We start from the raw sequence: 56,299 nt of genomic DNA, 5'->3' as shown, positions 1-56,299 counted from the left end.
TGGTGAAAAGTTCTATATCGACAATGCCTTTTTCTCATATGCCATAATCGTCGGAATCACCTCCGCCGTATTCTGCTGCTTATTTCTCGGTACCGAATACAGTGAGGGCACCATCCGCAATAAGCTTATGGTCGGCCATACGCGGGGACGTATATACCTGGCCAACCTGATTGTATGTACAGCCGCGGGACTTCTTATGACGTTGGCGTTCCTTATCACTGCCGCAGGCATAGGCATCCCTTTATTCGGCTTTTTTCATGCAAAACCAGAGACCGTGCTTGCCATCCTGTCCGGAACGCTTCTCATGGTGATTGCCTTCACTTCTGTCTTCACCTTCCTCAGCATGATGATCCAGAACAAGGCCGTTGCGGCCGTAACCGTAGTGATGACCGTATTTGTCCTTCTGTTTACCGCCATATATCTCAGCTCCGCTCTCAACTCCCCTGAGATGTACGAAGGCTATTCCTACACAGATGATGACGGAAATGTCGTGGAACAGGAAGCCCAGCCCAACCCGGCCTACGTGTCCGGTACGAAGCGCCAAGTGTATGAAGCACTTATGGATATCCTGCCCACAGGCCAGAGCCTGCAGTATGCCTCTATGTCTGCCGTACATCTCTGGCAGCTCCCTGCATACTCTGTTATAATTACAATCGTTACAACCGGTGCCGGAATCATCGTGTTCCGTAAAAAAGATATCAAGTAAAGGAGCTCCCATGCCAATCCTGTTATGTGTCCTTTCCGTCCTCCTGATTATCATAATCATCCTGCTTTTGTTCAAGATACATGTACTGCATAAATCAGCCGCGGAGATAAAAGAATCCTTTTCAGAAAAGCTTGCGTCTGAGACGAATACGCTTATCGACATCTCAAGCCGCGACCCGTATATGAGGGAACTGGCCGATACTATCAATTCGCAGCTGCGTCTTCTCAGAGACGAAAGGCACCGTTTTCAACAAGGTGACGCGAATGTGAAGGATGCCATAACAAATATATCTCATGATATCAGGACGCCGCTTACCGCCATACGAGGCTACTTAGATATACTGAAACAGAAAGAGATGCCGGAAGAGGTACGGCGCTGCCTTTCTATTATTGGCGACCGCACTGACGTTCTGAATCAGATGACACAAGAGCTCTTCCACTACTCGGTCACCACGTCCGGCCATATAGCGCGAAACAGCGAGCCTGTAAGTCTCAACCGTATTCTTGAAGAAAGCATATCGGCATATTACGCCGTACTGAAAGGCTGTAAAATAACACCATCCGTCGCCATGCCCGAAAAAGCCGTTATACGTGGGCTTGACAAAAACGCGTTATACCGTATATTCGGCAATATAATAAGCAACGCAGTCAAGTACAGTGACGGAGATTTGCTGATCGCCTTATATGAATCGGGCGAAATCGAATTTGCCAACCATGCCGAAGGGCTGGACGAAATACAGGCAGGAAGGCTGCTTGACCGATATTATACGGTCAACACAGCAAACAAATCTACAGGACTAGGCCTGTCCATAGCCAAAACGCTCACAGAACAAATGGGCGGCAGCATAAAAGTGATATATGCAGAAGGCATGCTCCACATACAGCTCCTGTTTCCTCCTGTAATGTGAGTTAAAGTAATGTAGACGCCGACGGGGAGGCAGGGGACAGATGCTCCGATGCGTCCGGGACTGCGACTATCACACAGATTCCTAAGCTTGTGGGATGTTCGCCGATAGCGGCTCTCACCCCACAAGCCAAGGAATCTGGTGAGGATTCTTACGTCCCTCCCGCTTACACCTTCGCATCTGCCCCTGCCTCCCCATCGGCTATCTACTTTACTGGCACGGGCGGAAGTGGCTGTGTAGCGCTGCTGGCTGATGGAAGGGCTTTAGCTATGTCAGCATAGTGATTAAAGGCGAAGCTTGTTATATTTAATCATTCATCTCACGCAGCCAGCGGCCATCCGCTGGCCAGTAACGCCACACAGCCGCCCTCGCCCTTGTTAAGTGAAGTAGATAGCGGGCGGGGAGCCGGGTGGGAGATGCGAAGGTACAAGCGGGAGAGGCGGAGAATCCGTCCCGCAAAGTTAGGAGGCCGTGGACTAGTCGGAGACTCGGACGCATCGGAGCAGATGCCACCCGGCTCCCCTCCCGCAGCCTAGTTTCACTAATCGACCACCCGGACTTTCTCCATCGGCAGTTCTTCCAGATCGTAAGCCGGCATCTTCACGGCAGGCATTCCAAGAGACAGTATCGCCTCCAGCTTGAAGTTCTCCGGGAATCCAAGCTTCTCTCTGACGTATTCTTCCGTCGTCGTGCCCTCTTCTGACTTCCTTAGCCTGCCCTGTATCCAGCAGCTCCCGACACCGAGGCTGGAGGCCATCAGATGCATATGTGCCATGGCAACGGAACAGTCTTCTACCCATACGTCCTGCATATCGGCATCCCCGACCACTGCGATGGCACACTGTGCCTCCTTCAGCATCTTCACTCCGCCTTCCCTGCACAGGGACAGGTGCTCCAGCACATCCTTATTGCGGACGACGATAAATTCCCAAGGGCGCTTTGCCTTTCCTGATTCTGACAGCAGGCCGGCCTGTATAATCTTCTGCAGGTCTTCTTCCTTTACCGGTTCGTCCGTATAATTCCTGATACTACGTCGTTTCCTCATAACTTCTAATAAATCCATCTCATCTACTTCCTTTCTTTGTCTATCTGACGATGAACCAGAAAAAGATATCTATATGCAAGATATCTCTTCCTGGTCTGGTATACGTCTATATTACATCTACTGGTGGGATTCGTCAATTTGCTGTGCCGCTACAGCTCCAGATAGGATTGGAGCACTTCTTTCATATCGCCGATGATTCCATAATCGGATACATTGAAGATAGGTGCGTTCTCATCCTCATTGATTGCGACAAACAGCTTCGTGTCCTTGATTCCTTCCGTATGCTGGATAGCCCCTGATACGCCAAGAGAGATACAGATACGTGGCCGTATTGTAAATCCGGTCTGACCGATCTGGTGTTCAAACGGAATCATTCCGGTATCCGCCAGAGGCCTCGTGCCCCCGATTGCCGCTTCAAGCTTGTCGGCAAACTTTTTAAGCAGTGCGAAATTCTCTTCGCTCTCCGCTCCTCTGCCTCCCACGACTACCACCTCAGCCGATAGGATGCTGTCCGTGTCACTGGAAGCGGGCCGGACCTCCACTACTTCTATTGCAGATTCCGGAAGGGCGATATCGTCCAGGTATTCCACTTTTGCCTCGCCATCTGCGGATGCCTCATAAGGCGTATACACGCCGGGCCTTACGGTCATCATCTGGGGATAGAAGCCTTCTTTTGTCACAATCGTGACAAATACATTTTCTCCAAAGGAAGGCTTGTTCTGCTTGATGTAAAAGCTTCCGTCCTCCCGCTTATCTACAAGCAGCTCCGTACAGTCCGCCGTAAGGCCGCACCCAAGGCGGGCCGCAACTCTGGAGAATACAGAGCGCCCTATCGTCGTCGCCGGAACGAGCACGCTCGACGGATTGATCTTTTTAATCATCTCTGCAATCACCTGGCTGAGCGCATCGTCCTGGAACGTACAGTCACGTTCTGTCTTGACCGCATATATTTCATCCACGCCGGAACCTTTAAGCTGATTCACGAGATTCTCACAGTCGCTGGCCGCAACAACCGCCTGAATCTTCTCACCGGTCGTCTCTTTAATGAAATGTGCCGCGCTGACCAGTTCTGCCACGACAGGCTCTATATTTCCATTATAATTCTCTGCGAAAACACATATTCCATCCGCCATCTATTCTTTTCCTTTCTCAATCTCGATTAACTCTTTCAGTTTACGTGCCAGCTCATCCGGCGTACCGCTAAGCATCTGTGCTTTTCTCGTACTTTCCGGTTCAAAAGAGTCCGTCACGACGGTTGGGGAACCTTCCAGTCCGATGTCATCGGCCGCCATGCCGAGTTCGGCATTCGTATACACTATAAGCGGCTTGTTCTTTGCCGCCCGCTTTGTGCGGAGTGTCGCCAGACGTGGCTCATTGCAGCCAAAGCACACGCTCATGAGTGCAGGAAGCGCAGCTTTGATCTTGAACTCCATCCCCTGGAACTTTTTCACTGCCAGAATACTGCCGGCCGCACTCTCGTCATAGGCAAGTCCCTGTATCTCTGCCACATGGGGAATTCCCATATACTCCGCCACCATCGCACCTACTTGTCCGGTAGCGCCGTCTGCCGACAGCGCTCCGCTCAATATCAGATCAAATGTTCCATATCTGCCGATGCTTTCAGCAAGCACCTTGGCTGTCGCAATCGTATCTCCTCCGGCAAGGCATCTGTCCGTAATGAGACAGCTCTCGTCACAGCCCATCGCCATCGCATCTCTAAGTGCCTTCTCTGCATCCGGAGGCCCCATTGTGAATACCACGACCTTGCCTTCTGTCTGCTCCTTCAATATCATGGCCGATTCAATCGCATTCAAGTCTGCAGGATTGATCATTCCCTCAGAGCTTGCACGGACAAGCGCGTGAGTTTCCGGATCTACGGAAACGTCATTGGAAACAGGTACCTGCTTTATAAGAACTGCTATATTCATAACTTCTCCTCTCTGTTATACATCCTTATCGAACTGCCGATGTCCAATCAGGCATACTTACTTTAACAGTCGGTCAAATGCCCAGTCTTCCAGTAATGGCGTCTTCTCTCCCTGCATGATGAACTTGGCAAGGTCTCTGCTGGCCGCCGGCGCCTCGATGACACCGTTTCCGCCGTATCCGGTCGCAAGTATATAGCCCTCTACCGGCGTCTCTCCAAGGATTGGAAGGAAGTCCTTCGGCTCTGCCCGGTATGACAGCCAGGATGATACGAGGCCGCTGTCCACGATGCCAGGCACCCTGCACTCGAGCTGGTCTAACAGGAAGTCGATGAAGTAGTCATCTGTCCCGCCTGTAGCCGGAAGCTTGTCTGGATCCCACTGGCCTGCATGCATAGGATTGCTCAGATCCATAGAGAGATGGGACTTGCAGATAAAAATGTTGTCACCTGCTCTAAGTGCATAGAAAGCAGGATATTTCAATACAGGGAAGGTGTATCCTAATTTCTTTCCAGGAGGGCATAAGAAGAATGCTTCTGCCTTCGTATGCCAGATTGGCACGTCCATGCCTACCATCTCGCCTGTGAATTTGCTCCACGGTCCTGTACAGTCTACTACATAGTCGAACTCATAGTCTTCCCCATCGCTGGTCTTGAGACCTTTGATCTTCTTGTCCTCAACCTTGACCTCTGTCACTTTTACGCCGGTCTTGACTGTGCCGCCGTTCTTCTGCAGCTTCTTTGCATATGTATTAGATATCATCGTTCCGTCAAAGTAGCCGTCATCCTGCGTATATCCTGCTCCGAGTATGTTCTCCGTAGAGATGTCTGGAAGAATCTCTTTGATCTTGTCCTTGTCTGTAATATATTCTCCTGTATAGCCTGCAGCTTTGGCAAGCGCGATACCTGTCTTGATGGTCGCCTCAACTTTCTCGTCTGTAGCTACTACAAGTGTTCCTGACTTGTCAAAGCCTGCAGAACCTTTCTCTTCCTCTTCCATCTTGAGATAGGATTCAAATCCATACAGCCTTACATCCCAGTATCTGTTTCTTAAAGAATCGTCAAAAAGACATACCGTTCCGGCTGATTTCGCAGTGGAAGCTCCTCCGATGGTGTCTTTTTCAAATACGACCACCTCTGCGTTATCATAAAGGCTCAGATGATATCCGAGACAGGTTCCTGAAATACCTCCACCAATAATACCGATTTTTTTCTTGTCCATAACATTACCTACCTTTCATTTTTTATCTTTTTATTTTTTAACATGGGGCATCCATGTTATCTAACCTGAGAATCGTTTCCAGAAGCACCCTGCATCCCTGCCCGATGTCTTCTCCTTCTGTAAATTCATATCTTGAATGGCTGATACCATCCACGCTTGGCACAAATATCATTCCCGTCGGAAATCTGGAGGTCATGATAAGAGAATCGTGGAACGCGCCGCTTGGCAGTATGCGGTAGCCGATGCCCAGTTCCTGTACGGATGCCTCGATGCTGTCTTTGACCCACTCAGCCATAGGCGCGGGTTCATGATAAGAGAAACGTTCAAAGGAGCACGCTTCCCCCATCTCTTTGCAGATCTGTTCCAGCTGCTCTTTTAATTTCTTTTCGATGCGCTCTATCATCTTTCCGTCCTGGTCTCTGATTTCCAGGTTAAAGGTACACGTCCCTGGAATTACATTGACGGAATTGGGAACTACTTTCATCGTGCCGACCGTCGCTACCGTATATGTATTGCCGTACTCCTTCACAATCCGCGGTACAGCGGCTATGAATCTGGATGCCGCCACGAGGGCGTCCCTGCGGTCTGTCATCACAGTGCTTCCTGCGTGGTTGGCCTCTCCTTTTATGACGATTTCATAACGGCTCACGCCGGCGATGGACGATACGACGCCTACAGGCGTCCGGCTCTTATATAGCGAGGCCCCCTGCTCTACGTGAAGCTCCAGAAAGCAGTGTATGCTCTCTTTCCTGCGCTCTGCCCTTGGCACCTTAGCGACATCGAGGCCATAGCCCTTCATCACTTCTCCTCTGGACATCCCATACATATCCTCGTCTGTTTCACTGATATGAAGCTCCTCTCCGCACATGGCGCCGCTTCCGAGAAGCCCGCTTCCAAAACGGAATCCTTCCTCATCCGTAAATACGACGACTTCTAACGGATGCTGCAGCTTCCTGCCACTCTCGATGAGCGTCTCACACACTTCCAGGCCTGCCACGCAGCCGAGTACCCCGTCGTACTTTCCACCGTCCGGAACCGTATCCAGATGGGAACCTGTCACGATAGCCGGAAGATTTGGATGCTCTCCTTCCAGTCTGACAATCAGATTGCCGGCCTCATCCATGCGGGGCTTTAGTCCAAGCTTACGGAAATATCCTTTGAATGTCTCTCTCCCTCTTACATCTTCGGGCGAATATGCCATCCTCGTATACGTTCCGTCATCTTGCGCACCGCACTGATACAGTTCTTCCAGACGGGAAAGGACCCTTTCCAAGTTAATGTCCATAAAATCCCTCCATACTGCTTTCCGACTTGGTAATTGTGCACATTTGCAGCCAAATACCAATCGTTCAATAAGTATACATAGCTGTTACTGGTTTGTTGATTTTTATCTATATTGCACATTATAGATAATTTTTTAACATAATGCATCGGAGCATAAAGATAAAAAAAGAGAGATAATTTATCTAGTCTGGATAAACTATCTCTCTCTTTTCGTTTCTTACCGGAATTTATATGAAATCCTTATTGTAGTTCTCAATCATCTTGTATACCACAAGACCGATACGGACAGCCAGCACTTCATTTGCATTGTCAAAATCTATGCCTGTAATCTTTGTAATCTTTTCTATCCTGTAAGCCGCGGTCTTATAGTGTACATACAGGTCCTGGGCCGTCTTTGACAGGTTCTGGTTCCTGTCGAGATACGTCTTTAGGGTGACAATCAGATCGTCCCTCTGCGGCTTCTTGTAATTATAGAGCTTCTGAAGCCCTTCCGGCACATATTCAAGCATCATCGACGAATCGTCAAGCTGACATAGGAGCTTGAAGATTCCCAGATCCGAGAACATCATCGCCTGGGAATTCCCATCTTCGGATATCTCTCCTGCCACGTCAACAAACAGAAAGGCCTCCTTCGCCTCTTTGAAGCTCTCCGGAAGATTTATGATCCCCTCTACCATCCGCCCGACACCTGCCTTCACTTTCAGATACTTGTCATATGCCGATACATCCGCCTGCACCAGTTCCGCCACTTCTTTTATCTCCTGGCGGTACTCCTCCTGCGTCTGCTCCTTTGGCACCTTCTGAATCGCGACGATCTTGTCCAGATCATTATGTATCCGCGCCTCTGAAATGTGGGCAAATATAGCGTTGCTCAGCACGTTCGTATCCTTGACCTTAGCCTTGAAGTCGCCTTTCGCACTGCCTTCATTCGTCATTCCGAACACGATGACCCGGTAACAGCCGTCTATCTCTACCCCGAGCAGGCTCGTATTCTTTTGTAGCTCTCCGATAGAATGCACCTTGCCATTCAGGATATTGTGCATGATATCATTCTGAAACTTCTTTTCCAGCTCTGTCACCGCATGCTGCCTGGAAAATTCAAACCGCAGGGCCGTAATCGCGCTCTCTGCCGCGATACTGTCCATCGTATTGAAGGCCTGGTTACGTTCCGTGACAACGAGATATATCTTCTCCCGGAAGCTCATCTTGACCTGGATGATGCACTGGGGCACCTCGCCTTTTTGCTTCAGGTAATTGTAATTAGAATATGTGCCCGTCTCAAAGGGGGCCGCATCTTTCCGGATCTCAAGTTCCGTGTCTGCCCCTTCGGTACAGGCGAGGCAGGACATATTCTGGTTGAAAACCGCAACCGGATTACGAATCAGCTTCGCAAGCATGTCCAGAATATTGTCAATCCCTTTTCCTATCGAATCCGGTGCCAGAGCAAGTGCCACAAAATTGTCATATGTAGTCTTAAAATATTTCAGCCTCGTCACTTCCTCATTAAACAGACGCTCCATGATAACGCTCATGATATCTCGGAAGAAAAATTCAAAAGGAACTTCCAGGATTGGTATCGCATGGGTCTCAGAAAACTCCAGCAGCAGGCCAATCTTCGTGTCCGCGTCCTCCACTTTCCGGTCCCGCTTCAAGACAAGCGCGCTGACACCCTTCCTTGTCAGTTCGTTGAGATACCCTTTGAACTCATCAACCGTACATGACCGGAACGCATACAGCCTGGTAAGAAGCACTTCGCCGCCATCTATAAACTTAACGATATCGGGAGCTTCGATAATCGTCACTCCTTTAATCTCCCTGTCAAGCCATCTCTCTCCGCTTATAACCTTAACATCCTTTAACTTTTCTGCCTGCAGCAGCTCTTCTACATTAAATCCCATCTTCAACCTCACCGCCATCATTGATATCAGCCTCAGCCGGACATTTACAACGCCTTAACTAAGAATACCTCCAGTATAACATAAAAAGACACAGCCGTATAACGCAAATTGTCATACCTGTGTCTTTTTCGTCACATTATCTGTAATTATACCTTGTCACGGACTGCTCCAGATGCTTTTCCATCGCACGGGCTGCCCCGTGCCCGTCATGAGCCAGAATCATCCGCCGCACTTCCTCATGTTCTTCACAGATTGCTTTCAGCTGTCCATAGTCTGCCATCCCCGTACCGCTTATATGTTTCATAAGATTACTGATAGTCTGTATCATACTGTAGATGACCTGACTCCCGGAACACTGTGCGATGCACGTGTGGAATTCTATGTCATGCTCCAGCAGATCCTTTTCGCTTTGTTCTGCGTACGCCCTGCGCACAAGCTCTGATATCTCTTCCAGCCTATGGATATCTGCCTCTTGTATATTGCCGGCTGCCAGCTCTGCCGCCTTTACTTCCAATACGTTCCTGACCATAAGCATGTCTTCCACCTGGCTGCCGTTCAGAAAGAGGGACCATGACAGAGGTATGATGAAAAAATCAGCTTCCGCGCTGCTGATATAAGTCCCCTGTCCGGGACGGATATCAATCATCCCAAGAACGTCCAGCACCTTAAGGGCTTCCCGGATTACCGAACGTCCTACATTCATCTTCCTGGCAAGCTCCCGGTCAGATTCTATCTGATCTCCTTTTTTGAGCTCCTTTTCCATCAGCTTCTCGGCAAAATACATGGTGAGCCTGAACAGCAGCTCATCTATCTTGCCCTTTTTGGCGGTGTTTCCACACAGATCTTCCGAAGTTTTTGCCGCAGGCAGAAGCATGTCTATCTTCCGTGCAAATTCTTCCGGCTTCTCGGAGAACATCATCGAGTCTAGATGCAGGGCCGAAGCGGCTGACAGAACTACTTCGTTCAGCCGCTTCCCGCCCCTGGTCTCAACATTTGAATAAGTAGCTGCGCTCATAGACGGCGCCCCTTGCGAATCAGGAAGGAACCGGCTGATGAACTCTTTCTGGGTCAATCCAAGGTACCTTCTCAATTGGCGGAGATTTTCCTTTTTATATATCGGATTCAACATCTGGCTGCTCATACGATTCTATGCCCCAGTCCGTCTCTTTATTTGCCAAGCAGCTCTTCCGCCAGCTTCTGCATGATGACCGTTCCTTTTGCGAAGTCGCTGTACTTCGTAAACTCAACCGGGCAATGGCTTCTGCCGTCTTTACTTGGAAGGAACAGCATGACTGTCGGCAGGTTCTGCCCGATTTCAAGCGCATCATGCCCTGCTCCGCTGAGCATCCTCTTATAGCTGTAGCCAAGCTCTTTGCACTCTTCTTCCATGATATCCAGCATCTTAGCAGATAGTTCAACCGGCGTAATTGTCAGCTTGTTTTCAATCTCATAGCTTCCGCCGTACTCGGCTGTTTCCCGCTCGAGCGCTTTCTTGATTCTGGCCGCGATGTCGTTGATATTGTCGTTATTCCTGGAACGGATGTCTACGGTGAATTCAACCTTCTCCGCAACGATGTTCATTCCGCCCGGAACCGTATTGATGTATCCGACCGTGGCAACCGTACCGTCTGCTTTTTCCCTCGCCCAGTCCGCAATCTTCGAGATAACTTTCGTCGCCGCGTCCACTGCGTCCATCCTCATATCCATAGGCGTCGTTCCTGCATGGTCGGCACGTCCGTTGACCGTCACCATGTATCTCTGTATTCCGACGATGCAGTCTACGAGCCCAAGTTCAATGCCTTCCGTGTCGAGAACCGGCCCCTGTTCGATATGTACTTCCAGGAAGGAGCCGATCATGCCTTCTCCCCAAGCAGCCTCGCTGACTTGCTCCGGCACAAGGCCATACGCTTTCATCGCTTCGTAGATAGAGATACCGTCTTTGTCGCAGAACTTCTTCGTATACTCTACATCGCGGTGTCCGAGCATCGCTCCAGAACCAAAATATCCGGTTCCGAACCTCATCCCCTCTTCATCGTTAAATCCGGCGGCCACAAAGTTCCTCTTTGGTTTCAGACCTTTTTCTCTGAGCAGGCGGGCCACTTCTATCGCGCAGATGACACCTGCGATTCCGTCATAGTCTCCGCCGTTCGTTACAGAATCATAATGGGACCCCATCATCACGCAGGGGGCGTCCGGATCTTCTCCCTTCAATACCCCGAACACATTGCCTGCCGCATCCTCAGATACTTCCAGGTCAATCTCATGCATCAGCTCTTTCAGATAATCTACGGCTTTTCTTGCTTCCTTCGTAAACGGCAGTCTCGTGCATCCATTTCCCGGTGTCGCCGTATATTGTTTTAAATGCTCCAAGTCTCTTGCGATTCTGCCTGTAATCTCCTCAATAACCATATATATACCCTTTCTCGCCATAGGCGGCGAATCTCATCTATCTTTTCTTAATGCGGTCTAACACGTATACCTTCAGCGGCGAGTACAGCATCGCTGCGGCCATGAGCACAAATCCTGCCGCGCACATCCCGTCTCCCTGCATCTTAAGGCCTGCCAGGATAAGGACGAACGCTATCAGTATGACTACGAATGCAACCGTAAGCCCGCCTTCTTTTGACTTCAAAAAACTTTTCTTTTCCATAGTGCCACATCTCCCGATTCTACAATATCACTGACACAAATACGATGATTCCGATAACAAGCGTGGTCGTCAGCGTAATTGGTATAATCTTCTTCAGTACCTGCCCTTCGCTTCCGAGAATGCCTGCTGTCGTCGTCCCGAGTATGATCTTGCTCGGACTGATTGCACTCCCAATCGCCCCTCCGGCAGTCTGCGCTCCTAAGAAAGCCGCCTTATCCAGATGCAGCAGATTTGCCGTCGTCACCTGGAAGTCGCCGAACAGGATGTTGGAGGACATATTGCTCCCTGTCATAAATGATCCAATCATACCTACTACCGGCGCCAGTATGACATAAGCTTTGCCGAGTATTCTGGCGATACCGTCTGCCAGAACCATGGTCTGTCCGGTTCCGCCCATTATCTTCGACATGATGACGAGGCCGATAACAGCTATGCCGGAAGGCATCGTCATGGCGACTGATCTGGCAAATACTCTCTTCGTGCCGCCCTCCTTGATCCAGCCATGCCGTTTAAAATACAGGATGCCTGCAATAGAGGCGAGGAACAGGAACATGCTGGCATGGGTGAACGGCGCCAGAGGCGAGAAGCATGCTTCTGCCTTGTTCACGAATCCATATCCCGTCGAAGTCTCCGGAAAGGAGAAGCCAAGGGACAGCTGTCCCAGAAACTTGTTCACCGGTGTCACGACGAGTACGATCATCGTAAGGGCCGTCAGCAGGATATATGGTACGAATGCCTGCAGCAGAGACATATCTGCCGGAGCTTCGTCGGCTGTCTCATCCGCAGATGAATGACGGTTCATGATCGGGCTGTCAGAAAGGCTCCATTCTTCTCTGTACATCTTCATTCTTCCTATCAGGAACAGAACGACCAGCGCGATACAGGAAGGCACGAAACAAGATATTGTCGTATTCACCTGTGTCAGAAGCAATTCTCCTCCGCCCTGGATAACGGCCAGTATAAGCACTGCCAGAAGCCCTTTCTTCACCGCCCTGACCTTGCCGTAGAACCAGCATATCACAAGGCCGGTTACGACATTCCACAGCAGGATGAAGAGGCCTGCCCAGAATGCCGCTGCCAGATAATCGGAACTTCCCGGCTCCAGGCCGGTAGACATCACGAGCGCATCCCAGGCAGCGGCCAGCGTTCCAAACGTATTGCCCCATGCCTGCCCAAGCAGCGGGATGATAACCGCGTACACAGGGGTCACCCCGATGCCTATCAGCAGCGGCGCACCCACCGCTACCGGCACACCGAATCCGGTGATGCCCTGGAGGAAGCTCTCCAATATCCAGCCAAGCGCCAGTACGACAAGAAGCTCATTCGGCAGCAGCTTTCTCATCCCATTCCTGATGACAAGAAATGCCTTCGCCTCATCAGCAACCTGGTAAAGCAGTATCGCCGTCCATACGATCAGAAGAATAATCAGCGCGCTCCATATGCCCTTGGCACTTTCACTTGCCAGAAGCCTGATATCCGCTTTGTAAAACAAGATTCCCGTGACAATCGTAATCACGAGCCCCACCGGGGCAGCTTCTGTAGCTCCCCACTGGAACTTGATCATCAGCAGTAATAAAACTAGGATTGGCAGACATGCCATTATCCACATAAACAGATTTGTTGGTACGTTCATATTCTATCTCCTAATTACTTGTGTATTACAGTACCCGTCTTTCCCGCAATCCCTTCGGCCGCCTTGTCAAGCAGAGTGATGAGAGTGTGGCGTCCTTCTGCGGACTCCGCAAAACGAATGGCGGCTTCAATCTTCGGGAGCATGGAGCCCTTTGCGAACTGGTCCTGTGCTATGTATTCTCTTGCTTCGTCCACTGTCAGGTCACTGAGCCATCTCTGGTTCTCTTTGCCAAAGTTGATTGCCACCTTTTCGACCGCGGTGAGAATGATCAGATAGTCTGCGTCAAGTTCTGCCGCGAGAAGGCTGCTCACATTATCTTTGTCAATCACGGCACTGACGCCTGAGAGCTTCCCACCGTCATTCACGACCGGTATTCCGCCGCCACCGCATGTAATGACGATGTGTCCCGCATCTACGAGCGTCTTGATCGTCTGAAGTTCCCGGATCCTTTTCGGCATCGGGGAGGCCACCACGATACGGTAGCCTCTTCCTGCATCTTCCATGCATGGAATCCCGTTTTCCTCATTTTTCTTTGCCTCTTCTTTTGTCAGGAACCGGCCGATTGGCTTTGTAGGGTTCCTGAACGCCTCGTCTTCCTTATCCACTTCTACCTGAGACAGGATAGTAGACACTTTCACATCCATTTCACGGCTGTAAAGCTCATATTTGATTGCATTCTGCAAGTCTATACCGATATATCCCTGACTCATGGCCACGCAGGTCGGCAGCGGCGTCTCCTTGTAGTCTTCCGACGTGCACGCCAGCTGATCCATCGCATTCTGTATCATTCCTACCTGAGGGCCATTGCCATGGGTAATGATGATTTCCATATCCTGCTGCACCAGATCCACGATAACCTTCGCGGTCTTTGCAACCGCCTCTTTCTGCTCCTCATAATTCTTACCGAGCGCATTTCCTCCTAATGCAATAACAACTCTTTTCTTTTTCATATGGCTGTCCTCCCAGCTTGAAAGCTGTGTTTACTATTCTTCTGAAACGAATCCAAGCTTCCTGGCATACGCCGTGACTGCCTTTTCAAAGCATTCGACCGGCGGGTGTACCGTTCCTGCCCCGATCTGTCCATATCCGGCAATTTTATGTGCGATACCTGTATTGATAACCGGCGTGATACCTTTTTCCACTACGAGCCGTGCGTCTATTCCAAGACATGTACCCTGGAAATTCCAGTTCGGGATGATGAAATTCGGATTCCGGTCTATTGTAATCTCGGTCATCTCGGTACTTGTACGCAGGGCATCTTCATATCCGCCCGCACCTACGAACCGTGTTACCGCAGGAGCAGCAATCATAGCCATGCCGCCCACGCCAAGCGTCTCCGTGATAGCGCTGTCTCCCATGTCCGGGCACGCGTCTTCGCCGTCATAACCTGTAAAGTAAAGGCCCTGAGGTGTATTGACCGGTGCCGTGAACCATTCGTCTCCCATCCCGCTGATGCGGATACCAAACTCGACACCGTTCCTGCACATAGCCGTAACGACCGTTCCTTCTGTTATGAGCCTCGCCCCGTCCATGACGGCCTTCCCTGTAGCCATCATGATGTTGAGGAAGAACTGGTCTGTATCTGCCAGGAACTTGATGACATCATAGCGGTCCTTTTCATCCATATCCATCTTCGTTATGATAGGACTTACCTCTTTTAAGAAAGCCAGCGATGCTGCGATATTCCGCTGATGGAACTCATCTCCCATCGCAATCGCTTTTGCAACGAGCGGATTGACACTGAGCCCGCCGTCGATAGAACGGATTGCCTTGCCAAGTGTCGGGCCGAGCACTTCTTTCATCCACAGCAGACGGTCTACGACTTCCTGGGAATAAGCGCCGAACCGGAGCACCTTGCCGATACCTTCGTTCATCGTACAGTACGCCTCGTTGCCGTCCGTCATATTCTTCACCACAAAGACAGGCATGTTCGCGGAAGTGATTCCACCCATCGGCCCCACTGCCCTGACGTGGTGGCACGGAATGAACGTAACTTCTCCGGACTCCAGAATCTTTCTCGCCTCTTCTTCTGTTGCTGCCCATCCCTCGAACAAGGCGGCTCCCACGCAGGAGCCCTGAACCGGGTCCGGCATATCCTTATACTGGATAGGAGGGCCTGCGTGAAGGATGACCTTCCCTTCATTCAGCTCTTCCACAACAGACTTTGCAGGAACGACATCTTTTATTACCGGCTGGCTCGCCACAATCTTGGCAATCACGGAGCGGTTCGCCTCATCCATATCAAAACCTTCATATCCGCGCAGGAAGGAAAGCGCCTTGATGAGCTTCACATCCCCGCCTGCCGGTGGCATCCAGTCATACTGTACGACATCACAGCCAAAGGATTCCACGACTTGCGCGAAGCTCTTCAGGCCTATATTGATAATCTTCGGCTTTTCAGAAAGAAGCTGTATCAGCTTCTCTGACGCTTCTGCCTTCTCAATCTCCGCCACTTTCTTTGGACGAATCTCTTTTGCCGGCTCTTCAAAGTCCATGCCGATAGCCCGGATGGCCGTGTGGACTGCCAGCTTGTTGTTCTCACATACGATGACGCCCGCGTCTTTTAACTTGCCGACCGCTTCGTCATAATCCTGGAAATCTCTTCTCGTGCCGCATACTGTGGCAACAAAGAATAATTTCCTTCCTTCCGCTTCTGCCTTGTCTCTCAGTTCTATGATAGACGGGAGAAGTGCTCCTGCCATGTCTTCGTGGGAGCCGTATCCGAGCATGATATCCAGAAGGATGACTCCGGTAGACGCATCATCGATTGCTTCCTGCATGCACTCGATGCGCTTGGCCGGATCGATCATCGGATGTGGCTTGCCCTGGGTATATACGTCATCTCCGAGGTCCACCACGATGTGTCCGCCGGTCTTGAGCATAAATCCTTCCGCCTTCTGTGGCGGCACTTTCATGTCAAGTGCGTCTTTGATGAGCATTGCAGCCTCACCTGCAAGTGTCCCTCCGGAATAATATGCCTTAATCGTCTTCTTATCATCTGGCTGGAAGAAATCAGCAGAATCAACATTTACTTCCGCCTCTTTCACCTCTTCGCCCCTTACGAGTCCGACTGCCAGGCGGGCCGCTTCATCAAGCGTGTACGCGTGGTAGAAGTTCTCCTCGTGGAATTCCGGCTTTTCGCCGAGGAACAGCGTGATTACCGGTTTCTTAAAGTTGCTTAAACGGTCGGAAATCCTATCCCTTACGTCCTTGGCCGGCGGCTTGGATATGATGATGAGCACTTTGACGCTCGTGTCGCTCTCCATCGCCTCGATCATATCCATCATCGTAGTACCGCCCACTTCCGATGACAAGTCGCGTCCGCCGGTTCCAATGGCGTTCTTGACGCCCTCGCCGAGACGGTCGATAATCGTTGTCAGCTCCTGGATGCCTGTTCCCGAAGCTCCGATAATGCCGATAGAGCCTGGCGTTACATTGTTCGTAAATGCGACCGGCACGCCCTGGATGATTCCAGTACCACAGTCCGGACCCATAACTGCCAGCCCTTTGTCATGTGCTTTATTCTTCAGCTTGATCTCGTCTTCCAGCGTCACATTATCGCTGAACATGAACACATTCATACCCTCGTCCAGCGCACGGTCCGCTTCCAGTGCCGCATACGCTCCCGGGATAGAGATGACTGCAAGGTTTGCTTCCGGCAGCTTCTCAAGCGCCTTATCCCAGGACTTTACCGACTCGGCTCCTTTTTTGTCGCCTTCCTTGGTAGACTGCTTTTTGAAAAATGCTTCCGTCTCCTGCATAATCGTATCCAGAAGGCTCTCATCATCCACATCCGCAACGACAACCATGTCATTTGCCGACGCGCTCTCCAGTTCTTCCGTACTCAGTCCGCTCTGTCTGTATATATCTTTATTGGCGGGTGTCGCCATCATGATCGATACCTTCTTCACACCTTTGATTGTTGAAATCTGGTTCGTCAAAAGCATGAGAACAACGGAATCATGATAGCTTCCCTTCTTCACAATTGTCTTTAACATACGTTCTCCTTCCCCTATTCGGCAAATCTGTTTTTGTGGTCGTATCTGTCGTAATGTACATCCTCACTTACGAGATAGTTATAGATCTCATCTACAATCTCCACGCCGCCTGTTTCATATGCCTTATCACGTCGCATGACCGCACGTTCTCCCGGATAGTATACCTTTCCGTACCCTTCGGCCGCGGGCATCTCTCCCAGCTCATCGAGCACCTGGGACATAGACTTCTTAAACGCATCCAGACCGACGAACCTTGACGGATCCATGACGATGAACATCTGTCCCAGATCTCTTCCCTTGGAAAGGTCATGGTACATGGAACTTACATGTTTACCGAACGGAACGCCGAGCAATACTCCTGCAAATACGTCTACCATCATCATAAGCCCGTATCCTTTTGCGCCGGCAATCGGAAGCAGCGCGTTGACAAGTCTTGAATCTGTCACAGGCTGCCCTTTTTCATCCACCGCCCAGGAATCCGGTATCGCCTCATGTCTGGAACGCTTATCCAAAATCTTGCCCCACGCCTGGACCGTCGTCGCCATATCGAATACGACCGTCCTGTCGTCAGCCGTAGGCGCCGCGAACGAGATAGGGTTCGTGCCATAGTAAGGCTCCGTTCCTCCAAACGGCACTGCCATCGGGTCAGACTGGCAGAACGCGATTGCCACAAGATCTTGCTTTGCAGCCATCTCCGTATAATATCCGATGGAACCGCTGTGTGATATGTTGCGGATACCTGTCACGGCGATGCCTGACTTTTTAGCCATCTCTATCGTCTTTTCCATCGCAAGGGTGGAAGCCACATAGCCACAGCCGTTATCCCCTTCATATATCGCAGAGCACGGTCCCGTCTCTTTCCATTCAAACGCGGGGTCTGTCGTAATACCGCCTTTGGCGATTCGCTCGCTGTAATACTCCACCCGGACAGCGCCATGGGAATGGTATCCCCTTTCATCCGACCACGTGAGTATCTCCGCCGTCATATCGGCATGTTCTTCACTTAAGCCCGCTTTTATCAGCTTATTTTTCATCAGGTTTTTTAATTCATCCCGAGATAGTTTCATATTTTCTGCTCCTCTTTGCTATTTTTCTTTCCCCGGTTTATAATACCACGTCTCTGTTACAGTCTTTGGAGTAGATGTAAGCGAAGTCTTCCTCGCGGCCTACTGCGTAACAAGCCTGTGGGCAGTACGCATCCAGGAACATATAGTCGCCTGCTTTGACCGGGACCCATTCGTCATCTACACGATACATGCCCTTGCCCTGCAGGAAATACATTCCGTGCTCCTGTACATGCGTCTCGATATAGCCATGTGACGCGCCAAGCTTAAATTTGAGGATGTGCATGTTCATATCAAATCCAAAGTCGCCTGCAGCCGGAAGGAAATCTTTGATATGGCAGTTCTCCATCCCCTCATATTCAATCCATGGCAGATCGTTCGCATTGCCTACAACCGTGTATGCACTGTAGCCTTCCACTCTTTCGTATCTGCGTTTGTATACAAAAAGCTTAGCCTCTTCTTTGCCCTTGTTCTCAAAAGATACTACGTTGCTTTCCGGTGAGAAGATATATCCGCCTTCTGTGAGCACTTCTTCTTTATCCGCATTTTTAACCGTAACTTCGCCTGATATCACATACAGGAATGTCTCCAGCCCTTCTCCGCCGATTCCGCTGTTCTTGCCGCCTTCCCTTGCCGTTACGAGATAATCGGCAAAAGACGCTCCCATCGCCGGCGAGCCAAGGATTGTCACGTCACAGTTCTCGTAGCCCGGAATGCTGTTCTTCACAAGTCCGTCTGGCTCGAGAAGCACATAATTCTCTTTCTTGATTACGGAACGTGTCATCAAAAGCTCCTCGCGGTACCCTACCTGATCGTTTAAATAACTCATTTTTAATTCCTCTCTTTCTTTACTTATAATTTACTCTAGTGGTCAACCAGTTTTTATACCATAATTATGACAACTGCCATACGATTTTTCAATGATTATTATTGAGAAAACCGAACAGAATTTTTATCAACTTTATACCCCATTGTCATTTTTTTCACATGTCTGCCCATATCGGTTTTATGTTATAATATCTTTATTGCAGCGACTGCCGGCATGCCTTTTTTACCAGGATATCATTTTGTAGATATTTATCCGCAGCAGACAAAAATATATGCACCTCGCTGCACGTTATTTATGTTATCTATATGCTTTATCCATATGGCCCGCTAAAATGGGGATTGAAAGGAGACTTACAATATGCTAGAGAAGAAAGTTATAGAAATAAGCAATACATTATACCAGAAACATGCCACCATATATGCAGACAGCGGTGCCGCACCCAGAGCCTGTATCCTGTATTTCCACGGAGGCGGCCTTCTGTACGGGGAAAGGGATGACCTTCCCAGGCTCCATATCGACACGCTGACAGGCGCAGGATATATCATCATCTCATATGACTATCCCCTTGCGCCGGCGGCAAAGCTGAATACGATACTGGATGACGTCTCTTCTTCCATCTCACACTATGTGGAATACTCTGATATGTACTGTGGCTGTGAGCTTCCTTTCTTCCTCTGGGGGCGTTCCGCTGGCGCATATCTCTGTCTTCTGGCCGCCGCTCAGGGTGACCTCCCCACCGCCCCGAAGGGTATCCTTTCCTACTACGGATACGGCTTTCTCTGCGACGGCTGGTTCGAGACCCCGAGCAGCTTCTATTGCTCTCTCCCTCCGGTGGAAGCCTCCTGTCTGGACAGCGCCGGTACAGAGCTTCGGTCTTCTGGAAGTCTGGACACACATTACAGCATCTATGTCTATGCAAGGCAGACCGGGCGGTGGCGGTCGCTGCTGTACGAAGGGCGCGAGAAATACTTCTATCTGGACTATACCCTGCGTACATGCACCTCTCTGCCATGTCCGCTGTTCTGTGCACACAGCACGAACGATCCGGATGTACCGTACGAAGAATTCCTGGCGCTAACAGGCCGCTATGCCGCAAAACAGTTTATCGCAGCAGGCAGCACCCACGATTTCGACCGGGTCGAGGAGGACCCGTTTACGGGAAGCCTTCTCGAAGAGACGCTGAAGTTCCTCGACGAAGCCAGAAGGATGTAAAGCGGAAGCAGGCGCGAGGGTGTTATCTCACATAACATCCTCGCGCCTGCTTCCGGCTCTTCTTGCAGCTACGGATACCCGGCGAACGGAGCGCTTTGACACGACCATATACATCCGTTCCCTTCTCCGTACGCTGCCATTAAATTCTTAACTTATTCCCCGAATATTGTCCCTTTGCGGAATGGTGCCGAGCTCTTCATCGTCTTCATCAGGAAGTAGTAGACAAGCCCTGTCGGTATGAGGCTTATGTACCATGACAGTTCCACGATGAGCAGGGAGCAGAGGGAGCCCACGACTATCGCGATGATGGCCGCCCAGTTGACGCCTTTGTATATGCCCTGCTTGTCATACATGTTGTTGATATCCAGCTTCTTCTTGCGGAGGATATAGTAGTCTACCGCCATGACCGCGAAGATTGGTCCGAGGAACGCGGAGTAGAACTGGGTAAACAGGCTAAGCCCTGCCGCCGACTGATCGGTAACCAGCTTCCATGGCATGCAGCACGCAGAGAGGATACCGACGACGACTGTGGCGTGCGACCATTTCATGTGGAAGGATTCCATCAATACGTAAGACGGCGGCACGATATTGTTCAGTACGTTCGTCGTCACCTGGGCAAATGCGATGAACAGTAGCGTCACGATCGTAAGGAACTTGCTGCCCATCGTCGTAGAGAACACGACGACCGGATCGCTGTTTCCTGTCGCTGCCGTAACAAGCAGCCCTATGAGCCCCATGAACAGCGTTACCGGCAGGATAGCCACCGTGTATATGCTTGCGGTGCGGACAGACTTTACATTTTCCTTCAGGTTACGTGAATAGTCTGATGCGTTGATAATCATGGTCGAATAGATGCCAAGGAAGGATGTGGTCGCTGCCCAGAACGGCATGCCCCACGTTCCCTTTATTCCTGAGAACACGTCATCGATCTCTGTGGCAAACTGCGTCTTCACCACGTACAGCATGTAAGCCAGGATTGCAATGATAAAGACACAGGATATGTTCTCAAGCCATTTGATACCCTCAAAACCTTTGATTGCGAGCGCTACCTGCAGGAGCGTAAACAATGCATAGACGACCGGCAGATTGTCAAATCCGAACAAGATCTTGAAACAGCTGTTGATGGCACCGGCTCCTACCCAGCTCTGGAATCCGAACCAGATAATCGCAGGCACGCCTCTGAGCAGTCCAGGTATCTTGACGCCAGCTGTTCCAAAGCTGCTTCTGAGCTGTACCGTATAAGGTATCCCATACTTATGTCCGCAGTTGCCGATTACAACGAGTGCAATGGCGATGACGAGGCATCCTATGATCATGGCGAGAATCGCCTGCCCTACTGTCAGTACCCCAATCAGTCCCGCACCCATGGAGAACGTACCGATAGATACGCACCCTCCCATAAAGCTTGCCGCATAGGATAATGATCCCATGATACGTTTCTTGGTCGGCTGAAGATCCGGATCCACATTCTTGACGAGTTCCGGGTTCAGATTCATATTTTCAACGATATTACTCATCTTCTCTCTCCTTTCGATATGCACAGGCTTAGCTTAATCGTCTGATTAATTCGCCCACGCCTTTTTCTGCTGTAATCTTTCCATCTTCGGCAACGACATTCCCGCGGATGACCGTACATACCGGCTGTCCCTTGCCCTTCATGCCGACAAATGCAGATATTTTATTAACATACAGGAGAGAATCACTTGTTATCTCCCATTCCTTCTGCGGGTCGACGATTACCAGGTCCGCGTCAAATCCCGGCTTGATATCTCCCTTTCTGCCGTAGATTCCGAACGCCCTGGCCGGAAGCTTTGCCATAGAATTAGCAAGCACGGCAGGGCTTACGCCCCTCTTAACGCACCCTTCGTTGAACGCCACCTGGAAACCGCTCTGGATTCCGCTGATGCCTCCCCATACGTCGAATACATTCTCTATCTTACTGCCAAGAATTTCTTTGAACTTCTCATCATAGGAGCACGGGGAATGGTCGCTTGCAATTCCGCTGAACGTACCGTCTTCTACATATGTCCACAATCTGTCTACTTCGTCCTGGGAACGGAGCGGAGGCGCACACTTGAACATCGGACCGTTTTCTATGACGTCCCTGTCCGTGAGGCTTAAGTAATGGGAACACGTTTCGGCTGTTATATCATAGCCTTCCTGCTGTGCTTCCTTAATCTTCTGTGCCACATCGGGGCTGCTCACATGGCAGATATGTACCTTGCATCCCGTTGCCTTGGCAATCTCAATCATGTCTACGGTCGCCACCATCTCGGCGATGACCGGTCTGGAATCCAGAAAGCCCTGCCAGTCTAGATGGCCTTCCTTTTTCATCCTGGCCTCCTGCCATTTGATTATGGAAAAGTCTTCGCAGTGGAAGCCTGCCCGACCGCCAAATTCTTTGATGCGCTGCATCGCTTCATATGCCTGCCCGTAATTTAAGGAACTGTAATCCGGGGATACGGGACCGATAAATGATTTGAATGCTACACATCCTTTGTCGTGCATCCCTTTTAAATCCTCAAAATTATCCGGTACGAGGCCTCCCCAGAAGCAATAGTCTGAGTAGGCATTGCTGTCCACTTTTTCCACCTTCCGGTCAAACAGGTCTGCATTCGTCATGGCCGGTTCGTTCTGCAGCGGCATATCTATAATTGTCGTATAGCCGCCGACCGCGGCCGCGGCCGTACCATGCTCATAATCTTCCCGCCACTCATATCCAGGGTCATTCAGATGTGCATGCGTATCGATGGCTCCGGGGAACACATAGTTCCCCTTCGCGTCTATGACTTTTGAAGCCTCAGGCTCGATGCCTGCGGCCAGCACGGCTGCTATTTTACCGTCTTTTACAGCTATGTTCCCTTCTGAGACAGCATCTGCCGTTACAATTTTTCCATTTTTCACTAGAACATCATACATATGTATTGCCTCCTATCACTTCTCAAGAGAAGTTCCTTTCCTGAAACGTCCGCATGACGGCATCTTCTTCATACAGAAATAGTATACCAGCCCTGTCGGTATCGTGGCTGTAAAGAAGGAAATGTCTACATTGATCAGCCCGATGACCGCGCCTACGGCCGTCGCTATAATGGCTGCCCAGTTGATGCCGGCATGGTTTCCTTTGTCATCATACAAGTCATCCAGTTTCTCTCCCTCAATCTTACCCCTGTGCATAATATAGTAATCTGTTACCAGAACTGCAAATATCGGTCCGAAGAACGCTGTATAGATCTTAACAAACAGGTCTAATCCTGCAGCCGAGCTGTCATTTGTCAGAATCCATGGACAAGTGCAGACGGCCAGGACACCGACAAGGATAACTGCTGTCTTGTGCTTCATCTTAAATGCATCCATAAATGCATAAGCCGGCGGTACGACATTGCTGGCAAGGTTTGTCGTCATCTGCGCAAATAAGATGAACCCAAGTGTTGCTACTAAGAGGACTTTGTTATTGACCATCTGTGAGAATGCATTGATCGGGTTCGCGATACCTGTGGCGGTAGACGCCATCGCACCTATGAGGCCAAGCAGTACCGTCGTAGGAACCATGGCGATAAAGTAAGCGACGCCGCGCTTTCCTACGGAGAAACCACCTTTGAGCTCCCGGGAGTAGTCACCTGCATTGAGCATAACCGTCGTGCTGTTTCCAAAGAATGCTATGATGGCTGCAATAAAAGGCATCCCCCAGGAACCTTCCCTGCTTATGAGCTTATCGCCGATAACGCCCCAATACTGGGTAACACATACATAGAGCATGTAGAGCATCGCGCATACGATGACGACACCGCCTACATTCTCCACCCATTTGATTCCATGGAAGCCCTTTACCGACAGGATAATCTGGAGCACCTGGAATAAGATGAAGAACAGTACGACATTGTCATATCCGAAGATTGCGATAGATATCTGGTTGATTGCAGATCCCCCGAGCCATGTCTGGAATCCATACCACACGATTGCCGGCAGTCCACGGATCATTACGGGTACGATATTGCCTTTCGTACCGTAAGCGCTCTTCAGCTGTATCGCATATGGCGCTCCTGACTTATAGCTGAAACGGTCATTTACGCAGATGCCGACGACGAGAATGGTAGAACCTATCAGCACGGCCAGAAACACCTGCATAAGGTTAAGCCCCTTGTCAAGCTGTGCCGAACCCATCGTCAGCGTACCGATGGAGATACATCCGCCAAGCCAGAGCATCAGATAGGACCCCCATCCCATGATTCGGTCTTTTTCCTGAATCGGCGCCAATGAGCCGGATTCTTTCTTCGCTTCTTTATTTACATCACTCATAATCTCTCTCCTTCTTTCCTTCTTTTGTTATCTGGCGTCTGCCGGAGTCACATACATCCCATATCCCACCGCATCTTCTTTGTAGCTGCCATCGACAGCTACGACTTTACCGCGGATGATCGTATATACAGGAGCACCTTTTCCTTCCAGCCCGTCAAAGCAGGATACGTGTCCTTTCGTCAGCAGCTCTTCCTGTCTGCATTTCCATGCTTTATCCGGATCCACGATAACGATGTCACCGTCGAATCCAAGCTCGAACGCACCTTTCTTTCCATACAGCCCGAACACTTTAGCCGGGTTGTAATCCATCACTTTTGCAATCAGGGTCGGGCTTAAGCCTTTCTTGTTGACAACCATGTCAAACATCATCGGCAGGAAGAACTGGATTGCATTCAAGCCGCCCCATGCATGCCATATATCCTTTGTCGCATTGTCCTTTTCTTCATCTGCCGCCGGAGAATGATCGCTGCCCACACAGGATAACGTCCCGTCAAGCACATAGTCCCACAGCTTTTCCATGTCTTCTTTCGTGCGCATCGGAGGGGTGCATTTTGCCGGAGCACCTTTTTCAAATACAAAGTCTTCTGTAAACCCAAGATAGTGCGGACAGGTCTCCGCCGTAATCGGAAGCCCTTCATGGATAGCATCTTTTACTACTTGTGCAACCATCGGATGGCTCACATGGCAGATATGTACACGGCCGCCGGTCGCGCGGGCCATATCGATTACGTTCTTCGTGGCTACATATTCCGTCCATACATCATGGGAATCGAGGAAATCCCTGATCTTCTCTTCACCGCTTCTGCCTTCTCTTGCCTTTGCCTCTTTCTCACGCTCCAGTACCTGGCCGAACTCTTCACAGTGGAATCCGCAAAGTGCATCGTATGGCTTCAATATCTCCAGCGCCTTTCTCACATTTCCCATATTGACAGTAGGGAACAGGTCCCCATTAGGACATGTGAAGCCTTTGAATGCCGCCACGCCGCAGTTATGCAAGTCCACCAGGTCATTCATATTGTTCTTCACAGAACCCGGCTGATTGTCGTAATCTCCTACGATACCGCCCCAAAGCGCAAAATCAATCACCGAGTGCTTGCTGATACGTCCCATCTTCAGGTCAAAAATCTCTTTGTTCATCAGAGAAGGGTCATTGTTCAGCGGCATGTCGATCAGGCACGTGCAGCCTGCCACGGCTGCCGCTCTGGAACCAGTCTCGAAATCCTCCCTGTACTCAAAACCTGGTTCATTAAGGTGCGCATGGCAGTCGATGATACCCGGGAACACATAGTTCCCCTTCGCATCTATAACTTCTTTTGCCTCTGCCACTGTTCCTTTTGCAAGAAAAGCGGAATACACGCCGTCCTTCACTGCAATATCGGCCTCGTAAATCCTGTCCGGGGTTACAAGCTTTCCGTTTTTCACTACTAAATCATACATCGCTTTCCTCCTTGTCAAAGGTACCAATTGTCTTTTTTTTATCATACTCTGGTTAACCATTTATTACATAACATGTATTTTATTAGATACAATTGAGAAAAACAATGACATGAAACCGGGAAAAAATAGCGTTTTTTTGTCTGATATGTATAAAAATAATTATCATTTAATTTATTTTTTGTAATTTATTCTATTTTTTGATAGAATCAATTATTAGATTGGAGTCTGGCTTTTAGCGCTCCGTCCACCACATCCGGCGAAGGAGCTGTTAAGCTATGATTTCTATGATAACGGATACATCTTCATATGCAGACGATTTCCTGTGTCATTGTTTTTCCGGCACTGTTCATTCTGTATATAATAAAACGATAAATATTCAGGCATCAGGGCAGCTTCTTGCCCTGCAGTCCGCCTCTTCCCCGCTGTCTCCAGTCAGCCTTATTACGGACCTGACAGCAGGAATGCTCAAATCCCTCCATATCGAACCGGGACAGGCAGTACGCTTTTCCAGAGAATCTATAGAAATCCTATCTTCCGGAAAATCGGTCCTCTTCCGCTACATTCCCGGCCATATCTATCCTTCCGGGCTGTCTGCGCTCTCTGCCGGTTCTTCTCCTGACGTATTGAAAAGCCGTGTACAGATGGCTCTCGGCAAATCCGCAGCCGATGGCTTCTGCCTGCTGTTCTCATCCCGTCCCGGGATGGCGGGCGGTGAAAGCCTGGTCCTTTCCGCCGCCAGGGAACATATGTCGCGCTGCCGCCTCCTGCTTTGGAAGCAGGGATATATGGAAGCGGCCCGTACTCTTTCACAGCTCATCGGTCTTGGCATCGGCCTTACGCCAAGCGGCGATGACTTTCTGTGCGGCGTGCTCGCATCAATCACACTCTGCCGGCTATCTGATCATCCTTTTGCGCGCTGCCTGATTGCCGAACTGGAGAGCCATCTGTCCGATACGAATGACATCAGCGCTACTTTCCTGCGATGTGCGCTTCAGAACCAGTTCAGCCTGGCCATCTGCCGTCTGCCGGATCTCCCCCCGGCCGATGAGATTCTCCAAAGCTTTGAGGCTGTGGGACACTCCTCCGGAACAGATACATTGTGCGGTATCCTGTATGCCCTGGATCTGGCCGGCTTCTTAAAATAAGGATGGCCTGGCAGCCGTCACGGCTGCCAGGCCATCCTTATTCGCAAGACACACTATTCTCAATTCATCAGATGCCCCCGCATTCGGCTCCATATATGACTCTGTACGTATTCATACGCCCTGTCGTATATCCATATGCCTATCTGTCCCCCGGCTATGATACCGGCGAGAATCATGCCTGTTATCCTGCGCCCGAACAACAGCTCCTGCAGCAGAAATACCGCAGGAATATACAGTATGTTGAATACGATGTACTTTATTATCCAGAATGCCGCCCTGCGGTTCTGAAGCCGTGAAGCCCCGAGCTTTCGATGGGCCGTCTCGACAGCCATGATATAGAATCCCATCGCCGCAAATGTAATTACATAAAATTTATTCGGAGCCAGTATAAACCCAAGCAGGACTGCAGCCAGCCAAAATGCAGCCCCCATGAAAGGGCCGAATTCCCGGATTACGATTCCGGTAAAATAGGATGCCGCCGCCAGCAGGAATAAGGTGCTCGTCTCTATTACGCTTCCTAGAACCATACATACGACCGACAGTGCGAGCATCAGGCCGCACACAGCCATAGATTTTGCCTTTACATGCATGTGCAAAGATCTCCTCCCATACATTCACAGAGCTGGTCTGCGATACACAAGTCACAACACATATTGCCGGTACCGCATGTCTGCCCGCCGGCGCCATACCCCCCGTACGGATTATTCTGGTACCTCTGGCTGTTCCATTCAAGCTGGCTCAGCAGCTGGCGGTACTGCACATTGTTTGGTTCCATATTGACTGCCTGAGCCGCATGGTCTCTGGCCAGGACATTGTTCCCCATGCCTGCGTTGGCATATGCACTTGCATAATACCACTGTGATGTCCGCTCCGGCATACGGTTCAGAAGGTTTAGCGCCTCCTGGAAGCGTCTGCTGTTGATAAAGTTATACACCGCCTGCATCTCGACATTCTGCTGGGAGCTGTCGAAGCCGCCCTGCTGGCCGCCCCCGGCGCTGCCATACCCGCCGTTTCCGCCGTAGCCGTAACGGTAGCCGCCGCCCTGCTCCCTTTCTTTCATAATCGTATCGTAGGCTTCCTGAACTTCCTTGAACCTCTCTTCTGCCAGATCGGCCAGCGGATTGTTCACATTGGCATCCGGATGGTATTTTCTCGTCAGTTCCCGGTATGCACTCTTTATCTCATCGTCTGACGCATTTTGGGATACCCCTAATACTTCATATGGATTCTTCGTCATATCGCTTTATTCCTTCGCTTCCTTCTTTTGTTGCTGAACCTTTTTATAACGGTTCCAAACTCCATCATATAATATATTGCGCAAAATGTCTATATCTAATAGGCACGGCAGCTGCTCAAATCCGGCACAGCACTCCGCAATCATCATCTGGAGGATCTGAAGGCATCTGTCTTCATAATCCGCATGCTCTGCTGCTTCTTTCAGCGGATTATAGCATCCTTCCCGCCTGTCTTTGTCCAGGTCTTCGTACGCGTCCATGATGTAGATGAATTTGCCGAGAAAGAACCCTACGGTCCTGAGCCGGTCTTCCCAGTGGTCCTTCCGGTACACAAGCAGCTCCGACATGAGCCTGCCAAAGCACCCTGCCGGTATATCGATATCCGTGACGCCTTCTCTTTCACAGGCCGACAGTTCCTTAAGGGAACGGCAGATTGCCCTGCTCTGCCTCGGATACTTCTTTATAATCCGCTTGACCTTGCGGTGGAGCGCATAGGTTCCGGCAAATCCGCTGATCTTCTTCTCATCTATCCAGTCATCCTTCATGTGGTAATAGGCAAGTACCATATTCATGTCCGCCGCGTACGCCGTATACTCATTCACCAGCATAGCCTGCTTCTTTACCGGATGCACCTTGCACGGACACGTCATGTGCTCTGTATCCGCCTCGTAAAGCGAGGTCAGCAGCACGACCGCAAATGTCATATCATATGTGAGGGTCATCTGTCCGAGGAAGCCGTACCGCTCTTTGAGCGTATGGCAGAGTCCGCAGTAATAGGACTTATACTTCCTGAAATCCCTGACCTTCAGCTCAGGCTCATAAATCGTAACATATCCAAACATCGTATTCTTCTTCCTTTAAGCTTATAATAGGCTGACAGCAGAGCCGTCAGCCTATTATATCACAGAACCTGTTCTTTTTTACAGCTGTTTCTTGTCAAACAGTGCAATTCCTGCCAGCACCGCTGCCACCGCCAGTACCGCTGCTACTGTTGCCGCCGGCAGAAAATCCTCCGCTTTGAGCGTTCCATCAATGAGGGACATGTTTTCCGACGCCAACCTGACCGGACTGTATCTGCTTACGCCGTGCAGCATCGACATCAGCATTCCGGCAAGCAGCACCGCCCCCGCAAGCAGCAGGCCTCCTGCATAGCTTTTGGACATCGTGCTGCCCAGCAGTACCATGCTAAGGAGCAGAAGGCCGAACAGCCAGGCGAAGAATACGGCAGTACCAAGTTCCGGCACGGCCGTCTCATCCCAGAACAGGGCGCTGTAGAAATACGTAACCGCAAAGGAAAGATAATACCCTATGCTCCACAGCACGGCTACCCCGGTAAACTTGGACAGCCAGACCGCTTTTCTCTTCAGCCCTTTCGTCAATACCGGCAAGAGCGTCCCCCTGCCCAGTTCTTGAGATACCACGCCGCTCGACATGATAACCATTACGACAAGGCCAATCTGAGGCACGTTTTTAAAGAACTGTATCCATGCATCCGCAATGACAGGTTCCGGTATGTCCATATGCATCCCCGCAGGCATAAAATTCTCTACCAGTTCCGGGAGATACTTTGCGGATATTGGATTCATGAACCCGAGCAGAAGGAATACCAGCAGTATGATAAGCAGCTTATAAGAGCGGAAGTATTCCATAAATTCCTTTTTCGTAAATGCGATATATCCTTTCATCTCACTGCCTCCATAAATAGATTTTCCAGCGACGGTTCCTGTATTTCCAGCTTTTCCACCGCTATCTGACCGTCGGCCAGCATGTTCATCAGCCGGTGCTGGACCGTATAGATGTCCTTGGCGTGGATGACAAGGGTCGTTTTGTTCTGCCGGCTTACCTGCAGGCCATCCAGCTTCTTCAGCAGCCGCTGCACGTCTTCCTGACGGCACAGCTCCACGATCATCGTGTCTACGATGTGCCGCATCTTAAGCTCCTCCAGCGTTCCGTCCTGTATGATGGTGCCGTCGTGCAGAAACGCGACCGAATCGCAGATACGCTCTACATCAGACAGAATATGGGTGGAAAAGATAACGGTAGTCTTCTCTTTTACCTGTTCCAGTATATCAAGTATTTCCTTTCGCCCGACAGGATCAAGTGCCGAAGTCGGCTCGTCGCATATAAGAAGCTTCGGCCCGTTCAGCAGTGCCTGGGCAATGCCAAGCCTTTGCTTCATCCCCCGGGAGAATCCTCCTATCCTCTTCTTCCTGTTCTCTTTCAGCCCGGATAGTTCCAGCAGTTCACCGCTCTTTTCCCTAATCTGCGCGTGTTCCATCCCACATATCCTGCCGCACAGCCTCAGATACTCTTCCGGCGTCATGAATCCATAGAATTCGGGGACATCAGGGAGATAGCCCACGAAGCGGTTCGTCTTCGTCTCCCCGTACTTCACCTTCTCGCCGCACACATACACCTCTCCCGCATCTTGTGCAAGTAATCCGAGTATGATTCTCATGGTAGTCGTCTTTCCGGCACCGTTCTGCCCGATCAGCCCATATACGCAGTGTCGTGGGACAAGGAGTTCTACCCCTTTGAGCACTTCATTCTGTCCAAAGCGCTTTGTAAGCCCCCGGACTTCTAATGTATCCATCTATGAATCCTCCCGTCCGAACACGAAATATGCAATCGGGCCGATAATCTGTACGAAGAGCACAACGATGACCCACAGCACCCTGTTGCCGGTTTTGTAATGCGGGTGCCTCAGCACATGCACGAGCGCCATAACCGCAAGGGCAAGTTCAATGATGATGACCGGCAGCAAGACCGGCAGATATTCTCTTAATGCATCCATTTTTATATCCTCCTATAGATGTTCAAGTTTTTCTACACATGTCCGAAACCGGAACTCTTCCTGCATATCCTGAAATACCGGATTTTGGGTAAGTGCAGCCGCAAATGATTCTTTTACGAGCTTGGAGCCTCTTGGCGTCCCCTTATCCGCATCCACCTTGCCAAGCCAGTCGCTGATTTCGGTAAAATACGAGTCGCCGTCCGCCAGTCCCCAGGGAACCGGCAGTGCAACGATAATATTCGTAAACTTCTCTGTCATTATAATCGCATTCTCTTTGTCTCTGCGCATGGCATAGAGCTCGGCAGCCGCCATATAAAACTGGATGGCCGTGTAAAAATGCAGCTTTTCTATGTTATACAGCCGAATCAGCTCTGATAGGCGTCTTATCGTCTCATCACAGAATTCAGCATTCTCCGTGTTCAGCATCATCATATTGACCGAGTCCTGTATCGCAAAGAGCAGATGCTGATACGCACAGATCTGGAAGATCTCCCTGGACTTCTTTACGTCACCCATCTGCCGGTATATCGTTCCGGCCATCTCTGCATCCTGTGCAAGCGGCCTTACGTCTTCTCCCAGGATGTCAAGCGCTTCCTGCGGCTTATTACGCATAATCAATATCATCACCTCCAGAGAGACCGTATCTTTGATCAGTGCGGCGTCTGCGCTGTCCTGTTCTATCCTTCTGCAAAGTTCAGACGCCCGTTCCATCACTTTGTCAGGTTCTCCCATCAGTACCGCATGATTCAGATAGAGGAGCGCCATCTTGTAAAGAAAGGGAAAGCAGGAGTAGTATTTCTTGATCAAATCTTCGCTTCTCATATAGGTCTCCTCCGGCTCTGACGGAAATGCTTCCGCCAGCTCCCTGTACAGCTCTGTTATCTTCTTCTTCGTAAGCTGAGGCTCATACCCTATCAGCTTGTCGACAGAGATATTGAAAAGAGTCGCCAGTTCCGGCAGCAGGCAGATGTCCGGATAAGTGCTGCCGGTTTCCCCAACTTAAAGAGATAAATGGTTTATTTGCGTTTTTACTCCACTTTGCCGATAAAACGGTAGTAGATTTCAATCTCCTGGGTGCGGGTGTTGCTTTCGTCTTTTACGGCTTCATGGACGACAATCTTCTCGATCAAGGCATTCAGCAGTTCGGCAGTCAGTTCTGAGGGATTCACATACTGCTTGATCAGGTTCACCCATTTTTCGGCGTCCACGGCGCTCTGCTGTTGGGCGACAAGGTCGGCGTTCAGCTTTTCGATCTTTTCCGCCAGCTCCTGCTGCTCGGTCTGATACCGCTGGGACAGCATATTGAAGTTGTACTCGGTGATGCGCCCAGCGGCCCAATCTTCGTACATCTTGGCAAACAGGCGGTCCAGCTCGGCCTTGCGCTTCTCTGCCTTGTTCAGCTCCGCTGCCTGTTTTTTCTGGCTTGCCGTGCGCTCCCTGTCACCGGCTTTCAGCAGCTTTTGCAGCAGGCGTCCCTCGTCCATCTGTGCCTGGTAAGACCAATATTGAATCCGTGCCAGGACGTAGGTATAAAGGATATCATAGCGGATATAGTGCATGGTGCAGTGTCCGGTACCCTGGCCATAGTTGCTGCAATGGTAGTGACCATAGGGCTTTTTGTTCTGATTGTTCATGCCAAACGCCAGCGACCAGCCGCAGTCTGCGCACTTCACCAGCCCGGAGAAGATCTGTGTCGTGCCGTCTTTCTGCTTGCGGCGGCGCGTCTCGATCAGCTCCTGCACCCGGTCAAAGACATCCTTGCTGACAAGGGCTTCATGGGTATTTTCCACACGAATCCATTCCTCTTTCGGCTTGCGGACCTTTTTCTTGTTCTTGTAAGAGATGTTGGTCTGCTTATTGTGGATGCTGTTGCCGATATAGGTTTCATCTTTCAGGATACTTTTGACCTGTGCAATCGTCCAGGCGTAGGACTTTTCCTCCGGCGCGCCGGCGTAAATGTTGGCAAAGGTTCCGTACCGCTTGTAGTTCAGCCAACCGGCGGTGGGCACTTTTTCCGCAATCAAAATGCGGGTGATCTTGGCCGCGCCAGCGCCATGAACGGCCAAATCGAAGATTTTCTCTACGATCCAGCGGGTTTCTTCGTCCGGTGTCAGCGTGTTCTTGATCTCCGGGTGGCGCTTGTATCCCAGTGGCGCATAGGCAAAGATACGTTCTCCCTTTTCAAATTTCGCGTGGAGCGCGCTCTTTACCTTGCGGCTGGTGTCCTTGGCAAACCACTCGTTGAACAGATTCTTGAACGGCACAAACTCAGACAAGCCCTTTTCGGTGTCCTCGTTCTCAGCAATGGCGATATAGCGGATCTGTTTCTCCGGGAACACGAACTCCAGATAATAATCCATCATCACGTGTTCACGCCCAAAACGGCTGAGGTCTTTGGTAACAATGCAGTTGACTTTCCCAGCTTCCACATCATTCATCATCCGCTGAAAGCTGGGGCGGTCAAAATTGGTGCCGCTCCATCCATCGTCCACGTATTCACCATAGACGCGCAGACCGTTCTCGGCGGCAAACTTTTGCAGGATGGTGCGCTGGGTCTCAATGCTGACGCTGTCGCCGAAATTTTCATCATCGCGGCTCAGGCGCATATACAAAGCGGTGCTGTAGATTTTGGTTTTCGTATTGTTTGGTTGTTTCACTGTAATATCCTCCTTTGCGTTGAAACAACCCACGCTTACAATACTTCTACATCTATTATACTGTAAGCGCGGGCGCGATTCAACGATCAATCATTGCTCTTTGTACGCTTAAACGGCATTCAAAAAGGTCGGGGCGCTGCTGTCCCGGCCCGCATGGTGGCGGACGGCGTCCTCCACCAGCTCGTCCATCTGCTTGCCTCCATCCGCAAAATGCTCGGAGATTTTGATGCAGAGATTCCCGCAGTAGAAATACTTCGTGCCGTCCGGGCCAACGACATAAAACGATGTGTTTTCCAAGGTCGGTTCTGGCCCCTCATACCGCCTGCTCCATTCTTCCAGGAGTTCTGCCGGCGGCTCGAAAACCGGGTCAAAGCAGGATTCGATGTCGATATATCCATCGTCCATTTCGTTGATAAAATCGTTTTGGTTTTTCATATAGTGACCTCCATTGATCAAAGTTCCATATCCTGCCCGCGGCGGCGCGCGGGCTGCTCATGCTGTCTTGCTTGCGAGGTGTGGGTCAAAACGGCCACAAGAAAAGCCCGCACCCTCTCCGGTGCGAGCTTCACGGCGTCCAGATAGGGCTGGACGCTCTTTTTTAGTTCCTGATATTTTTCGCTCAGCGATTCATACCGCTTTTTCCAAATCGCGGCGCTTTTTTGGGCGGAAGCCAGCCGCTCCTGCAACCTGCCGTTGTCCGCCTTGGCGATGATACTATTGACAGCGTAGGATTTTAATGTGTCGCACTCCTGCGGCGTCAGTGAAATGTTTCCCGTGATGGGATTTTTCTTGCCCATTGACTGAATTTCCTCTACAGTCAGGGCGATTGTGCGCTGTTCTTTGGTCTGGCTTTGGAGGGATTTCAGCTCCTTTGCTTTTTTCTGCGCGACGGCCTCGGTGGCGTTCAGCGTCTGCTCTGCCTGGGCCACCTGGGCGGTCACAGCCTCCAGCCGCTGCTGCTCCGCCTGTACCTTGAACTGGGTCACGGTCAGATGCTCTTCGGTGCTGCCTCGCTCGCCGCGCTCCACATCGGTATACCCGGCGGCGCGCATAAAATGGAAAAAATCATCTTGCAGCACACTGTAGGACTTTTTCAAGACGGGTTTTCCATTTTTCTGCAAGACCGGGTTTCCATCGGCGTCGAGGGCGGGCTTGGACATCCATTTCTTGCTCCGGCTGACCTGCATGACGGTCTCCTTCACCGTGCCGACCAAAGACTTGTCCTTGCAGCGTTTGCTCCAAAGGATCTGCTTTTCCACCACCGGCACATAGACCACATGGAGGTGGTAGTGATACACTTCCTGGCCCAGTGCCTCGGACATAGCCCGGTTGATCTCGTCGGCGTGCATCACGGCGGAGAGGATATACTGCTCCCCGCCCACGATCTCCACGGCGGCTTTGTAGGCGTCGGCGTAAAACTGCCTGGCAAATTCATAGCCGCCGTGGTTGTGGAAGTAGGCGGAGTTCACATCGAAGATCAGCTCTCCAAAGTGGATGGCGTCGGGTTTCAGACCACGTGTGGAGATGATTTTGTCCTGCTCCATCTGTCGGAACATCTCCGTGTAGCTGGCGGTGGGGGCTTTGAAGTGGATATTCAGCGGGGTGCGTTCCGGGACAATATCGGGGTTGCGGTAGCTGTCTTTTTCCCGTTCGTTGTGCTTTTGGGTGTTGCCGATGTCCTTGTCCGGGACATCCACATTTCTGGCGCTGGTGCGGTCGATTCCATCGTTTCTGGCCATAAAAATCAACTCCTTTCGTTGGGGCGTGGACGGCTGCGGGACGGGGGATGCACTTCCTGCGGGAAGTGTAATAACCCACTATAACACTTTCATCCCGAAGGGCTGCAAAGTGCCGTGGGCTCTCCGAGGGGGATTGCGGGCATTGCGATGCCCGCCGCTGGATATAGAAAATCTGCCCCACCGCTTTTCCATATCCAGCCCGAAGAGTTGCGTCCCTACATCGGGCCGCAACTCTTTGGCGTCAGCGATAACGCGGAAGATTTTCGCTGACTGCCCATCACAAACAGCGCGCTGTTTGCGATAGGGACGAGAGTCACGGTTTGGTGCGGCGCTGCCACACGATGTCGTGCCCCAGGGCATCGGCCAGCTGCACGGCCTCGGTGTAGCGCAGAGACTCCCTCTGGAGTTTGTTGGACAGGTTGGAAACACTGTCGCTCCAACCATGTTCGTCAGAAAGCAGGTCTACCACCTCCTGCATCGTACAGCCGGAGCGCACAATGTAAGCCTTGATCTCGTTTCTCAGATTGGATTTCATGTCGTTTTTGCCTCCATTTGTTCGTGAAATGTGTTCATTTCCCGGTGATGTGCCGTCACCGGTGGATAAAATTTTTGAGCACGGACGCCTTTCATTCGTAATTTGCGCTGCGATGGGGTACTCAAACGTGACCCCATCCGGCTTTACCGTCTGGCGGTGTTTTGTTTGCGACCGTGTGCTTCCTCACCGCCGGGCGATGGGGCTTCACTGCCCGGTAAATCACCAAACAAGAAAGCCTGTGCTTCCTGCCGTGAAATAGTTCACGGTTTGCACAGGCCTTGAAATTTGCATAGTCATTTTGCCTTCTTATTCTGAGGGAAAAGCGAAAATCCTCTGTACGTACCGTACAGTACGTACAGCAAAATCTCACTTCAATTTCAGCCAAAGGGCCGTGCGACCACCTCGATCCCTACAAAGCCCCGCACCCGCCTGCCGCCGGAGTAGATATTGTTGGTGGGCTCCACGTTGTAGACCGCCGCATTCTGGGTCAGCTCCGAGCTGAGCCGGTTAGCTGACAGGGGCTTGCGCACATTGTCCTCGCACCAGACTTTATATGCCTTATAGATGGACTTGGAACTGGCCTCATAGTCCGCACGAAAGCGGATGTACCCCTCCGACTGCAAAAACTCCACCACATTGTTGCTGCCGCGCCTCACCGTTTCCACGTTCTCCTGGGCCTTGGGGCTGATCGTAAAGCGGTAGTTCTGGGCGATGAGGCGGTGCAGCCCCTCCAGGCACCACAGGAAAATGCCCTCCCGCTCCGCTGCCAGCTTCTCTGCCAGGAAGGGATCGTCTACCCGGTCTGCTGGACGGTCCCTGGTGGTCAGGACGATCTGCCGCCGGAAGAAGCCGTCGGACTGGTCGTGAAGCGCCGTCAACGCCCCGTTGCCGAAGCAGAGAAAGCGCACATAGAGCAAGCTCTGGTAGCTCTGGACGCCTTTGCGCTCCAAATCCATCTTGCACTCGGAGGTGATGATGGACTTGATGTAGTTGGTTTTGGGCAGGGCGCTCAAATCCATATCGTCATCCACCATCAGCAGCTTGTGCTCTAGGTCGGCCCTGCTGAAGCGGTTGTTCTCCACCTTCTGGATGCTGGTGGTGTTCATGCTGTCCCCCAGGATGGCGCGCATCACCAGGCCAATCCGGCTTTTGCCCTCGCCGCCCCTGCCGATGATGAGCAGCATCTTCTGGGCCCTAGTGGTGGGCAGCAGGCAGTAGCCCAGGTACTCCTGCAAGGTGGGGATGTCCTCCGGTTCCAGCAGTTCGGAGAGGAACCGCAGCCACCGCTCCGGTCTGGGGGCGTCTGGCAGATAGCCCACGGCCAGGCGGTTGTTGCAGTAGGTCTTTTCCGGCGAGAAGCGGCCGTCCATGAAATAGGTGCCGTTGGCCACATGGATGCGGTCGGTCTCGATGGGAAGGGGCGGCGAGTAGGCTTGCAGTTTGATGCTGGCGAGCAGATTGGACACCAGTTTGGACAGTCCGCTGGTGACGCAGCCGGAAACCGTCTCCAGGATCTGCTGGCTGACCACCGCCTCGTCCTCCACCGCTCCATCCACCGTGAACAGCCTGCCCCGGATGCACTTCATGGGGTGGGCCGCCAGAAATTCCTCGCAGAACAGCACCTCGTTGATGTTCTTCCCGTCATACCAAGCGGGCCAGCCGCCGTGACTGGGCGGCACAGCAGAGTTTTTGCGCATTGTGTGTTGTCTCCTTTCTCCATTCTTTCAGTTGCCGATTGATCTTTTGGATGCTTCCGTCTGCCATCAGCTGCTGAACTATCGTCTCCCGCTCATGGGAATCTCCTTGCAGCAGGGCGTCCAACAGGCACTCCGCCCAGGGAAGCCGGTGGCAAGCCTCCACAAACCGCTCGTTCAGCGTTTCCTCCGGTGTCTGTGGAGCATACTGCAGTTTCCACTCTTCCAGTGTCCGGCGGTACTGCCCCAAAACAGAACAGCACAGCACAGCCGCTCATCCTCCTGGAGCTGCTGTGCCTTGGTTTTCTGTTTCAGTTTTTGGCAGATGGATTCCGGCGGGGGCTTGTCCGGCGCAAGATGGAAGTCCGCCGCCAGTTTTCGGGCTGCATCATACAGGCTCAGGCCAAAAAGATTGGCAGCCAGGTCGATGACGTCCCCGTGCGCTCCGCAGGCAAAACAGTGGTAGTGGTCGTCTGCTACCAGCAGGCTGGGGTGGTGGTCGTTGTGGAAGGGGCAGAGCGCCATTCCACAGCGGTTGACCGCAACGCCATACAGCTGTGCAGCCTCCCTGGCGTTGACGGCGGTTTTTACGGTTTCAAACAGGTTCATACAATTCCCTCCATTTCTTGATGCGTGGGGCAAGTTTCTCACCCCTCTGTATCAGTTATGGGGAAAATCGAAAAAAACAGGCTGATGGCATGACAGCGCCGTTTCAAAAAACATGACAAAGCCCTGCCTGTGTGCTATGATAGAAAAAGAAAAACATGACAGGAGGAGGCCGATGGACAAGATCATCAACCACGCAGTGCTGTCGCTGGATTTCTGGCAGGATACCGTGACTTACGAGGGCTGCGCCATGCCCACGGGGACCATTGGCTGCGAGGTATTGAACATTTCAGCTGAAGCGATTGAAACCCTTACCCCGCCCTGCGATACGATGAACCGCCTGCTGCAGGGGATGAACACGGGGACGGTGGACCTGACGCTGCTGCCCCAAGTGCAGGGCGCTGCCAGCGGCATCCTCTCCTTCATGGATGTTACGCGGCCGTTCTCCCGGCTGTCCAATAGTGACTTCGGGAAGAAACTGGCGGATGTTTTCTCTGCCGCGTATCTGGAAGATGCAAGAGATTATTTGCAGCTTTCCCAGCAGGAGCAGCTGCTCTGCACCTTGACCGGCCAGCACAGCAGGGCGGCGCAGCTGATCCGCATGACCCAGGTATTGGGACATCTGAGCTATTCCCTCCGCCAGTACAAGGACGCCCTGCTCCCGTTTGCCCGGCAGCTGAATGAACCCGGCCACGACCGCACGGCGGAGGGCTATGCAGCACTGTTTGGGCAGTTTTTCCAGGAAGAACCGACACTCTCTGACGGCAATCCCTCCTGGATGACCCTGACCAACGCCTCGGTGCAGTACGTCTCCGCCATTCGCCCCGGTGCGGCGGAACCGCAGCTGGTGAAGCGGATGCACTACGTCAGTTTTGTGGGGATGTTTCGCTCCGACCTGTTCGAGGGTCTGTGCGTGGGCCATGCGCCCAGACAGTGCCCCATCTGCGGGCGGTGGTTTTTGACCACCGATGCCCGGCGCACCAAATACTGCGGCGGTCTGGCTCCAGGGGACAAGCGGCGCCGGACGTGCCGTCAGATCGGCAACCTGCGGGGGCGGGCACAGCGGGAGCTGGCGGCAGACCACCCCATTAAGGCGGTCTATAACCGTCGGATGAATACCATCCTCCAGAGTACCCGCCGTGGGAAGCTGGACGCGGAACTGGCCAAAGTAATGAAAAAGCTGGCAAAGGATAAGATGCTGCGGGCGATCTCTGACCACAGTTATGCCAGCACCAGATACGAGCAGGAAATGACCCAGGAGGCCCTGCTTGCAGAGGCAAAGAGACGAATGGCTTTGTAGTGCCATAGGAAGGCGGTGAGGAAATGGCGGAAGTGGAATTTACTTGGGCGTTGGACGGCTACTGCGCCCGATATGGTTTTCTGGCCCAGCCGGAGGGGCTGACTATGCGGGAGGCGGCGCGCGTCTTTCAGCTTGACCCGCAGCCGCCGGAGGCAGGAACACTCAACGATTACATCACTGCCGCCCTGCGGGAGCGAAACCTGGACTACTTCTCCTTCTTCCTGCACCACTATGAAACCCGGCTCAATGGCCGTGTTCGCCGTTTCCTGATGCGGGAGGGGCTGGAACGCTATGACCCGGAGCGGTTCCTGGACTACAAAATGGGGTGTGTCCTCGCCATGCTGGATTGCCTTCCGGGCTATGACCCGATGAAGGAGGCGGACTTTCTGACCTATGCCCATTATTTTATCGGCAATGCACTTCTGGAGTGCCGCCGCCAGGAAGAGGCCGGTTCCTTCCAATCTCTGGACGAATACAAGGCCGCTCGTGGGATCGCCTGGCTCTACAACAATTCCGGCAAGAGCACAAAAGATGTCATCGCCGAATATGCCAACCATCAGAACTGCACCGAAATGACTGCCGCAGAGTACCTGGCGTTGGCACAGTGCAACCGCAGCCGGGTGCCCTTCTACCAGACAGTACAGGACGAAGAGGGGGAGGAGACCGGAGAAGATGTAAGCCGGGACGACAGCTGGAATTATGCGGACATTCTATGGAACAGCATCCGGGCCAAGGCTGTTCGGGAGGCTTTTGAAAAGCTGGATTACCGGGAACAGACCCTTTTGGAAAAGCGGAACGCCGTCTGCATGACCTGCGGTCGGGTGAGCCCGCTCAGCACCCGCATGAGCTTTGAGGACTTGGCGGTGCAGTTTGAGGGCAGCACCGCCAGCGGGGCGGAACGTGCCTATCGCCGGGCGGTGGAACATCTGGCCTGTCTGTTGACAGAGGCTGGCGTCATCCACATGGTTCGATTGAAACGGAAATCGCAGACCCGCAGAAAACAAAAAATTGCCGCCGCTATCTACCTGTATCAGGTGGACAACGACGGCGAATGGGGAGAAATTTCGTTTGATTTTGAACGCGGTACGGCGGAAGTTACCGCCTTGGTGGGGTGGGACACATCCAGGACTCACCGCTTTGCCAATTTGGCGATCCAAGAACTGTTGAACTGCAACAACAAAGCCTTACCTAAAGAGACCTGGCTTGTGAAGGAACTATGACCTAAGTCTGTCCACAGAAAGCTCCGTGCGGCAGAATTGGAGCGTGAAAATACGGAGCTGCGCGGGAAAGTCCGGAGCTGCGCGGGAAAGTCCGCAGCTATGAGGATGTGATTCAGCGTAATAATCTGTGGCGATTCTTCCATCCGCACAGAGAAAAAGCGGTCACGAGGGACGAAGCTCGCTGATTCCTGTGTAGAGCCGGAAAAAACGCATTTTATCGAATGGGAGCGCGTCGGACAGGGCAGACATCGTCCGGCGCGCTCCTGTTTGAAAATCGCCATTTTTCCCAAGTCAAGAGCCGAAGAAAACACCTGAAAAACACCCCTATTGCGTGACAGAGCCGCAGAAAGGATAAGCCTATGAGAACAGGACTTACCAAGCAGGAAAAGACCACCGAAATCTATTTTGACGAGAAAGACCCCACCATCTTCATCCGCACCCACAACACCGACCTCAAAAACAGGCTGACCGCATACAACCGCAAACACCCTGCCGTCTGCAAGCTGACGGACGTAGACTCGGACACGGGCTGCAAGGAATTTGAGATTGAAAAGGGACGCTTCTCTTTCCGGCTGACCGCCCCATACAGAGAGGAACGCCGCAGGGCGGCAAGCGAAGCGGCGAAAAACGAATAAAAGGGTTTTAGGGCTTCGTTGATTGTTGCGTTGGCAACCCCACCGCAATGGTAGTGCCCGTCTCCGAACTTTTCTCTACCCAAACGGAGCCGCCGTGGAGGTCGGCGATCTCCCATACCAGTGAGAGCCCCAGTCCTGCGCCACCGTATTCCCGGCTGCGAGACTTGTCCACCCGGAAGAAGGGCTGGAAGATACTGCGCTGATACACCTCCGGGATGCCGCAGCCGGTGTCGGAGACGCGGAGCAGGAGCTTTTCCAACTCCTGAGTGACAGAAACCCGTACCGAGCCGCCCGGCCGGTTGTACTTGACAGCATTCTCCGTCAGGTTGAAGATCAGCCGGTAGATCAGTGCATCGCTGCCGGTCATAATGCCGTCGCCCTCCGCCGTCAGCGTGACGCCGAGCTTATCTGAGAGCGGCGCAAGATCTGTGAAGATCTCCTCGATCATGGGAGCGAGCTGGATCCGCTCGTTCCGCGCCACCTGCCGCAGATTGCTCATCTCCAGCAGTGTCCTGGTCATCTGTATCAGCCGTTCCGTCTGCTCACGCAAAAGCGTGAGGAACTCCGCCGTCTCCGGTCGCACATCAGGATGCTCCGCGGAAAACAGCTCCAACTGCGCCTGCATTAGTGCCAGTGGCGTGCGCAGCTCGTGGGCGGCGTTGCCGGTGAACTGCCGCTGGGCGGAAAAGGCGTTGTTCAGCCGCTCCAGCATCTGGTTGAACGAGCGGCTCAGCTGCCGGAACTCCGAAATAGCATCTTCATCGATCCTCATATCGGCAAGATTGTTCAGCTGCACCTGCTCCACCTGCGAGGTAAAGCTGCGCAGGGGCTTGAGGACGCGTCCGCTGACAAAATAGGCGAGGATGCCGCTGAGCAGCGTTACCGCCGCCGTGATATACCAGTTGGTGGTGCGGAAGCGCCCCTGCACCCCATCGACGACGATGGTCAACTCCTCGTTGGGCGCTATGAGCCGCGGGTCAAAGCTCGCCTCTCCGTCCTCATTCAGGATCACCGTGCCGCCGCCCTGTAAGCTGTCCGCAATGGTGTCCATATAGTACACACCGGAGGAGCACAGTAGCAAATTCATGGCCACGCAGGTGATGCCGATGAGCAGGACGGTCATCAGCGTGATGCGCCACTGCAAAGAAAGACGCTTCATGCTTCCTCGCCTCCCATTAGATAGCCCTCGCCGATGCGGTTGCGGATGGGGTCATAGCCCAGCATGGCGCGGAGCTTTTTGCGCAGGGCGGAGATGTGGACGCGAATGGAGTTGCTGAAGCTGTCCACGCTGTTGTCCCAGACGTGCTCCATCAGCTCCTCCTGACTCACCGGCCGTCCCTGATGTACCATCAGATATTCCAAAATGCCCGTTTCCTTTCGGGTGAGCGTCAGCGTCTGCCCGTTGACGGTGGCGGTACGGGAGCGGGTGTCAAAGGTCAGACCGCCGCAGCTTAGCAGCACATCCTGCTGGGTGAACTGCCGCAATGTCAGGCTGCGGATGCGGGCCTCCAGCTCCGCCAAGTGGAAGGGCTTCGCCAGATAGTCGTTGGCCCCGGCATCCAGCCCCTGCACCTTGTCCTCCACTTCGCTGCGGGCGGAGAGGATCAGCACCCGCGTCTCCCGGTCGGTCTGCCGCAGGGTGCGCAGCACCGTCATGCCGTCCTTTTTCGGCAGATTCAGATCAAGAAGCACCAGATCGTATCGTTCCACGCCCAGAAGCGCCAGCGCCTTTTCGCCGTCATGGCAGTAGTCCACGCTGTAGGCCAGCCGCCGCAGGCTGCGAACGATGGTCTCGCACAGGGCGCGTTCATCTTCAATTACTAAAAGGTGCATGAGAGCCCTCCTTTTTATTTCTTCGTTTTTGTGTTGCTTTCATTATAGCAAAAACAGATAAGGTTTGCGTTAAGTTTTCGTTCTTAACAGAGACTTTAACTCTCCCGCGCTATGATGGAGGCAGAAAATCGGAAAGGGTGATGAAAAATGAGCTGCAGGAAAAAGGCCGCGGCGCAGATCGTGCTGCTGATGGCCGGAGCCGCCATGCTGTGCTTTGGTGTCTGGCGGGGCGAGGCGGCGACAGTGCTGAGCAAAGCAATCAAATTATGTCTGGAGTGTGTGGGCATTGGGTAAAAAGTTTTCAGGCGTTTCACAGACCATGTCCCGCTTCCGGGGCTGGATTCAGGCGGGGGCGACGCTGCTGACCAACCTGCATCTGCCGAACTTTCTCAAGGGCGGACTGTATCAGGGGGCGGGGAAGACCGTCTGCGTGCCGGGGCTGAACTGCTACTCCTGTCCGGCGGCCTCCGGAGCCTGTCCCATCGGGGCGTTTCAGGCGGTGGTGGGCTCGTCCAAGTTCAGCTTTTCCTATTATATCACAGGCTTCCTCATCCTGCTGGGCGTGCTGCTGGGGCGCTTTATCTGCGGCTTTCTCTGCCCCTTCGGGTGGTTTCAGGAGCTGCTGCATAAGATCCCGACAAAGAAGCTCTCCACAAAGAAGCTCAAGCCCCTGACATACCTCAAGTACGCTGTCCTGCTGGTGATGGTTTTCCTGCTGCCGGCGTTCCTTGTGAACGATGTTGGCATGGGAGACCCGTTCTTCTGCAAATACCTCTGCCCCCAGGGTGTGCTGGAGGGAGCCATCCCGCTGTCCCTTGCCAATGCCGGCATCCGGGCGGCGCTGGGCAAGCTGTTTACATGGAAATTCAGCATTCTGCTGTCGGTGATCGTGCTGAGTGTGCTGTTCTACCGGCCGTTTTGCAAGTGGCTCTGCCCGCTTGGCGCATTCTACGCGCTGTTCAACCGGGTGTCCCTCTTCCAGATGAAGGTGGACAAGAATAAGTGCATCTCCTGCGGGAAATGCGCCAGAGCCTGCAAGATGGACGTGGACGTGACAAAAACGCCCAACCATACCGAGTGCATCCGCTGCGGAATGTGCATCCGCGCTTGTCCGACGAAAGCAGTGTGCTTCCGTTACAGCTTCGGCAGCGGGAAAGAAACAACAAAGAAAACAACGATGGAGGAATCAAAATGAACATGAAGAGAATTTTTGCACTGGCTTTTGCCGTGCTGATGGTGCTGGCCCTGGCGGCCTGCGGCACGAAGAACAATGACAAGATGGGCGACATGAGCGGCAACGGCTCCGCCATGACCGGCGAGCCGAAAACCGCCGAGGAGGCTCTCGCCCTGCACAAGGAGCTGCTGGAGCGGGAGAACGCGCTCCTGTCGGAAAATACCGAGCTGTGGGAAAAGGTCTTTATGGAGGCCGACAAGGGCATGGCCATGATCGAGGACGGAAAAAACTACGGCGACTTCCTGTTGGATACCGTCGAGGCCGCTAAAGAGCAGTTCACCGACAAGGAGTATGAGTGGCTGAAGGAGGCCGCCACGGAGATCAGCAATATCGAAAACAAGCTGACCGCGCTGGAGGAAAAGTACCCCGAGATTGTGCAGCAATCCATGGACGGCGATATGAGTATGCCCGCGGGCAGCGACACGAGCAACCCTCCCGACGACGGCAGTATGCAGAAGTTCCCCACCTTTGAGGGCAAGGACCTGGATGGCAACACGGTGAAGAGCGACGAGCTGTTCTCCGCCAACGCCGTCACCGTGGTGAATTTCTGGTTCACCACCTGCAATCCCTGCGTGGGCGAGCTTTCCGAGCTGGACGCACTGAACAAGGAGCTTGCGAAGAAGGGCGGCTCCCTCATCGGCGTCAACACCTTCACTCTGGACGGCGACGAAGCGGCAATTTCCGAGGCGAAGGATGTGCTTGCCAAGAAGGGCGCCACCTATCAGAATGTGTATTTTGACTCCGACGGTGAGGCGGGAAAGTTTACCACCAACATCTTTGCCTATCCCACCACCTATGTGGTCGACCGCAGCGGCAATATCGTGGGTGACCCCATCGTAGGCGCCATCACGGAAAAGAAGCAGGCGGAGACGCTGCAAAAGCTCATCGACCAGGCTCTTGCTGCCGATATGGGCTGACAAACGAATTCATCTTCTCAGAAAGACCTGCTAACAAAAGTCAAGTAGAAATTTCAGATTTGGGGGAGCGGCAAAAAGGCAGCACAAAATTAAGCCGCTGTGCATTTCAAAATTAAAACGGCGGCCAGCCAGATGGTATAGCGCAGGAAAATCAGTCATGTTCCAGAGAATCCAAGTAGGCTTTCACAGAAGCGTAGTAGATACGCAGGAACTTATTTGCGGAGGCCATCATGTAGACACGGTAGGGTTTGCCTTCAGAGCGTTTCTTGTCCATGAACTGGTAAACTGGCTCATCCATTGGAGCGCATTGCAGGAGGACGCCCATCACCAGAAAGAGTGTCCTGCGCAGGGAGGCAGATCCCCTCTTGGAAATGCTGCGGCTGCGGACATCTATTTGGCCGGATTGGTATGGCGGGGCGTCAATGCCCGCAAAGGCCACCAGCGCTTTCTTGGAATGAAAACGGCGCACATCTCCAATTTCAGCCATGAGTTGTGGGCCGAGAGTGGGGCCAACACCAAACATCTCCATCACCATAGGATACTCCGGCAGAGAAGCCGCCAGGGACTGCAATTACCTGTGGATTCCATCACCACACGGGTCTCACCGTCCAAGCTTTTGAGTTGCCTTGCCAGCTCGCTCAGTTCATTGACGGTGTGGCACACTTCAAAGGGTGAAACCACTACCTCTCCAAAGGGCCGCATGACTGCAATCGTGCTCTTGCCCTTGGAAACATCGATGCCAACGCAGTTCATTCACATTCCTCCAATACCAAGAATCTGCAACCGGAAATCCATCTTTTCTCGCTGCCGATTCAATCTATTGGGTGACACGAACTCTCCGGCATCCGGTGGCTCAACCTGCTCAAATCGAACGCTACAACAAGAGGATGGCTGACAGTCTTTCGAACGGACATAAAAGCCCAAGGAGGGATTGGTCAGCCAGTTGCTCCCCTTATTGTAGCTTAGGCACGAGATGGAGAGAAAGCCGGACTGGCTGCCCGGCTTTCCTGTCCAAATTTATTGTAATAGGAGGGATACACCATGTATCGGAGAGTATTGCCGCTTCTGCTCACCGCGGTACTGCTGCTGAGCGGCTGCACTGCCGGGCAGAAAAATATGCCGCAGAAAATGGACGAGAAGGAAATGACCGGACAGCCCTCTGATATGTCCGGTGAAGGAAGCATGTATATGGATACCACGGAAAATGTCATATATCTGGCGGGCGGCTGCTTCTGGGGAATGGAACAGCTGATGCAGTCTATTCCCGGCGTCATCGATGCCGAGAGCGGCTATGCCAACGGCACCTGCGAGGCGGACGCCGATTACAAGACCGTCTGCAAGGGCGAGACCGGCTTTCGGGAGGCCGTGCGGGTGGAGTATGACCCCGGACAGGTGAGTCTCGACGCCCTGCTGCTGGCCTACTTCTATGTGATCGACCCCACGGTGGAGAACCGGCAGGGCAACGACCGGGGCAGCCAGTATCAGACCGGTGTCTATTACACCAACGAAAGCGCGAAGGAAACGGTGGAGCGCATCGCGGAGATCGAGCGGGGACGCAGTGAAAAGTTCTTCGTGGAGATCGGCCCACTCAAGAACTACTACCCCGCCGAGGAGTACCACCAGAACTACCTCGAAAAGAACCCGAACGGCTACTGCCACATCCCGCGCGCGGAGATGGAGCTGTTTTCCCGGCTGCGCATCGATCCGGGCGACTATCAGAAGCCCGCGGCGGAATCCATCCGGGACAAGCTGACGGCGGAGCAGTACCGTGTTACGCAGGAGAGCGGCACGGAGCGCGCTTTCACAGGCGAGTTCTGGGATAAGTTTGAAAAGGGCATCTATGTGGATGTCGTCACCGGCGAGCCGCTCTTTTCCTCCACGGATAAGTTTGAGAGCGGCTGCGGCTGGCCGGCTTTCACAAAGCCCATTGAAGAGCCCGCCGTAGTGGAACTGGAGGACCTGAGCCATGGCATGCGCCGCACAGAGGTCAGAAGCCGTGCCGGAGATTCTCACCTTGGTCATTTGTTCACCGGCGATCCGGAGTCCCCCAATGGCGTGCGCTACTGCATCAACAGCGCGTCCCTCCGCTTTGTGCCTTACGCAAAGATGAAAGCAGAGGGCTACGGATATCTTCTGTATCTGTTCGAGGAATGAGTTCGCAAAATACAATGATATAATAAGCAGCGTCCCAATCATTATGAACCGGGACGCTGTCGTTTATGCTCATGTCGGTTTATTCAAACAGGACGTTCAGCTTGCTGTTCAGAATCAGATCGGCATAAGCAAGCGGGTCATTGTAGATCAGATAATCCAGCTCTGACTGCTGGAAGCGGTTGTCAGCAGCTTCGCTTTCAACGGCGGTGAAGTCAATGGAAATCTGGCTTCTATCGTCAAAAACCAATTCTACGCAGGCTGTGTCTATGTTGAATTGATAGGATATAAGTTTGCTCATGGTCATACCTCCAAGATGTTTTTTGAGGTGAATCAGGCGGTCAATTTCCGGGTGATTATTGGCGGGAATCATATCGAAATCTGCTGCAAATCATTCAAAATAAATCGTTGCGAACGGTTAGTACGTATAAAATAGCTGGCTACAAAACGGCTACAAAATTCGTAAGGAACCTATGTACAGCCCGAAATACGTGGATTATTTGGATGAAAAGTGCATCGAGAGTGCATTTTATAACCCTAAATCAAAGCTCAAGACTTGAGCATCTATGGTATCAACGAGGTCGGCTCTGTTGCCCTGTCGCTGAATCAGCTTGACCCCAACGGGAACTATATCGCAGAGGAACGTTCTATCGAAATCATGGTTCCCGGTGTGGACACAGGATATGATGCCACAGGCGAGGAGGTCTATCGAAATAACGGATTGCGAATTGTCGCAAAGACCATATTGGAAGACTCGTCCGAATACAGCTCCGATATGTATGTACTCATGCTCGCCGAGAATACAAGTGGGAGAACTCTCACGATTGATGACACGTACGATTCGCTCTCTGTAAATGGCTACATGACAGACTACTCTTTCTACAGCGCAGAGCTTGCTGACGGAGAATCTGCCGCGCTAGAGATCAGACTGCAGGAATCATCGCTGGAGGAGAATCAGATTGCCTCGGTCTCTGACATCAGTGAGATCGAAGTTGGGTTTGAGATCAAAGCGGACAGGGACATCATTGATGAGCCAACAGTCCTGATTCAATTCGATTCGTGAAAACATCAACAACCGGCAGGTGTGTGAAAGCACCTGCCGGTTGCTATTCATATAGATGACACGCTCTCTTTGTCAAGAGGTAACCAAGAACTGGCACTCGATTCCGAGTAACCGCACAACAGCGTGTTCTGGAAGTAACGTAAGCGTGGATTTGGGTATAGTATCTTTAACTTTGGGAAACTCCGGTTTCCCATTTTGATACGGAAGATTTGGACACGCCCATATATTCAGCCAGCTGCTCCTGCGTAATTCCCGTCTCCCTTCTGTATTTCATTATATTTTTTCCAAGGTTCATATTAACCATTCTATCTCTCTCCTTTCCTACTATCCATTATAGTATGATTATCTGCATATTCAACGGAATATGATGCAACAAAAAGAAAGAAAGTTTCCAAAACGGAAACTTCCTTTCATCTGTTCAGATTGCTCTGTATATGATATCTCGCACTCTCTGCTATCTCTTTCTTCGTATAGATGTAATATGTGATACTGTGGTCAAACTTCTCTCCAAACCTTCCCATCCTGTGTGAATTTGCACTATAGCCTCCGGAGCTTTTCGTCTTTACCGTGTATGGTATCCCATTATCTTCCAGAATCGCTCTGGCTTTCGCATAGCGCCCGGCCTCCATCGTCATAAATACCTCTTCTTTATTCCAGAACATATGCCGTTCCTCCTTTCAGCCACTTCTTATCTCTATACGGTCTTAACTCCTGCCCTCTCCATTGCACGCCCGACAGCCTCTGCCAGCATCCTGGCGGACCTGGAGTTAAAGTGTACGCCGTCCACGGTCACGTCAAGGCCTCTCCTGCGGGAAAGCGAATCCTTCCTCCGCGGAAACAGCAGCATGTATAGTCCGTCCGCAATCCTCCCTGCGTTCAGCTTTCCCCAGCTGCAGGTCCTGTCCCGGTGCACGCGCTTTTTCTGCATCTCATATATGTCGATAAATTCTGCATCATATGTTCTTGCCACGCTCCTGATACAGCTGTTATAAGCCTCGACCTTTCCAAGCGGATAGTCTGCAAGCTGAATATAGGGAAGGCCCACAAGCACAACCTTATATCCGTTATGCTTCATCTGTCTGACAGCTTCCTCATAATATCCGGCAAATTCCCCGATATCGCTGCTGAATCTGCGGATGATATTCCGGAGCCTGTACTGTATCTGCCAGAAGCGGGACCGGTTTCCAAGATAAGGAAGCAGTATATCATTCGTCCCAAGAGAGAAGATGACCGTATCTGCTTCTCTATAGGCACGTTTCCTCATATATCTGCGAAGCCTCCGGACACCTCCTAGCAGAGATTCACCGTTCACTCCGAGATTCACAAGCTGCTGCTTCTTATCGGCAAAAGGAATATATGAATATCCCATCATTCCCAGTGTTATGCTGTCGCCTATACATAATGTCATCCCGCCGGCCTCCTTACTAGTCAAACCATTTCTTTATCCGGAACAGCCAGATTTCCACCAGGATAATCGCAATACTTACGATAATTACCACCGCATATCCGTAAGGGCTTGAAAGCTCTGGCATACCGACGAAGTTCATGCCATACCAGCCCGCAATCAGCGAAAGCGGAAGGAATATCGTCGTGACTACCGTCAGGAACTTCATTATCTTGTTCTGCCTGATATCAATCTGCGACTCATACATCTCACGCAGCTGAAGCGAATATTCCTGCAGCCGTCTCGTATTGTCGAACAGCCGGTCCGCCCTCTTAGAATACAGGTCGAATATTCTGCAGTCCTCCTCCTCAAACATATGGTTCTGATTCTCTTCCAGCGTCTCGCTCACATCCGTTAGCTGCTGGTAATATGACTGCAGTGCCAGCAGTTCTTTCCTGATGGCGAGCATCTTCTTGTCAAAATCATTGATAACGCCTTGAAGCAGCACGCCCTCCAGCTCTGAGAGCTTCTTTTCATAATTCTGGAGAAAGATGACGTCTTCCTTGACAAGATATTCCATGAGTTCAAAGAAAAAATGTGCCGTGTACGTCTTTTCCACGGTCAGCGCTTCCGCCATATGCTTTACGAGCTTTTCAATTATGCCGGAATCATCTACGAGCACCAGCTTTTCCGTCGTCATGTAGAATCCGAATGTCGTATATGTCCCAAGCAGGTCATCCTTACGAGGAATGACGAAGGTCCCGATGACACAGTCCTTCAGCAGATCCGCCCTGCAGTAGTGCGTGTGATAAATATTCAAAAGCATCTTCTTCTGGAAGTGCTTCTTGTATCCGTCTTCATATTGCTCAGATGTTATAATCTCGACCAGCGACTCGTCGTCACCGATCTCCTCATCGCCGCCGATCGGCTCTATGCTTCCATTCAGCCGGTACCGCATCCTGCCACCTCCTGTTTAAACATGAATCTATATCTATCATACCACAATCCGGAAAATATAAATATAATATTTGAAAACAATGCTCCCAACACTAATTTACATATTTTACCATATGTGTACAGGCTTATTTTGTTATATGATGGTTTTGGAGGTATCATTTTTATGAAAGAAGACATTGAACATATAATCAGAAGAGAATTTGACGCGGAAGCCGCGCGGATCGAACAGGAGACACGTTTTACATCGTTCGACGTATCTCCCGAAGAGATAGAATCCATGCGCCGGGCAATCGAAAAGCTGATAGAGAGGACATAGACGAAAGCATCCGGCTGGCCGGTTTATCGGATATTTAAAAATATATTAAGAAATACCTTCTCTTAAATTCATTTTTATTATTTACAATGATAGATACTGAGGAGGGACATAATATGAAACAAAAGCAAAGCCGCACTAAACTGACTCTGGTACTCATGATTATATATGTAATACTTATCACATGGATTATCCTGTTTAAGATGCAGCTATCCCTGGCAGGATTCGGGCATATGCGCAGCATAAATCTTGTACCATATGGTGGTTCTGTTATCGTAAATGGGAAGGTACAGCTATCGGAGATATTCCAGAATATACTCGTCTTCGTACCGGCAGGCATCTATCTTTGTATGCTGAAAGGACGCCTTTCCATATCTAAAAAGATACTGATGATTGCTTCTTACAGTCTTTTTCTGGAAGTTATGCAGTATGTCCTGGCAGTCGGCGCTACCGATATCACGGATCTTATCGATAATACCCTGGGCGGAACCATCGGTATCGGTATCTATGCAGGTGTCTGCAGGCTTCTGCAATCAGAAGAAAAGGCGAATAAGATATTCAATATACTGGCAGCCGTCGGAACGGCATGCCTCTGTGTGCTCATCTTTGTGCTCATCGTCTGTAACTTATAGAGGAGCGATATCCTGTTGGAATCCGGCCCAATAGGATATCGCTCCTTCGTCTCTGCTTATGCATGGGGAATGTCGGTATAGTCCGCGATATCCCGGCTTGTCGTGCACAGGTCTTCTACGGTCAGATTATGGATATCCCTGTGTCCGGTTATCCTGGCAAATGTCCGAATCTCTTCAAACATCGCCATAAAATAATTGCCGACACGAATGGCAGCCGCCTGTGCGTCAAATCTCGCCCTCAGCACTTCATCCTGTGTCGCTATCCCCGCGGGACATCTGCCGCTGCCGCAGTCTCTGAACTGCTGGCAGCCCGCTGCAACCATCGCCGCGGATGCGACCGCTACGGCTGTCGCTCCCATAGCTATCGCCTTCACGGCATCCGATGACACACGAAAGCCTCCTGTCATGACGAGGTCGATGTCGGCCCCGGCCGCATCAAGATACTTCTTAGCCCGGTGCAGCGCATAGACAGCCGGCACGCTCGTGGCATCCCGGATAATCCTGGGACTGGCGCCAGTGGCACCACCGCGGCCGTCAATCGTAATAAAGTCAGGTTCCGCATATACGCAATATTCCAAATCCTTCTCAATACGCCCTGCCGCAATCTTGATACCTATCGGGCGCCCTTCCGATGATATGCGAAGCTGTTCCACCAGCTCCTTCAGCTCTTCCTTCGTCGTAATATCTTCAAATCTGGATGGACTGATAACGTCCTTGCCAAGCGGCTTATTCCTCACTTTGGCAATTTCCGGGGTGACTTTGTCTCCTGGAAGATGGCCGCCCATGCCAGGCTTGGTCCCCTGTCCAATCTTAATCTCTATCGCGTCTGCTTCCCTCAGGTTCTTTGGCGTCACGCTGTACCTGTTCGGCACATACTCGAATATGTATTTATAGGCAGCGTCCTTTTCTTCCGGAAGGATACCACCCTCTCCGCTGCACATCGCTGTCCGGGCCGTCGCGCTGCCTTTTGAAAGCGCAGTCTTGGCCTCTTTGGAAAGCGCTCCGAACGACATGTGCGATACGTACACCGGTCCTTCCAGCACCATCGGGCGCTCCGCCTTTTTGCCTATTACAGTCTTGATACTGACTTCTTCCCCTGCATCAAGCGGGGGCGGATTCAGCTGCGCACCCAGTATCAGGATGTCATCAAATCCCGGGACCGGCATCTGCGTCCCCATCGCTTCTATGACCGGACGCCCGGAGGCGGCCATCTGCTGAATCGTCTCCATATAACGGTAAGTACATCCCACCATCCTTCCGGCCTCTTCCTCTAACTCCCGGAAGGAATCTTTCGGCTGCCTGCAGGCAGGACAGGCCTCTAGCTCCGTCAGCTTCCTCCCCTCTTTCTCTTCATCATATACGAATCCACATACGCTGCACTTATATCTTGCCATAGACTTCCTCCTTCTCCGATGCTTTGCGGCTGTACCGCGAACATGACCGCTTCCGTGCATCAGGTGCGTCATTCTATGTCAAGTATACCACGCTTCTTCCCATTCTTCAAAGCCTCATCTGGCATGCAGCCTTATTAATCAGCTTATATAGAGTATCTGCACGTCCCCCAGTATCCTCTTCACTTCCGTCCTGAAAAAAGCTTCTGCTTCCGCCCGTACTTCCGCCCGGTAACAGTACCTGCCTCTTCCTCTGCCGGTCATTAGCTCTTTGTCATACAGATCCGGTGCCTGGGGAAAGGCTTCGCTGTTGATGGCACGGTGTATATAAGAATATGTCATGAGTATGATTTCGATAAACATCTGCTCTCTCATCTGTCCGCTCAGCCCTTCGTCCAGCTCCTTAAGAAGGCCGGTATACATCTCCTTCCACCCTTCTGCAAGTATCACTGGTGCTATCAGCAGGCCGCACGGATACCCTGCCGCGCACATCTGGTTAACGGCATCTATCCTCTGGAAAAGGCCTGAAGTACCCAGCTCCACCTTTTGAATCAGAGGCTGTGGATTTACGCTCATGCGAAATATGACCTTACCCCTGTGTTCCAGATCAAGAAGCGGCTCTACCATATCGAACTTTGTCGGAAAAGTAAGCTTTCCCCTTCCTTCGCGCGCGAATCTGGGTATCGTATACTCCAGATTGCCCGTAATCGTATTCTCCAGTATAAGGTCGCTGTTGCTCCCTATTTCAAACGTCAGCAAACTGCCGCTTTTCTCCCCCTGTCTGATCAGACGGTCCAACATCTGCTCCCGGTTCACAAAGAGCCTAAGATAAGCGCATTTGTTATAATTACACACGAGATAGCAGTACAGGCACATGGCCGTACAGCCGGATGATGTATATGGGACAAGATAATCTGAGACTTTATGGTTCTCCACGTACTTGTGCGTTTTCCGTGTGCCGATGATGAGGTTCCGCTTCATACGGCCAAACTCAGAATTGGGCTTGTCCCTCATCTCCTGAATTGCATTATGGCTCTCGATAGGAATCCAGGGCAGGCTGCCAAACTGTTCCTTCAGCTTCTTCCCAAGGGGATAATCCAAACTGTCCGGTTCATAATATACTGCATCAAATCTCATGATTTTTCCTTTCTGTCGCTGCGAACATGTCCTATTCCCAGCCGTTTTTCTGCTCCTATTATAACCTGGCAGTAGTTTTTATATCACATTTCATCAGTTCATGGTAAAATATTACTGTCCGGGGCAATCTAAAATGGCGACACGCGAGATGGACAGGAAGGAGCATGGGAATGCATATAATATATGAAAAAGCACTGAAAGAGTATATGACGAAAAAGCATCTGGAGACAATCCTAGTCGAGGCCTATTCTCCAAATTCGTGAACGGGCGTACCGGAGATAACAGCAAGGTTTGCTGACAGGAAAGCGGCGGAGCGCCGCATAGACAGAAAAAGAGTAAGCCGCCGGATTCCCGGTGAAATCGGGGAGATCCTCGTGCTTACTCCTTCTCTTCGTTATGAAGACACTGTCGTATTGGGTCTTAAGCGTATCATTGGCATCAGATATATAACAGTGGATGGGATACGGCCTTAACCCTGCTCCCATCCCTCAGGTGTCCAGCCGTCCGGCGGGAAGGGATTACGGTACCGGCCGTCGGACTGCTTCGGGTACATGCGCATCGTGCTGATATGCCAGCTGCCATCCTCATACTTCTTAAAATCATCGCAATATACCATCCATGTCTCTATCACGCTGCCGTCTTCTATAGACACATGATGGTCTTCATACTGGAATATGCCGCGGGCATGGGTCTGATCTATAAGCCATACCATAGGCTGATGGCCCATATGCATCGTCACGAGCGACGAATTGGTCCACTTGGATGTCTTTGCCTGCTCTGCACCGTCTTCTGTCACGAGATAGCCATTATAATAGTATGAGAAGTCCTTAGCAAACAGCTCTCTTGCACATTCCTCTTTTTTCATATCCATGAGCCACCAGTAGTAGTATTTCGTCTCAACCACTTTCTGAAGCTCACATAATAAATCCGGCGTATAGTCCTGTTTCCGTGCATTCCTGATGACTTCCATAATCAAAGCGTCATCTTTCTGTTCCCTGGACATGATCTTTACCGCCATTTTCTCCGCCTCCTTTTAGCCGAAACATGTGCCGCAGCCCGAAAGCCGACGGTTCATAGCGCCCGCTACAGACCATAGGCAGCTTCAAATCCTTCCCACATGGCATAGCTTGCCTGACGCGCCCGCACGGCATCGCCGATGACATGCACTTCCGGGACAAATTCTTTCAGGCTGTCGGAAAGCGGGTCATAGTTCCTCGAACCAAGCCCGAAGAGGATATAGTCGAAGCCTTTCATCCATTCTTCCGTTCCGTCGCTGCGCTGCACTTTCACGTCATGGTCCGTAACTTCCAGGATCTTCGTATTCACATTGATCTGTACCCCGCCTTTTTTAAGCTTACGCAGCATCGGCGCACGGTTCGGCTCGCATACGCCGGTCAAAAGCTGAGGCAGCATCTCGACAAGCGTCACTTCTACATCCCCGATGCTGGCATCATAGCCCCTCGTAAATGCATTTGGCCGAGCATTCGCAAGTATCGTCTCTGCAGTCTCGCACGCCACAGCACCGCCTCCGAGGACACAGACACGCCCCTTCGGAATGACGAATCTGCCGCGCAGGAAATCATGAGCCGTGAGCACGGGATACTCCTTCGTACCTTTGATTGGAG

The 56,299-nt window shown here is 51.7% G+C and carries 57 protein-coding genes and 1 pseudogene (2 of these 58 only partly in view); 14 read left to right on the top strand and 44 right to left on the bottom strand.

Annotated features, from left to right (window positions below; translation table 11 throughout):
- On the top strand, positions 1-706 hold the 3' portion of the coding sequence (locus HJV72_RS00520) for an ABC transporter permease subunit (protein WP_208067828.1). The gene continues 128 nt to the left of window position 1, outside the view; the window shows 706 of its 834 coding nt (coding positions 129-834); its start codon lies beyond the left edge, outside the window; its stop codon occupies positions 704-706.
- A gap of 10 nt (positions 707-716) precedes the next feature.
- Positions 717-1,613 carry a sensor histidine kinase gene (locus HJV72_RS00515; protein ID WP_208067827.1) on the top strand — a complete coding sequence of 299 codons (897 nt, stop codon included), beginning with the start codon at positions 717-719 and terminating at the stop codon, positions 1,611-1,613.
- Between the two features lie 538 nt (positions 1,614-2,151).
- Here the strand turns inward: HJV72_RS00515 and HJV72_RS00510 are convergent.
- From HJV72_RS00510 to allE, 14 genes are all read right to left on the bottom strand, one after another.
- Positions 2,152-2,673 carry a nitroreductase family protein gene (locus HJV72_RS00510; protein ID WP_208067819.1) on the bottom strand — a complete coding sequence of 174 codons (522 nt, stop codon included), beginning with the start codon at positions 2,671-2,673 and terminating at the stop codon, positions 2,152-2,154.
- 131 nt (positions 2,674-2,804) lie between these two features.
- On the bottom strand, positions 2,805-3,788 hold the full coding sequence (locus HJV72_RS00505; protein WP_208067817.1) for an electron transfer flavoprotein subunit alpha/FixB family protein: 984 nt from the start codon (positions 3,786-3,788) through the stop codon (positions 2,805-2,807).
- Positions 3,789-4,583: an electron transfer flavoprotein subunit beta/FixA family protein gene (locus HJV72_RS00500; RefSeq protein ID WP_208067815.1), complete on the bottom strand. Its 795-nt coding sequence runs from the start codon at positions 4,581-4,583 to the stop codon at positions 3,789-3,791. It abuts the gene before it with no gap.
- 57 nt (positions 4,584-4,640) lie between these two features.
- Complete coding sequence (locus HJV72_RS00495) at positions 4,641-5,801, bottom strand: NAD(P)/FAD-dependent oxidoreductase (RefSeq protein ID WP_208067813.1); 1,161 nt, start codon at positions 5,799-5,801, stop codon at positions 4,641-4,643.
- A gap of 37 nt (positions 5,802-5,838) precedes the next feature.
- On the bottom strand, positions 5,839-7,086 hold the full coding sequence (locus HJV72_RS00490) for a Zn-dependent hydrolase (protein WP_208067811.1): 1,248 nt from the start codon (positions 7,084-7,086) through the stop codon (positions 5,839-5,841).
- A gap of 226 nt (positions 7,087-7,312) precedes the next feature.
- The gene (locus tag HJV72_RS00485) at positions 7,313-9,001 is read right to left on the bottom strand and encodes a PucR family transcriptional regulator (RefSeq protein ID WP_208068034.1); all 1,689 of its coding nucleotides are present in this window, start codon (positions 8,999-9,001) and stop codon (positions 7,313-7,315) included.
- 118 nt (positions 9,002-9,119) lie between these two features.
- Positions 9,120-10,124 (bottom strand): FadR/GntR family transcriptional regulator, encoded by a 1,005-nt coding sequence (locus tag HJV72_RS00480; RefSeq protein WP_208067810.1) that lies wholly within the window; start codon positions 10,122-10,124, stop codon positions 9,120-9,122.
- A 26-nt stretch (positions 10,125-10,150) separates the two neighbouring features.
- Entirely contained in the window at positions 10,151-11,392 is a 1,242-nt protein-coding gene (locus HJV72_RS00475) for a M20 family metallo-hydrolase (protein WP_208068031.1), read from the bottom strand.
- Between the two features lie 37 nt (positions 11,393-11,429).
- Positions 11,430-11,633, bottom strand: coding sequence for a hypothetical protein (locus HJV72_RS00470; protein ID WP_208067809.1), 204 nt, complete (start codon positions 11,631-11,633; stop codon positions 11,430-11,432).
- A gap of 19 nt (positions 11,634-11,652) precedes the next feature.
- Positions 11,653-13,266, bottom strand: coding sequence for an L-lactate permease (locus HJV72_RS00465; protein WP_208067808.1), 1,614 nt, complete (start codon positions 13,264-13,266; stop codon positions 11,653-11,655).
- 14 nt (positions 13,267-13,280) lie between these two features.
- Positions 13,281-14,216 (bottom strand): carbamate kinase, encoded by a 936-nt coding sequence (gene arcC, locus HJV72_RS00460; protein ID WP_208067807.1) that lies wholly within the window; start codon positions 14,214-14,216, stop codon positions 13,281-13,283.
- 33 nt (positions 14,217-14,249) lie between these two features.
- A complete protein-coding gene (gene fdrA, locus HJV72_RS00455; RefSeq protein WP_208067806.1) occupies positions 14,250-17,264 on the bottom strand; it encodes a DUF1116 domain-containing protein in 3,015 nt (1,004 codons plus the stop codon).
- 14 nt (positions 17,265-17,278) lie between these two features.
- On the bottom strand, positions 17,279-18,331 hold the full coding sequence (allD, locus tag HJV72_RS00450) for an ureidoglycolate dehydrogenase (protein WP_208067805.1): 1,053 nt from the start codon (positions 18,329-18,331) through the stop codon (positions 17,279-17,281).
- Between the two features lie 37 nt (positions 18,332-18,368).
- Positions 18,369-19,157 (bottom strand): (S)-ureidoglycine aminohydrolase, encoded by a 789-nt coding sequence (gene allE / locus HJV72_RS00445; RefSeq protein ID WP_208067804.1) that lies wholly within the window; start codon positions 19,155-19,157, stop codon positions 18,369-18,371.
- A 357-nt stretch (positions 19,158-19,514) separates the two neighbouring features.
- On the opposite strand from allE, the gene HJV72_RS00440 reads away from it, so the two are divergent.
- Complete coding sequence (locus HJV72_RS00440; protein WP_208067802.1) at positions 19,515-20,369, top strand: alpha/beta hydrolase; 855 nt, start codon at positions 19,515-19,517, stop codon at positions 20,367-20,369.
- Between the two features lie 152 nt (positions 20,370-20,521).
- Here HJV72_RS00440 and HJV72_RS00435 read toward each other — a convergent pair whose 3' ends face one another.
- The 4 genes from HJV72_RS00435 to allB (HJV72_RS00420) are packed head-to-tail and all read right to left on the bottom strand — an operon-like array spanning position 20,522 to position 26,102.
- Entirely contained in the window at positions 20,522-21,886 is a 1,365-nt protein-coding gene (locus HJV72_RS00435; RefSeq protein ID WP_208067800.1) for an NCS1 family transporter, read from the bottom strand.
- A 28-nt stretch (positions 21,887-21,914) separates the two neighbouring features.
- A complete protein-coding gene (gene allB, locus HJV72_RS00430; protein WP_208067798.1) occupies positions 21,915-23,288 on the bottom strand; it encodes an allantoinase AllB in 1,374 nt (457 codons plus the stop codon).
- Between the two features lie 15 nt (positions 23,289-23,303).
- Positions 23,304-24,665: an NCS1 family transporter gene (locus HJV72_RS00425; protein ID WP_208067797.1), complete on the bottom strand. Its 1,362-nt coding sequence runs from the start codon at positions 24,663-24,665 to the stop codon at positions 23,304-23,306.
- A 27-nt stretch (positions 24,666-24,692) separates the two neighbouring features.
- Entirely contained in the window at positions 24,693-26,102 is a 1,410-nt protein-coding gene (allB, locus tag HJV72_RS00420; protein WP_208067795.1) for an allantoinase AllB, read from the bottom strand.
- A gap of 275 nt (positions 26,103-26,377) precedes the next feature.
- Between allB (HJV72_RS00420) and HJV72_RS00415 the strand changes: the two genes are divergently transcribed.
- Entirely contained in the window at positions 26,378-27,247 is an 870-nt protein-coding gene (locus HJV72_RS00415; RefSeq protein ID WP_208067793.1) for a DUF2877 domain-containing protein, read from the top strand.
- Positions 27,248-27,306: 59 nt separating this feature from the next.
- Here HJV72_RS00415 and HJV72_RS00410 read toward each other — a convergent pair whose 3' ends face one another.
- The 13 genes from HJV72_RS00410 to HJV72_RS00350 all read right to left on the bottom strand — a co-directional run bounded on the left by HJV72_RS00410 (position 27,307) and on the right by HJV72_RS00350 (position 38,510).
- Positions 27,307-27,837, bottom strand: a complete 531-nt coding sequence (locus tag HJV72_RS00410) for a hypothetical protein (protein ID WP_208067791.1) — start codon at positions 27,835-27,837, stop codon at positions 27,307-27,309.
- Positions 27,828-28,484 carry a DnaJ domain-containing protein gene (locus HJV72_RS00405; protein ID WP_208067788.1) on the bottom strand — a complete coding sequence of 219 codons (657 nt, stop codon included), beginning with the start codon at positions 28,482-28,484 and terminating at the stop codon, positions 27,828-27,830. Before HJV72_RS00405 ends, HJV72_RS00410 begins: the two co-directional genes overlap by 10 nt.
- 6 nt (positions 28,485-28,490) lie before the next feature.
- A complete protein-coding gene (locus tag HJV72_RS00400) occupies positions 28,491-29,324 on the bottom strand; it encodes a DUF5685 family protein (protein WP_208067787.1) in 834 nt (277 codons plus the stop codon).
- Between the two features lie 78 nt (positions 29,325-29,402).
- Positions 29,403-30,167: an ABC transporter permease subunit gene (locus tag HJV72_RS00395; protein WP_208067786.1), complete on the bottom strand. Its 765-nt coding sequence runs from the start codon at positions 30,165-30,167 to the stop codon at positions 29,403-29,405.
- Positions 30,164-31,075, bottom strand: a complete 912-nt coding sequence (locus HJV72_RS00390) for an ABC transporter ATP-binding protein (RefSeq protein ID WP_208067785.1) — start codon at positions 31,073-31,075, stop codon at positions 30,164-30,166. Before HJV72_RS00390 ends, HJV72_RS00395 begins: the two co-directional genes overlap by 4 nt.
- Positions 31,076-31,276, bottom strand: a complete 201-nt coding sequence (locus tag HJV72_RS00385) for a PLDc N-terminal domain-containing protein (RefSeq protein ID WP_208067784.1) — start codon at positions 31,274-31,276, stop codon at positions 31,076-31,078. It abuts the gene before it with no gap.
- Between the two features lie 12 nt (positions 31,277-31,288).
- Positions 31,289-32,098, bottom strand: a complete 810-nt coding sequence (locus HJV72_RS00380; protein WP_208067781.1) for an XRE family transcriptional regulator — start codon at positions 32,096-32,098, stop codon at positions 31,289-31,291.
- A gap of 206 nt (positions 32,099-32,304) precedes the next feature.
- Positions 32,305-33,882 (bottom strand): recombinase family protein, encoded by a 1,578-nt coding sequence (locus HJV72_RS00375; RefSeq protein WP_081338326.1) that lies wholly within the window; start codon positions 33,880-33,882, stop codon positions 32,305-32,307.
- Between the two features lie 159 nt (positions 33,883-34,041).
- A complete protein-coding gene (locus tag HJV72_RS19675) occupies positions 34,042-34,368 on the bottom strand; it encodes a hypothetical protein (RefSeq protein WP_024738453.1) in 327 nt (108 codons plus the stop codon).
- Between the two features lie 17 nt (positions 34,369-34,385).
- Entirely contained in the window at positions 34,386-35,672 is a 1,287-nt protein-coding gene (locus tag HJV72_RS00365) for a plasmid recombination protein (protein ID WP_024738454.1), read from the bottom strand.
- Between the two features lie 313 nt (positions 35,673-35,985).
- Positions 35,986-36,207 carry a hypothetical protein gene (locus tag HJV72_RS00360; RefSeq protein ID WP_024738455.1) on the bottom strand — a complete coding sequence of 74 codons (222 nt, stop codon included), beginning with the start codon at positions 36,205-36,207 and terminating at the stop codon, positions 35,986-35,988.
- A 377-nt stretch (positions 36,208-36,584) separates the two neighbouring features.
- Complete coding sequence (locus HJV72_RS00355) at positions 36,585-37,904, bottom strand: DNA primase family protein (protein WP_025485030.1); 1,320 nt, start codon at positions 37,902-37,904, stop codon at positions 36,585-36,587.
- A gap of 174 nt (positions 37,905-38,078) precedes the next feature.
- Positions 38,079-38,510 carry a CHC2 zinc finger domain-containing protein gene (locus tag HJV72_RS00350; protein WP_227056738.1) on the bottom strand — a complete coding sequence of 144 codons (432 nt, stop codon included), beginning with the start codon at positions 38,508-38,510 and terminating at the stop codon, positions 38,079-38,081.
- A 172-nt stretch (positions 38,511-38,682) separates the two neighbouring features.
- On the opposite strand from HJV72_RS00350, the gene HJV72_RS00345 reads away from it, so the two are divergent.
- The 3 genes from HJV72_RS00345 (at position 38,683) to HJV72_RS00335 (ending at position 41,662) form a co-directional block, all read left to right on the top strand.
- Positions 38,683-39,807 (top strand): DUF6076 domain-containing protein, encoded by a 1,125-nt coding sequence (locus HJV72_RS00345; RefSeq protein ID WP_034534043.1) that lies wholly within the window; start codon positions 38,683-38,685, stop codon positions 39,805-39,807.
- 23 nt (positions 39,808-39,830) lie between these two features.
- A complete protein-coding gene (locus HJV72_RS00340) occupies positions 39,831-41,027 on the top strand; it encodes a hypothetical protein (protein WP_024738457.1) in 1,197 nt (398 codons plus the stop codon).
- Between the two features lie 359 nt (positions 41,028-41,386).
- The gene (locus tag HJV72_RS00335; RefSeq protein ID WP_024738458.1) at positions 41,387-41,662 is read left to right on the top strand and encodes a hypothetical protein; all 276 of its coding nucleotides are present in this window, start codon (positions 41,387-41,389) and stop codon (positions 41,660-41,662) included.
- Positions 41,663-41,669: 7 nt separating this feature from the next.
- Here the strand turns inward: HJV72_RS00335 and HJV72_RS00330 are convergent, their stop codons facing one another.
- Complete coding sequence (locus HJV72_RS00330; protein ID WP_024738459.1) at positions 41,670-42,821, bottom strand: sensor histidine kinase; 1,152 nt, start codon at positions 42,819-42,821, stop codon at positions 41,670-41,672.
- Positions 42,818-43,495, bottom strand: coding sequence for a response regulator transcription factor (locus HJV72_RS00325; RefSeq protein WP_024738460.1), 678 nt, complete (start codon positions 43,493-43,495; stop codon positions 42,818-42,820). Before HJV72_RS00325 ends, HJV72_RS00330 begins: the two co-directional genes overlap by 4 nt.
- 147 nt (positions 43,496-43,642) lie before the next feature.
- Between HJV72_RS00325 and HJV72_RS00320 the strand changes: the two genes are divergently transcribed.
- Genes HJV72_RS00320 through HJV72_RS00310 form a run of 3 tightly spaced genes read left to right on the top strand, consistent with a single transcriptional unit; the run spans position 43,643 to position 45,646 of the window.
- The gene (locus HJV72_RS00320) at positions 43,643-43,789 is read left to right on the top strand and encodes a CD1871A family CXXC motif-containing protein (protein ID WP_015553408.1); all 147 of its coding nucleotides are present in this window, start codon (positions 43,643-43,645) and stop codon (positions 43,787-43,789) included.
- A 25-nt stretch (positions 43,790-43,814) separates the two neighbouring features.
- The gene (locus HJV72_RS00315) at positions 43,815-44,690 is read left to right on the top strand and encodes a 4Fe-4S binding protein (protein ID WP_171905564.1); all 876 of its coding nucleotides are present in this window, start codon (positions 43,815-43,817) and stop codon (positions 44,688-44,690) included.
- A complete protein-coding gene (locus HJV72_RS00310) occupies positions 44,687-45,646 on the top strand; it encodes a TlpA disulfide reductase family protein (RefSeq protein ID WP_024738462.1) in 960 nt (319 codons plus the stop codon). The genes HJV72_RS00315 and HJV72_RS00310 overlap by 4 nt, the downstream gene beginning before the upstream one ends.
- Before the next feature lie 151 nt (positions 45,647-45,797).
- On the opposite strand, the pseudogene HJV72_RS00305 reads toward HJV72_RS00310, so the two are convergent.
- Positions 45,798-46,217, bottom strand: a pseudogene (locus HJV72_RS00305) (transposase); the annotation flags it as partial.
- Positions 46,175-46,348, bottom strand: coding sequence for a hypothetical protein (locus tag HJV72_RS20460; protein WP_442899287.1), 174 nt, complete (start codon positions 46,346-46,348; stop codon positions 46,175-46,177). The gene HJV72_RS20460 and the pseudogene HJV72_RS00305, both read right to left, overlap by 43 nt.
- A gap of 339 nt (positions 46,349-46,687) precedes the next feature.
- Between HJV72_RS20460 and msrB the strand changes: the two genes are divergently transcribed.
- Positions 46,688-47,800: a peptide-methionine (R)-S-oxide reductase MsrB gene (gene msrB, locus HJV72_RS00300; RefSeq protein WP_024738465.1), complete on the top strand. Its 1,113-nt coding sequence runs from the start codon at positions 46,688-46,690 to the stop codon at positions 47,798-47,800.
- Positions 47,801-47,879: 79 nt separating this feature from the next.
- On the opposite strand, the gene HJV72_RS00295 is transcribed toward msrB, so the two are convergent.
- Complete coding sequence (locus tag HJV72_RS00295; protein ID WP_024738466.1) at positions 47,880-48,098, bottom strand: DUF6061 family protein; 219 nt, start codon at positions 48,096-48,098, stop codon at positions 47,880-47,882.
- A 255-nt stretch (positions 48,099-48,353) separates the two neighbouring features.
- Between HJV72_RS00295 and HJV72_RS00290 the strand changes: the two genes are divergently transcribed.
- Positions 48,354-48,860, top strand: coding sequence for a hypothetical protein (locus HJV72_RS00290; RefSeq protein WP_024738467.1), 507 nt, complete (start codon positions 48,354-48,356; stop codon positions 48,858-48,860).
- Positions 48,861-49,026: 166 nt separating this feature from the next.
- Here the strand turns inward: HJV72_RS00290 and HJV72_RS00285 are convergent, their stop codons facing one another.
- The 4 genes from HJV72_RS00285 to HJV72_RS00270 form a co-directional block, all read right to left on the bottom strand.
- The gene (locus tag HJV72_RS00285) at positions 49,027-49,164 is read right to left on the bottom strand and encodes a helix-turn-helix domain-containing protein (RefSeq protein WP_208067778.1); all 138 of its coding nucleotides are present in this window, start codon (positions 49,162-49,164) and stop codon (positions 49,027-49,029) included.
- A gap of 106 nt (positions 49,165-49,270) precedes the next feature.
- Positions 49,271-49,522 carry a hypothetical protein gene (locus HJV72_RS00280; RefSeq protein WP_208067776.1) on the bottom strand — a complete coding sequence of 84 codons (252 nt, stop codon included), beginning with the start codon at positions 49,520-49,522 and terminating at the stop codon, positions 49,271-49,273.
- A 32-nt stretch (positions 49,523-49,554) separates the two neighbouring features.
- Positions 49,555-50,268 (bottom strand): SGNH/GDSL hydrolase family protein, encoded by a 714-nt coding sequence (locus HJV72_RS00275; RefSeq protein ID WP_208067774.1) that lies wholly within the window; start codon positions 50,266-50,268, stop codon positions 49,555-49,557.
- A 16-nt stretch (positions 50,269-50,284) separates the two neighbouring features.
- A complete protein-coding gene (locus HJV72_RS00270; RefSeq protein WP_208067773.1) occupies positions 50,285-51,202 on the bottom strand; it encodes a magnesium transporter CorA family protein in 918 nt (305 codons plus the stop codon).
- A 162-nt stretch (positions 51,203-51,364) separates the two neighbouring features.
- Between HJV72_RS00270 and HJV72_RS00265 the strand changes: the two genes are divergently transcribed.
- Complete coding sequence (locus HJV72_RS00265; RefSeq protein WP_208067772.1) at positions 51,365-51,517, top strand: hypothetical protein; 153 nt, start codon at positions 51,365-51,367, stop codon at positions 51,515-51,517.
- A gap of 113 nt (positions 51,518-51,630) precedes the next feature.
- Positions 51,631-52,146 (top strand): VanZ family protein, encoded by a 516-nt coding sequence (locus tag HJV72_RS00260; protein ID WP_208067771.1) that lies wholly within the window; start codon positions 51,631-51,633, stop codon positions 52,144-52,146.
- Positions 52,147-52,202: 56 nt separating this feature from the next.
- Here the strand turns inward: HJV72_RS00260 and HJV72_RS00255 are convergent, their stop codons facing one another.
- From HJV72_RS00255 to HJV72_RS00240, 4 genes are all read right to left on the bottom strand, one after another.
- A complete protein-coding gene (locus HJV72_RS00255) occupies positions 52,203-53,540 on the bottom strand; it encodes a glutamate synthase-related protein (protein ID WP_208067770.1) in 1,338 nt (445 codons plus the stop codon).
- A gap of 138 nt (positions 53,541-53,678) precedes the next feature.
- Entirely contained in the window at positions 53,679-54,674 is a 996-nt protein-coding gene (locus HJV72_RS00250; protein WP_208067769.1) for an SPL family radical SAM protein, read from the bottom strand.
- Positions 54,675-55,143: 469 nt separating this feature from the next.
- Positions 55,144-55,692 carry a nuclear transport factor 2 family protein gene (locus HJV72_RS00245; protein ID WP_208067768.1) on the bottom strand — a complete coding sequence of 183 codons (549 nt, stop codon included), beginning with the start codon at positions 55,690-55,692 and terminating at the stop codon, positions 55,144-55,146.
- 65 nt (positions 55,693-55,757) lie between these two features.
- Positions 55,758-56,299 carry the 3' end of an NAD(P)/FAD-dependent oxidoreductase gene (locus HJV72_RS00240; protein WP_208067767.1) on the bottom strand. The gene runs 1,444 nt beyond the window's last position, so 542 of the gene's 1,986 nt are visible here — the last part of the coding sequence; its start codon lies beyond the right edge, outside the window; its stop codon occupies positions 55,758-55,760.

Source organism: Extibacter sp. GGCC_0201, from assembly GCF_017566055.1.
Taxonomy (GTDB): Bacteria; Bacillota; Clostridia; order Lachnospirales; family Lachnospiraceae; genus Extibacter.
Note: the sequence above shows the minus strand (reverse complement) of the source record. Positions and strands in the feature narration are given on the sequence as shown.

Excerpts from the sequence above, each read along its gene's own strand:
- HJV72_RS00515 (WP_208067827.1), top strand. The coding sequence starts at position 717 with ATGCCAATCCTGTTATGTGTCCTTTCCGTCCTCCTGATTATCATAATC.
- HJV72_RS00510 (WP_208067819.1), bottom strand. The coding sequence starts at position 2,673 with ATGGATTTATTAGAAGTTATGAGGAAACGACGTAGTATCAGGAATTAT.
- HJV72_RS00505 (WP_208067817.1), bottom strand. The coding sequence starts at position 3,788 with ATGGCGGATGGAATATGTGTTTTCGCAGAGAATTATAATGGAAATATA.
- HJV72_RS00500 (WP_208067815.1), bottom strand. The coding sequence starts at position 4,583 with ATGAATATAGCAGTTCTTATAAAGCAGGTACCTGTTTCCAATGACGTT.
- HJV72_RS00495 (WP_208067813.1), bottom strand. The coding sequence starts at position 5,801 with ATGGACAAGAAAAAAATCGGTATTATTGGTGGAGGTATTTCAGGAACC.
- HJV72_RS00490 (WP_208067811.1), bottom strand. The coding sequence starts at position 7,086 with ATGGACATTAACTTGGAAAGGGTCCTTTCCCGTCTGGAAGAACTGTAT.
- HJV72_RS00485 (WP_208068034.1), bottom strand. The coding sequence starts at position 9,001 with ATGGCGGTGAGGTTGAAGATGGGATTTAATGTAGAAGAGCTGCTGCAG.
- HJV72_RS00480 (WP_208067810.1), bottom strand. The coding sequence starts at position 10,124 with ATGAGCAGCCAGATGTTGAATCCGATATATAAAAAGGAAAATCTCCGC.
- HJV72_RS00475 (WP_208068031.1), bottom strand. The coding sequence starts at position 11,392 with ATGGTTATTGAGGAGATTACAGGCAGAATCGCAAGAGACTTGGAGCAT.
- HJV72_RS00470 (WP_208067809.1), bottom strand. The coding sequence starts at position 11,633 with ATGGAAAAGAAAAGTTTTTTGAAGTCAAAAGAAGGCGGGCTTACGGTT.
- HJV72_RS00465 (WP_208067808.1), bottom strand. The coding sequence starts at position 13,266 with ATGAACGTACCAACAAATCTGTTTATGTGGATAATGGCATGTCTGCCA.
- arcC (WP_208067807.1), bottom strand. The coding sequence starts at position 14,216 with ATGAAAAAGAAAAGAGTTGTTATTGCATTAGGAGGAAATGCGCTCGGT.
- fdrA (WP_208067806.1), bottom strand. The coding sequence starts at position 17,264 with ATGTTAAAGACAATTGTGAAGAAGGGAAGCTATCATGATTCCGTTGTT.
- allD (WP_208067805.1), bottom strand. The coding sequence starts at position 18,331 with ATGAAACTATCTCGGGATGAATTAAAAAACCTGATGAAAAATAAGCTG.
- allE (WP_208067804.1), bottom strand. The coding sequence starts at position 19,157 with ATGAGTTATTTAAACGATCAGGTAGGGTACCGCGAGGAGCTTTTGATG.
- HJV72_RS00440 (WP_208067802.1), top strand. The coding sequence starts at position 19,515 with ATGCTAGAGAAGAAAGTTATAGAAATAAGCAATACATTATACCAGAAA.
- HJV72_RS00435 (WP_208067800.1), bottom strand. The coding sequence starts at position 21,886 with ATGAGTAATATCGTTGAAAATATGAATCTGAACCCGGAACTCGTCAAG.
- allB (WP_208067798.1), bottom strand. The coding sequence starts at position 23,288 with ATGTATGATGTTCTAGTGAAAAATGGAAAAATTGTAACGGCAGATGCT.
- HJV72_RS00425 (WP_208067797.1), bottom strand. The coding sequence starts at position 24,665 with ATGAGTGATGTAAATAAAGAAGCGAAGAAAGAATCCGGCTCATTGGCG.
- allB (WP_208067795.1), bottom strand. The coding sequence starts at position 26,102 with ATGTATGATTTAGTAGTGAAAAACGGAAAGCTTGTAACCCCGGACAGG.
- HJV72_RS00415 (WP_208067793.1), top strand. The coding sequence starts at position 26,378 with ATGATTTCTATGATAACGGATACATCTTCATATGCAGACGATTTCCTG.
- HJV72_RS00410 (WP_208067791.1), bottom strand. The coding sequence starts at position 27,837 with ATGCATGTAAAGGCAAAATCTATGGCTGTGTGCGGCCTGATGCTCGCA.
- HJV72_RS00405 (WP_208067788.1), bottom strand. The coding sequence starts at position 28,484 with ATGACGAAGAATCCATATGAAGTATTAGGGGTATCCCAAAATGCGTCA.
- HJV72_RS00400 (WP_208067787.1), bottom strand. The coding sequence starts at position 29,324 with ATGTTTGGATATGTTACGATTTATGAGCCTGAGCTGAAGGTCAGGGAT.
- HJV72_RS00395 (WP_208067786.1), bottom strand. The coding sequence starts at position 30,167 with ATGAAAGGATATATCGCATTTACGAAAAAGGAATTTATGGAATACTTC.
- HJV72_RS00390 (WP_208067785.1), bottom strand. The coding sequence starts at position 31,075 with ATGGATACATTAGAAGTCCGGGGGCTTACAAAGCGCTTTGGACAGAAT.
- HJV72_RS00385 (WP_208067784.1), bottom strand. The coding sequence starts at position 31,276 with ATGGATGCATTAAGAGAATATCTGCCGGTCTTGCTGCCGGTCATCATC.
- HJV72_RS00380 (WP_208067781.1), bottom strand. The coding sequence starts at position 32,098 with ATGAGAAGCGAAGATTTGATCAAGAAATACTACTCCTGCTTTCCCTTT.
- HJV72_RS00375 (WP_081338326.1), bottom strand. The coding sequence starts at position 33,882 with ATGCGCCTGAGCCGCGATGATGAAAATTTCGGCGACAGCGTCAGCATT.
- HJV72_RS19675 (WP_024738453.1), bottom strand. The coding sequence starts at position 34,368 with ATGAAAAACCAAAACGATTTTATCAACGAAATGGACGATGGATATATC.
- HJV72_RS00365 (WP_024738454.1), bottom strand. The coding sequence starts at position 35,672 with ATGGCCAGAAACGATGGAATCGACCGCACCAGCGCCAGAAATGTGGAT.
- HJV72_RS00360 (WP_024738455.1), bottom strand. The coding sequence starts at position 36,207 with ATGAAATCCAATCTGAGAAACGAGATCAAGGCTTACATTGTGCGCTCC.
- HJV72_RS00355 (WP_025485030.1), bottom strand. The coding sequence starts at position 37,904 with ATGCGCAAAAACTCTGCTGTGCCGCCCAGTCACGGCGGCTGGCCCGCT.
- HJV72_RS00350 (WP_227056738.1), bottom strand. The coding sequence starts at position 38,510 with ATGAACCTGTTTGAAACCGTAAAAACCGCCGTCAACGCCAGGGAGGCT.
- HJV72_RS00345 (WP_034534043.1), top strand. The coding sequence starts at position 38,683 with ATGGACAAGATCATCAACCACGCAGTGCTGTCGCTGGATTTCTGGCAG.
- HJV72_RS00340 (WP_024738457.1), top strand. The coding sequence starts at position 39,831 with ATGGCGGAAGTGGAATTTACTTGGGCGTTGGACGGCTACTGCGCCCGA.
- HJV72_RS00335 (WP_024738458.1), top strand. The coding sequence starts at position 41,387 with ATGAGAACAGGACTTACCAAGCAGGAAAAGACCACCGAAATCTATTTT.
- HJV72_RS00330 (WP_024738459.1), bottom strand. The coding sequence starts at position 42,821 with ATGAAGCGTCTTTCTTTGCAGTGGCGCATCACGCTGATGACCGTCCTG.
- HJV72_RS00325 (WP_024738460.1), bottom strand. The coding sequence starts at position 43,495 with ATGCACCTTTTAGTAATTGAAGATGAACGCGCCCTGTGCGAGACCATC.
- HJV72_RS00320 (WP_015553408.1), top strand. The coding sequence starts at position 43,643 with ATGAGCTGCAGGAAAAAGGCCGCGGCGCAGATCGTGCTGCTGATGGCC.
- HJV72_RS00315 (WP_171905564.1), top strand. The coding sequence starts at position 43,815 with ATGTCCCGCTTCCGGGGCTGGATTCAGGCGGGGGCGACGCTGCTGACC.
- HJV72_RS00310 (WP_024738462.1), top strand. The coding sequence starts at position 44,687 with ATGAACATGAAGAGAATTTTTGCACTGGCTTTTGCCGTGCTGATGGTG.
- HJV72_RS20460 (WP_442899287.1), bottom strand. The coding sequence starts at position 46,348 with ATGCGGCCCTTTGGAGAGGTAGTGGTTTCACCCTTTGAAGTGTGCCAC.
- msrB (WP_024738465.1), top strand. The coding sequence starts at position 46,688 with ATGTATCGGAGAGTATTGCCGCTTCTGCTCACCGCGGTACTGCTGCTG.
- HJV72_RS00295 (WP_024738466.1), bottom strand. The coding sequence starts at position 48,098 with ATGAGCAAACTTATATCCTATCAATTCAACATAGACACAGCCTGCGTA.
- HJV72_RS00285 (WP_208067778.1), bottom strand. The coding sequence starts at position 49,164 with ATGGTTAATATGAACCTTGGAAAAAATATAATGAAATACAGAAGGGAG.
- HJV72_RS00280 (WP_208067776.1), bottom strand. The coding sequence starts at position 49,522 with ATGTTCTGGAATAAAGAAGAGGTATTTATGACGATGGAGGCCGGGCGC.
- HJV72_RS00275 (WP_208067774.1), bottom strand. The coding sequence starts at position 50,268 with ATGACATTATGTATAGGCGACAGCATAACACTGGGAATGATGGGATAT.
- HJV72_RS00270 (WP_208067773.1), bottom strand. The coding sequence starts at position 51,202 with ATGCGGTACCGGCTGAATGGAAGCATAGAGCCGATCGGCGGCGATGAG.
- HJV72_RS00265 (WP_208067772.1), top strand. The coding sequence starts at position 51,365 with ATGAAAGAAGACATTGAACATATAATCAGAAGAGAATTTGACGCGGAA.
- HJV72_RS00260 (WP_208067771.1), top strand. The coding sequence starts at position 51,631 with ATGAAACAAAAGCAAAGCCGCACTAAACTGACTCTGGTACTCATGATT.
- HJV72_RS00255 (WP_208067770.1), bottom strand. The coding sequence starts at position 53,540 with ATGGCAAGATATAAGTGCAGCGTATGTGGATTCGTATATGATGAAGAG.
- HJV72_RS00250 (WP_208067769.1), bottom strand. The coding sequence starts at position 54,674 with ATGAGATTTGATGCAGTATATTATGAACCGGACAGTTTGGATTATCCC.
- HJV72_RS00245 (WP_208067768.1), bottom strand. The coding sequence starts at position 55,692 with ATGGCGGTAAAGATCATGTCCAGGGAACAGAAAGATGACGCTTTGATT.